Origin of the sequence: Corallococcus carmarthensis, assembly GCF_003611695.1 — a bacterium.
Taxonomy (GTDB): domain Bacteria; phylum Myxococcota; class Myxococcia; order Myxococcales; family Myxococcaceae; genus Corallococcus; species Corallococcus carmarthensis.
In genome coordinates this window covers 1-43,488 of sequence record NZ_RAWE01000069.1, presented here as the reverse complement: position 1 = coordinate 43,488, position 43,488 = coordinate 1, and the positions used below count along the sequence as shown (strand labels likewise).

The following is a 43,488-nucleotide window of genomic DNA, read 5'->3' as shown; positions in this document are numbered from 1 at the left end:
GGAGATGAGTATAAGGGGCAGGGGGGGGGCGGCGGGGGAATGGGCTCGTGCAGGCGCGGTGCGCTCCAAGAGCGGCGCGAGGATGCGCGCGAGCCCCTCCACCTCGGGGGGATGCAGCAGCGTGTAGTGGTCGCCAGGGACAGGGTTCAGGTCCAGGCGTGGGGTGAGGGCGGCCCAGCCGCGCGCGTCCGGATTGCCGGAGTCCGCGCCGACGATGAGCGTGAGGGGCACCGGCAGCGGTGTGAGCGTGTGTCTTGCGAGCGCGCGGACGTTGGCGGTGAAGACGCGGAGCAGGATGCGCAGCTCCTCCAGTCCGGACTCCGCGGAGAAGAGGCCGGTCCGCTGACCTTCGGCATGCAGGTGGTGCAGCAGCGCCTCCGGTCCGCCACCGATGACCTCCGCGGGAAGGCGGGGGGGCAGCCCGGCGAGGCGGGCCAGGTCCAGCGCGAAGTGGAGGGCCAGCTCCGAGTCGTCATCCCCCAGGGAGGCGAGGGCCGGGCTGGGCTCGATGAGGGCGAGCAGCTCCACGACTTCACCGGCCTGATGGAGGTGGCGCGCCATCTCCGCCGCGATGACGGCGCCGAGCGACCAGCCTCCCAGCCGGTAGGGGCCGTGCGGTTGAACGGAGCGGAGCGCCTCGACGTAGTGCCGGGCCATGGCGTCGATGGAGTCCAGCGGCGGCAGCCGGCCGTCGAGGCCCTGTGCCTGGAGGCCGTAGACGGGCTGCTCCGGGCCAAGCCGCCGCGCGAGGTCCGCGAAGGCGAGCACGTTGCCTCCCGCCGGGTGGACGCAGAAGAAGGGCTGGCGGGTCCCTCCGCGCTGGATGACGACGAGCGAGGAGGATGCTGGGGCCGGCCCGCCATCGAGGACGGCCGCGAGCTGTTCGATAGTCGGGGCCTGGAACAGCGCGGCGAGCGGGAGGCTCTTGCCGATCCGCGCGCGGATGCTCGCGGCCAGACGGACGGCGAGCAGTGAGTGCCCACCCGACGCGAAGAAGTCGTCGTGGATGCCGACACGCTCCATCTGGAGCAGCTCCGCCCAGAGCGTGGCCAGCAGCGCCTCGGTGGGAGTGCGCGGGGGGACGTAGCCGAGAGAGGAGGCTTGGGCGTCGGGAGGCGGAAGGGCCCTGCGGTCGAGCTTGGCCTGGGAGGTGAGGGGGAGCGAGTCCAGGCGCACGAAGGCGGAGGGCACCATGTACTCAGGGAGGCGGTGCAGGAGGAAGGCGCGCAGGCTGGAGGAGGCGAGGGTATCCGGAGCGGTGACGTAGGCGACGAGGCGCTTGTCGCCGGGGACGTCCTCGCGCAGCAGGACGACGGCCTGACGCACGTCGGGGTGGATAAGGAGGGCGGCTTCGACTTCGGGCAACTCGATGCGGAAGCCGCGCAGCTTCACCTGGGAATCGAGGCGGCCGAGGAACTCGAGCGAGCCGTCCGGGCGCCAGCGGGCCTTGTCGCCCGTGCGGTAGAGACGCGCGCCTGGCTCCTCGCTGAACGGATCCGGGACGAAGCGCTCTGCGGTGAGGGAGGGCTGTTCGAGGTAGCCGCGAGCGAGGCCGTCACCGCCGATGAAGAGCTCACCGGGCAGGCCGACGGGAAGCGGAAGGCCGTGGGCGTCGAGGACGTAGACGCGGGTATTGGCCAGAGGCCTGCCGATGGGCAGCGAGGCACCGGGGAACGAGGAGTCTTCTAGCTGGAAGGCGGTGGCGAAGACGGTGGACTCGGTGGGGCCGTAGCCGTTGATGACGGGGAGGTGGAGGGCCTCAAGGACGCGGCGCGCGTGAGGAAGCGAGACGACGTCGCCACCAGTGAGCAGGTGCTTGAGAGGGCGCAGGCCGTCGAGGTGGCCATCGACCATCTGGGAGAAGAGGCCGGAGGTGAGCCAGAGGGTGGTGATGGAGAAGCGCCGAAGCAGGGCGCCCAACTCCTCGAGCGAAGGAGGAGGGGGCGGGGCGATGACGAGGCGGGAGCCGTGAAGCAGGGCGCCCCAGATTTCGAAGGTGGAAGCGTCGAAGGAGATGGGGGCGAGCAGCAGGAAGGACGCGTCGGGCCCGAAGTGGTGGAGGCCCGTGCCGAGGAGGGTGCGAAGGACGGCGCGGTGAGGCGTGCCGACGCCCTTGGGCCTGCCGGAGGAGCCGGAGGTGAAGTCGATATAGGCGAGGCTCAGCGGCAGGGCGGAAGGCGCAGGGGCATGTGAGGGCAGGGCCTCCAGCGGGACTTCCTCCAGCACTACGTTGATCAGTGCCTCGGGGAGCGTGCCCAGGAGCGCGCGGGATGTGAGGAGGAGATGAGGACGGGCGTCCTGCACCATGGCCGCGAGACGCTCACGCGGATAGCTGGGGTCCAGGGGCACGTAGGCGCCACCAGCCTTGAGGATGGCGAGCAGACCGACGACGAGCTCCAGCGAGCGCTCCAGGGCGATGGCCACGCGCGAGTCGGAGGAGACGCCGAGGCCGCGCAGGTGGTGGGCGAGGCGGTTGGCCCGCTCATCCAGTTGCCGGTAGGTGAGGCGCGCCTCTCCGAATTCAAGTGCGAGCTTCTCGGGGAAGCGGGCGACGACCTGGGCAAAGACTTCAGGAAGGGTGGAGTCCCGCGGGTAGCTGGCCTCGGTGGCGTTCCACTCCACGAGCACCTGGCGCCGCTCGTCCTCGCCGAGCATGGAGACGTTGACCAGGGGCGCGTCGGGCCGCGCCAGCAGTGCATCCACGAGGCGGCCGAAGTGCGCGGCCATGCGTGAGGCGGTGCTCGCCTCGAAGAGGTCGGTGTTGAAGCCGAGGGCACCCTGGAAGCCCTCGGGGGAGTCGGAGAGGATGAGCTGCAATTCGAACTTGGAGGTGGAGGACTCCACATCCAGGGGATGCAGCGAGAGGGCCTGCTCGCGAAGGGGCGAGGCCGGAGCGTTCTGCAGGGCGAAGAGGGCCTGGAAGAGCGGAGCGCGGCTCAGGTCGCGCGCGGGCTGAAGCTCTTCCACCAGCCGCTCGAAGGGGACGTCCTGATGGGCATAGGCCCCCAGCGCCGTCTCCTTCACCTGTCGCAACAAGTGGACGAACGACTTCTGCCCATCCACCTGGATGCGCAGTGCCAGCGTGTTGACGAAGAAGCCGATGAGGTCTTCGAGCTCCGCGCGCTGACGACCGGCGATAGGAGAGCCGACGGTGACGTCCTGCTGGCCAGCGTAACGGGAGAGCAGCACCTGGAAGGCGCCCAGCAGCAGCATGAAGGGCGTGACGCCCTGCTGGAGACCCAGGGCCTTGAGTTGGCGGGATGTCTCAGCCGTCAGGACGACGGGCACCTGCGAGCCGTTGGAGGACTGCACGGGAGGCCGGGGCTTGTCCGTGGGCAACTCCAGCGGAGCGGCGCCGGAGAGCTGCTGCTTCCAGTAGTCCAGTTGCGTCTGGAGGACGTCGCCTCGCAGCCACTGCCGCTGCCAGACGGCGTAGTCGGCGTACTGCACGGGCAGGGGTGGCAGCGGGGAAGGCTTGCCCTGGGAGAAGGCTTCGTAGAGGGCGGCCACTTCGCGCACCAGCACGCCCATGGACCAGCCGTCGGAGACGATGTGGTGCAGCGTCAGTGCGAGCACGTGCTCGGTGGGACCCAGGCGCCAAAGCTTCGCGCGAGCCAGGGGACCGGAGTCGAGCTGGAAGGGCCGTGAGGCCTCCTCGCGCAGCTGCGGCTCCAGGGCAAGGGCGCCCGGCTCCACGACGACGAGCGGCAACTCCGCCGTGGCGGAGATGCGCTGGAGCGGTTGGCCTTCGTGCTGGACGAAGGTGGTGCGCAGGGCTTCGTGACGACGCACCAGATCACCCAGCGCGCGTTGCAGCGAGGCCTCATCCAGAGGGCCCACCAGCCGCACGAAGGTGGGCATGTGGTAGGCGGCGCTCAGCGGCTGCAACTGGTCGATGAACCAGAGGCGCTGCTGGGCGAAGGAGAGGGGCAGGTCCCCGTCACGCGGGACGGGACGCAGGGCGGGGGCCCGCGTGCGCGTGGCGGAGTCGATGCGCGCCGCGAGCGCGGCGACGGTGGGCGCTTCGAAGAGCGCTCGCACCGGCAGCTCCACCTCGAAGGCCCGGCGGATCCGGGAGATCAGCTGCGTGGCCAGCAGCGAGTGGCCACCGAGCTCGAAGAAGTGATCGTGAATGCCGAGGCCATCCCGGCCCAGCACCTTCTCCCAGAGCGAGACCAGGTGGGTCTCCAGCGCGTTGCGCGGGGGCTCGCGGGTCGCGGAGCCGCGTGGGACTTCCGGCGCGGGCAGTGCCTTCCGGTCCACCTTGCCGTGGGCCGACAGCGGCAGGGCTTCCATTGCCACGAAGGCGGACGGCACCAGGTACTCCGGCAGCCGCTGGCGCAGGTGGTCGCGCAGCGCCGCGGTGTCCAGCTCCGCGGGCACGACGTAGGCCACCAGTCGCTTGTCTCCCGGGACGTCCTCGCGCACCAGCACGGTCGCCTCGGTGACCGCGGTGTGCTCGCGCAGCACCGCCTCCACTTCGCCCGGTTCGATGCGGAAGCCGCGCAGCTTCACCTGGAAGTCCATGCGCCCCAGGAACCTCAGCGTGCCGTCCGCGCTCCAGCACACGCGATCCCCGGAGCGGTACAGCCGCTCGCCCGGCGCCGCCGCGAAGGGATTCGGCACGAAGCGTTCAGCGGTGAGGGCCGGCCGCCCCAGGTAGCCTCGCGCCAGGCCGTCGCCGCCGATGTACAGCTCGCCCGGCACCCCCACGGGGACCGGCTGCATCGCCGCGTCCAGCACGTAGACCTGGGTGTTGGCGATGGGCCGGCCGATGGGCACGGAGCCGCCCACGGCGTCTCCGGGAACCATCACATGGCAGGTGGTGAAGGTCGTGCTCTCCGTGGGCCCGTAGCCGTTCACGAGGCCGCGCGACAGGGCCAGCCGCTCGCGAACCCGCGGCACGGGGAGCACATCGCCTCCGGCGAGGAGCTGCGCCACGGACGCCAGGGCCCGGGGCTGCTCCTGCTGCATCTGGTCGAAGAGCGCCGCCGTCAGCCAGAGCACGGACACCCGATGCCGGAGCAGCGCCTGGCCCAGCTCCTCCAGCGCCGGAACCGCCTGGGGAAGGAGCACCAGCCGGCCGCCGTGCAACAGCGCACCCCAGATCTCCAGGGTCGAGGCGTCGAACGCCAGCGGCGCGAGCTGCAACACGACTTCCGAGGGCCCCAGCTTCACGAAGCGCGAGCCGATCAACAGCCGCACCACGCCCCGGTGAGGAATGGCCACGCCCTTGGGCGTCCCCGTAGACCCCGACGTGTACGTGACATACGCCAGCTGATCCGCATGGATGGGCGTGTGGAGCGCCTCCGCCGGCTGCCGTGCCATCTGGTCCCCGTCGGAGTCCAGGCACACCACCGGGCGCGAGGACTCCGGAAGCACCGGCGTCAGGGCTTGCTGCGTGAGCACGGCCGCCACACCCGAATCCTCGATCAGGAACGCCAACCGCTGGGCCGGATAGGAGGGATCCAGCGGCACGTAGCAGCCACCGGCCTTGAGGATGCCCAGCAGCCCCACCACCAGCTCCACGCTCCGGTGGAGACACACCCCGATGCGCGGCTCCGGGCCCAGGTCCAGCGTCAACAGGAAGCGCGCGAGCTGATTGGACCGCGCCTCCAGCTGTCGATAGGTGAGCGTCGCCCCTTCTGCCTCGACGGCGATGGCGTCCGGAGTCCGCAGCGCCTGCTCGTGGAAGAGCGACTGGATGCTGGCGTCGCGTGGGAAGTCGGATGCGGTGGCGTTCCACTCCACGAGCACCTGGCGCCGCTCGTCCTCGCCGAGCATGGAGACGTTGACCATGGGCGCGTCGGGACGCGCCAGCAGCGCGTCCACGAGGCGGCCGAAGTGCGCGGCCATGCGCGAGGCGGTGCTCGCCTCGAAGAGGTCCGTGTTGAAGGCGAGCGTGCCCCGGAAGCCCTCGGGGGTGTCGGAGAGGATGAGCTGCAATTCGAACTTGGAGGTCGCGGTGTCCGCCTCCAGGGGATGTAGTGAGAGCGCCTGCTCGCGAAGAGGCTCCGTGTCGGGTGCACCTTGCAGGGAGAAGAGGACCTGGAAGAGCGGGGCGCGGCTCATGTCGCGCGTGGGGTGAAGCTCCTCCACCAGCCGCTCGAAAGGGACGTCCTGATGGGCGTAGGCCCCCAGCGCCGTCTCCTTCACCTGCGCGAGCAGGGCGCGGAAGGAGAGGGCGGGGGCCATGCGCGCACGAAGCACCAGCGTGTTGACGAAGAAGCCGATGAGGTCTTCGAGCTCCGCGCGCTGACGACCGGCGATGGGCGAGCCGACGGTGACGTCCTGCTGGCCAGCGTAACGGGAGAGCAGCACCTGGAAGGCGCCCTGCAGGAGCATGAAGGGCGTGACGCCCTCCTGGAGACCCAGGGCCTTGATTCGACGGGATGTCTCAGCCGTCAGGACGACAGGCACCTGGGCGCCGTTGGAGGACTGCACGGGAGGCCGGGGCTTGTCCGTGGGCAACTCCAGCGGAGCGGCGCCGGAGAGCTGCTGCTTCCAGTAGTCCAGTTGCGCCTGGAGGACGTCGCCTTGCAGCCACTGCCGCTGCCAGACGGCGTAGTCGGCGTACTGCACGGGCAGGGGTGGCAGCGGGGAAGGCTTGCCCTGGGAGAAGGCTTCGTAGAGGGCGGCCACTTCGCGCACCAGCACGCCCATGGACCAGCCGTCGGAGACGATGTGGTGCAGCGTCAGCGCGAGCACGTGCTCGGTGGGCCCCAGGCGCCAGAGCTTCGCGCGAGCCAGGGGACCGGCGTCGAGCTGGAAGGGCCGTGAGGCCTCCTCGCGCAGCTGCGGCTCCAGGGCAAGGGCGCCCGGCTCCACGACGACGAGTGGTAACTCCGCCGTGGCGGAGATGCGCTGAAGCGGCTGGCCTTCGTGCTGGACGAAGGTGGTGCGCAGGGCCTCGTGACGACGCACCAACTCATCCAGCGCGAGTTGCAGCGAGGCCTCATCCAGAGGGCCCACCAGCCGCACGAAGGCGGGCATGTGGTAGGCGGCGCTCAGCGGCTGCAACTGGTCGATGAACCAGAGGCGCTGCTGGGCGAAGGAGAGGGGCAGGTCCCCGTCACGCGGGACGGGACGCAGCACAGGGGCCTGCGTGCGCGCGGCGGAGTCGATGCGCGCCGCGAGCGTGGCGACGGTGGGCGCTTCGAAGAGCGCGCGCACCGGCAGCTCCACCTCGAAGGCCCGGCGGATCCGGGAGACCAGCTGCGTGGCCAGCAGTGAGTGGCCGCCGAGCTCGAAGAAGTCCTCCTCCACGCTGATCCGCTCCGCGCGCAGCAGCCCCGCCCACAGGGCCGCGAGCCGCTCCTCGGTGGAGGTACGCGGGGCGATGAAGGCCGCCGCGCGGATCGTGTCCGCCGGCGCGGGCAGGGCCTTGCGATCCCGCTTGCCGTTCGAGGTAAGCGGCATCGCTTCCAGGTGCACGAAGGCGGCAGGCACCATGTAGGCCGGCAGCCGCTCCTGGAGGAAGGCTCGCAGCGTCCCGGCGGGCACGGGCTCCGCCGCACTCACGACATAGGCCACGAGCCGCGCATCCCCGGGCATGTCCTCGCGCGCCACGACCCAGGCCTCACGCACGCCGGGGTGCTCGCTCAGGGCCGCGGTGACTTCTCCCGGCTCCACGCGGAAGCCGCGCACCTTCACCTGGAAGTCGACGCGACCGATGAACTCCACGCGCCCGTCCGGCAGCCAGCGCACCCGATCCCCGCTTCGGTACATGCGCGCGCCCGGCAGCGGGCTGTGCACGTCCGGCAGGTAGCGCTCCGCGGTCAGCTCGGGCCTGCCCAGGTAGCCGCGGGTCACCTGCGCGCCGCCGATGAACAGCTCGCCCGGGATGCCCACGGGCACGGGCCGCAGCCCTTCGTCCAGGACGTACAGCCGCGTGTGCGCCAGGGCCCGGCCCAGTGGCACCGGGGCCTGGGGCCGGATCTCCGCCGGACCCGCGATCACGCCCACGGTCGTCTCCGTGGGGCCGTAGTGGTTGAGCAGCTCGCAGTCCGGCGCCAACGCGCGCACCTGCTCCAGCAGGGCCGGCGAGGAGGACTCGCCTCCCAACACCAGCTTCCTCCGGGGCAGGACGTGCCGGGGCTCGGCCGCCGTCAGCAGCGCCGCCAGGTGCGAGGGGACGATCTTCATGCAGTCCACCGCGTGGCGCTGGAAATACGCGGCCACCTCCGCGGGACTGCTGGCCAGCTCCTGCGGCAGCACGTGGAGCAGGCCTCCCGTGCACAGCGCGGGGAAGAGCACCGTGTTGCCCAGGTCCGCGGCGAAGGTGGAGACGAGCGCGAAGCTCGCGCACTCCTCCAGCCGCAATCTTTCGGTGGCGGCCCGCACGTACTGGAAGAGCTGCGCATGCTCCACGGCCACGCCCTTGGGCCGGCCCGTGCTGCCCGACGTGAAGAGGACGTAGGCCAGTGACCGCGCGGTGGCGCCGTGGATGGGCGCTTCCCGTGGCTGGGCCGCGAGCAGCTGCGCGTCCGTGTCCAGCTGGACCACGTGCGCCGCCAGCGAAGTGAAGGCCTCCGCGTGACGGGACGCGGTCACGACGACGGGGGCGGCGACCTCCTCCACCAGGGACCGCAGCCGCTGCGCGGGTTGGGACGGCTCCAGCGGGACGTATGCGCCCCCGGCCTTCCAGACCCCCAACAGGGCCACCACCATGTCCACCGAGCGCTCCAGGCACAGCCCGACGCGCACCTCGGGCCCCACGCCCAGCGAGCGCAGCCGCCACGCCAACTGGTTGGCGCGCGTGTCCAGCGCTCCATACGTGAGCACCTGATCGCCGCAGGCGACCGCGGGCCGCTCCGGGTTGCGGGCGGCCTGCGCCTCGATGAGCGCGTGCAGGGGGCCTGGCGCGACGAAGGCGTCCGCGGTCGCGTTGAAGCCTTCCAGCACCTGCGAGCGCTCCGCGGCGGACAGCAAGGACAGGCCGCCCACGGGTGCATCCGGCGCGGCGAGCGCGGCCTCCGTCACGATGCGCAGGTGCTCGCCCATGCGGACGATGGTGGCCGCGTCGAACAGGTCCGTCCGGTAGAGGAGCTCCCCGGCCAGGCCCTCGGGTGTCTCCGCCAGCGAGAGGTTCAGGTCGAACTTCGCCGCGACGACGTCCGACTCCACCGGACTCAACTCCAGCGCGGAAGCGCCCCCCTCCACCTGGATGGCGGCGTCCGGCGTGTTCCTCAGCGTGAACATCACCTGGAAGAGAGGGGAGTGACGAAGGGAGCGCTGAGGCTGGAGCTCCTCGACGAGCTTCTCGAAGGGGAGGTGCTGGTGCTCGAAGGAGGAGAGGGTGGAGGAGCGGACTTGGGAGAGGAGGTGGAGGAAGGAGAAGTGGGGATGGATGCGGGAGCGGAGGACGAGGGTGTTGACGAAGAAGCCGATGAGGCCCTCGGTCTCGGAGCGGGTGCGGCCGGCGATGGGAGCACCGACGCTGACGTCGTCCTGTCCGGAGTAGCGGGAGAGGAGCAGCTGCCAGAGAGCGAGCAGGGCCATGAAGGGGGTGGCGCCTTGCAGCTGGCAGAAGCGGAGGAGGCGGGAGGTGAGGGCCTGGGAGAAGTGGACGGGGACAAACGCGCCGCGAGAGGACTGGAGGGCGGGGCGAGGCCTGTCGGTGGGCAAATCCAGGAGAGAGGGGGCACCGGAGAGCTGCTGCTTCCAGTAGTCCAGTTGGGCCTGGAGGACGTCGCCCTGAAGCCACTGACGCTGCCAGGAGGCGAAGTCGGCGTACTGGAGACCCAGGGGCGTAAGAGAGGGAGAAAGGCCTGAGGAGAAGGAGGAGTAGAGGGAGGCCACCTCGCGAACGAGCAGGGCCATGGACCAGCCGTCGGAGACGATGTGGTGCATCGTCACCACCAGCACGTGCTCCTCCGCGCCCACTCGCAGCAGCAGGGCTCGCAGCAGCGGCCCACCCGCCAGGTCGAACGGGCGCTGCGTCTCCGCTTCGGCGCGTTGCCGGACGCGGGCCGCGCGCTCCTCATCCGGAGCCTCCGACAGGTCCACCGCTGGCAGCGCGAACTCCGTCGGGGGCTGGATGACCTGCACGGGCTCGCCGTCCTTCGTGGCGAAGACGGTGCGCAGGGACTCGTGACGCTCGACGAGCCCGCTGAAGGCCCTGCCCAGTGCGCCCCGGTCCAGACGTCCGCGGATGCGCAGCACCGTGGGGATGTTGTAGGCGGTGCCACCGGGTTCGATCTGCTCGATGAGCCACAGGCGCTGCTGCGCGAAGGACAGCGGCAGGGCGCCCGTGCGTGGCACTGGCAACAGGGGTGGGGCCCGCGATGCGTCCTCGGGCCGTGCGGCGTCCAGCCTGCGTGCGAGCGCCGAGAGCGTCGGCGCTTCGAAGATGGCTTGCAGCGCCAGCTCCACGCCGAAGTCCGCGCGGATGCGGGAGACGAGCTGGGTGGCCAGCAGGGAATGACCTCCCAGCTCGAAGAAGTGATCCTCCGCGCCCACCTGCTCCACCTGGAGCAGCGGCGCCCAGAGCGCGGCGAGCCGTTCTTCCGTGGGCGTGCGCGGGGGCACGTGGCCCGGAGTGCCGCTGGCGCGGAGCTCGGGTGAAGGCAGGGCCTGCCGGTCCACCTTGCCACTGGAGGTGAGCGGCAACGCCTCCAGCACGACGAACGCCGCGGGCACCATGTACTCGGGCAGACGCTGCTGGAGGAACGCGCGCAGCCCGGCAGCGTCCGGGGTCCCGTCCCCGCTCGGCACCACGTACGCGACCAGTCTGGGCAGCCCCGGTGCGTCCTCGCGCACCAGCGCCACGGCCTGGAGCACGGCCGCGTGCGCCTGCAACGCGGCCTCCACCTCTCCCAGCTCGATGCGGAAGCCGCGCAGCTTCACCTGGAAGTCGGTCCGGCCCAGGTACTCGATGTCCCCTTCCTGCCTCCAACGCACGCGGTCTCCGGTGCGGTACAGCCTCGCGCCGGGCTCGGTGCCGAAGGGGTCGGGGAGGAAGCGCCCGGCGGTGAGGTCCGGACGGCCCAGGTAGCCGCGTGCCAGTCCCACGCCCCCGATGAACAGCTCCCCGGGCACGCCCACGGGCACCGGCCGCTGGTTCGCGTCCAGCACGTAGAGCCGCGTGTTGGACCACGGCTTGCCGATGCCGGGCGCGTCCGCGCGGACCGGCCCTGGTGTGATGGAGGCGCAGACGGTGGCTTCGGTGGGGCCGTAGGCGTTGAGCAGCGTGCGGCCCTCGCTCCAGCGCCGGGCGACCTCCGGGGACAGGGCCTCGCCCGCGGAGATGACGGTGCGCAGGCTCGCGAGGTCTCCTGACGTCAGCTGTGCCAGCACCGACGGCGTCAGCGTGACCGCCGTGATCTCCTGCTCGGACAACAGCGCGCGCAGGGGCGCGTCCGGCAGCAGCCGCTCCCGGGGGGCCAGCACCAGCGTGGCGCCCGCGAGCAGCGGCGCGAAGGTCTCCAGGATGGCGGCATCGAAGGTCGGGGACGCGAACTGGAGGACGCGGCTCGTGGCGGACAGCGCATGGGCCCGGACCGCCGCGAGCACCGAATTGCACAGCCCCCGGTGCGCGAGGAGCGTGCCCTTGGGCCGGCCGGTGCTGCCCGAGGTGTAGATGACGTAGGCCAGGTGCCCCGCGTGGACCTCTACCCCCGGTGGCGTCGTGGGGTGACGTGAGATGGCCGCCGCGTCCGCGTCGAAACAGCACGGCACGCAGGACGAGGACAGGGGCAGCACGTCCAGCAGCGCGTCCTGGGTCAACAGCACCTGGAGCCCGGAGTCCTCCAGCATCAGCGCGAGCCGCGCGGCGGGGTGGGCGGGATCCAGGCAGAGGAAGGCACCGCCCGCCTTGAGGATGGCGAGCATCCCCACCACGCCCTCCACCGAGCGCTCCACGCACAGCCCCACGATGACCTCGGGGCCGACGCCCAGCGCACGCAGGTGGTGCGCGAGTTGGTTCGCGCGCGCGTCCAGTTGGCGGTACGTGAGGTGTTGCGATTCGAAGACGACCGCGCGCGCGTCCGGCGTGCTCCGGACCTGGGCCTCGAACAGCGAGTGCAGGCTCGCCTCGCGTGGGAAGTCCGCGTCGCTGGCGTTCCAGTCCACCAGCAGCGCCTGCCGCTCGGCGTCCGTGAGCAGGGGCAGCTCGGACAACCGCAGGTGGGGGCTTCGCAGCGCCCCCTCCATCAGCACGTGCAGGTGGGTGACCAGGCGCCGCGCTGTCTCCGGGCGGAACAGGTCGCTGGCGTACTCCAGCGTGCCCGTCAGGCCCCGCGGCGTGTCGGTGAGCACCAGCGTCACGTCGAAGCGGCCCGTGCCGCCCTCGATGGGGACGGGCTCGAAGCGCAGCCCCGGCGCTTCCAGCGTCCCCATGGGCATGTTCTGGAACGTGAAGTTCACCTGGAAGAGCGGCGAGCGCGAGGGATCCCGCTCCGGCCGCAACGCCTCGACGAGCTTCTCGAAGGGCAGGTCCTGGTGGGCGTGCGCCTCCAGGGTCGTGTCGCGCACGCGGGCGAGCAGCTCGCGGAACGTGGGGTCCGCGTGCAGGCGCGTGCGGTACACCAGCGTGTTCACGAAGAAGCCGATGAGCGCTTCCTGCTCCGCGAAGCGGCGGCCGGCCATGGCGCTGCCGACGCTCACGTCGTCCTGGCCCGAGTAGCGGCAGAGCAGGGCCTGGAATCCGGCCAGCAGGGCCATGAACGGGGTGACACCCTCGGCCTGGCACAACGCGGCCAGGGACTCGGAGAGCGCGCGCGGCAGGGCGACGGGCACCGCGTCGCCCCGGAAGGACGCCACCGGCGGACGCGGGAAGTCGGTGGGCAGCGTCAGGAACGCGGGGGCGCCAGCCAGTTGCTGACGCCACCAGCGGATCCGCGACTCCAGGGCTTCCCCCCGAAGCCACGCGCGCTGCCACGCGGCATGGTCGGCGTACTGCACTGGCAGTGGGGCCAGCGCGGAGGGCTGTCCGGAAGCGAAGGCCTGGTAGAGCGCCACCATCTCCCGGACGAACACGCCCAGCGACCAGCCGTCGGAGACGATGTGGTGCATCGTCACCACCAGCACGTGCCGCGCCTCCGCGATCCGGATCAGCACCGCGCGCAGCAGGGGCCCCGCGGCGAGGTCGAACGGACGCAGCTGCTCCTCGGCCGCGAGCCGGTGCGCCTCCGCTTCGGGAGCGTCGCGGGACGACACGTCCATGACCGCCAGCCGGAAGGCCGCCGGCGGGTGGATGCGCTGGAGGGGCGCACCGCCGTCCGCGTGGAAGGTGGTCCGCAGCGCCTCGTGCCGGCGGAGGAGCTCCGTGAAGGACTGCTCCAGCGCGGCCGTGTCGACGCGGCCCTCCAGGCGGAGGGCGGACGGCATGTTGTAGGCGCTGCCTCCCGGGTGGAGCTGATCAAGGAACCAGAGGCTCTGCTGGGAGAAGGACAGCGGCAGGGGCCGTCCGTCGCGGGGCACGGGCGTCAGCGGCGGGAGGACGCTCGCGGGAGCGCCCGCGGTCCCGGCGTCCACTCGCTCCGCGAGCCTCGCGGGCGTGGGCGCTTCGAAGAAGGCGCGCAAGGGCAGCTCCACGGCGAAGGCGGACCTCACGCGCGCGAGCACCTGGGTGGCCAACAGCGAGTGGCCGCCCAGCTCGAAGAAGTCATCGTCCACGCCGAGCGCGTCGATGCCCAGCATCTCCTGCCACAGCTCCACCACGCGGCGCTCGGTGTCGCCACGGGGGGCCATGTACGGGGTCGCCAGCGGTGGGCGGGGATGCCGTCCGGTGTCCCGGGCCAGTGAGCCGCCCTCCGGATCCGGCGCCGTCCCGGACGTCCCAGCGGTGTCCGGCTCCTCCGCGCGCGGCGGGCCCCGGGAGATCCACCAGCGTCCCCCCTGCGCAGAGGCGTTGATCAGGCCCAGCAGGACCGGGATGACCTCCTCCCGCCACGCATCCAGGTCCGCCACGTACCAGCGCGGGCCCTGGCCCCGGTTCTGCTCCGCCGCGAAGGTGTCCATCGCGGCATGCGCGGCGGCCAGCACGCCACGTCCCACGCCTCCCACCACGGCCGTCAGCGAGGAGCACACCATCACGAAGTCCGGAGCACGCCCCTGGAGGGCCCCGGCCAGCGCGCCCAGCGCCCCCACGCGGGAGCGGAAGACGGGCGCCCACGCCTCGGCCGTGGCGTCCGCCAGGGATTGCCTGCCCGCGCCCGCCGCGCCCTCCGGCACGAAGAAGACGCCGTGGAGCGCGCCGAAGCGGGCCTCGGCGGCGAGCAGCCCCTGGAGGAGGGGCTCGGGCTCACCCGCGCCCATCGGCACGAGGAGCACGCCCTGCGCCCCCGCGCGCTCAAGGCCCCCGAGGCGCTCCAACTGGGACGCCTGGGGCACGGTATCGGTCAGCAGCACCAGCCGCGCCCGCGCGCTTGTGGCGAGCGCCTCGGCCAGGGCGAGGCCTCCGGCTCGCAGGTCTCCCATGACCATGTACACGCCGCCCTCGCGCAAGGGCGAGGTGCGCGGCGGGACGACCGGCTCGAACGACTCCGTGAAGCGGTGCGGTCCGCGCAGCGCGACCATGGCTGGCCCGCCCGCGCCCAGCTCCGCCATCAGCCGCTCCGCCCAGCGCGGACCTTCCTCCGGCCGTGGCGCGCTCACGTCGATGGCGCGGCAGCGCAGCCCCGGGTACTCCTGGGACAGCACCCGGCACACGCCGGACGCGGTGGCCTGCCATGCGCGCAGCGGCTCCTCGCCCGTCACGTCCTGGGCGCCGCACGTGAGCACGGCCAGCGTCACAGGCCGCTTGGCCGCGCCCGGCCCCAATCGCCGCGCGATCCCCAGCAGCCCGTGAAGCACGCGGTCCACCGCGCCCGGGCCCTCCGCCGGAGCCAGGGGCCACAGGAACGCGACGTGGTCCGGGCTCCCGCCGGCCGCCAGCCACTCCTTGAGCGGCGCCCAGGGCGCGTCCGGACCCAGCGCGAGGACGTCCGCGCCCCGTGCCTCCAGCCGCCGCGCGATGCTTCCGCCAGGGGCGTTCGCATCCTCGAGCACCAGCCAGCGCTGAGCGTCGAAACGGGGGACGGGGGCGCCCGCGACGCGCTGCCACGTGGGCACCGCGCACTCGAGCGCGGGCGTGACGTCCTCGCGGGGGACCTCGGACACGGCGAAGGCCGGAAGCCGGGCACCCGGAACGGACGCGACCGCGAGCAGGTCGAAGCGCTCCCGCTGGAAGGGGTAGGGCGGCAGCGGAACGCGGCGGCGGGGCTCCTTGCCGTACAGCTTCGCCAGGTCGATGGAGGCGCCGGCCAGCCAGAGCCGGGCGGCGGTCTCCGTCAGGTGCAGCCAGGCGTCCTGGCCGTCGCGCGGGCGGGGCAGCGACGTGAGGGCGGTGGCGGGGTTGCCCGGGGGCGCGCACTGCCGGACGAACGTTCCCAGGGCCTGGCCCGGACCGACTTCCAGATAGAGCCGCTGCGCGCCCGCGAGCAGCGTGGTCGCGGCCTGCGCGAAGCGGACGGGTTCGCGCAGGTGGCGCGCCCAGGTGCGTGGATCCGTGGCCTGCGCGGCGGTGATCCACGTCCCGGTCAGGCTGGAGACGTACGGCCGCTTCGGCGGCGACAGGCGCACGCGCGAAAGCTCCTGGAGGAAGCCCTCCACCATGGGCGCCACGGCCTCCGAGTGGAACGCGTGCAGGGCGCGGATCCGCCGGGTGCTCACGCCCCTGGCGGCCAGCGTCGCCTCCAGCGCCTCCAGCGCCTGGAGGGGCCCCGCCACCACGACCAGCGCGGGCGCGTTCACCGCCGCGACGGACACCCCCGGCGGCAGCAGCGGCGCGAGTGCGTCCTCCGGCAGGGACACCGACAGCATGCCCCCGGGCGGCAGCGCATCCATGAGTCGTCCGCGCGCGGCCACCAGCGCCAGCGCGTCCGGGAGCGAGAAGACGCCCGCGAGGCACGCGGCCACGTACTCGCCCGTGCTGTGGCCGGCCATGGCCTCCGGCTCCACGCCGAACGAACGCCACAGCTGCGCGAGCGCGTACTCCACCGCGAACATCGCGGGCTGCGCGAAGGTCATCCGCTCCAGCAGCGCGCCCGCCTCCTCCGGTGCCCGGTCCGGAAACAGCACGGAGCGCAGGTCGTGGCCCAGGTGCGCGGCCAGCCCGTCCCGGCACGCGTCCAGGTGCTTGCGGAAGACGGGCTCCGCTTCGTACAGCGCGCGGCCCATGTCCACGTGGTGGCTGCCGTGGCCCGGGAAGAGGAACACCACGGGGCGGCGCACGTTCACGCTCGAGCCCCCCAGGTGGCGGCGGGGATCCACCAGCGCGGCCCGCGCATCCTCCAGGTCCCGGCAGAGCAGCGCGCGCCGGTGCTCGTGTGTTCGGCGGCCCCGCTGGAGCGTGGACGCGACATCCGCCAGCTCCAGGCCCGGGGTGCGCTCCAGGTGCGCGGCGAGCCGGGCGGTGGCGTCCTCCAGCGCCTGGGGTGTGCGCGCGGACAGCGGAAGCACGTGCCACGCGCGCCGGGTGCCGGCGGCCTTCGCGCGCGGCGGCTCCTCCAGCACCACGTGGACGTTGGTGCCCCCCAGGCCGAACGAGCTGACCCCGGCCCGGCGCTTCACTGCTCCGTCCCACGGCCTGGGCTCGGCGGTGACGAAGAAGGGGCCACCGTCGAAGTCGATGGCGGGGTTGGGCTGCTGGAAGTGGGGCGTGGGGGGGATGACCGCGTGCTTCAGGGCCAGCACCGTCTTGAGCAGCCCCGCCACGCCCGCGGCGGAGTCCAGGTGGCCGATGTTCGCCTTCACGGTGCCCAGCACGCAGCGCTGCGTGCCCGACCGCGGGCCGCCGAAGGCCTGATTGAGCGCGGCGACCTCCACCGGGTCGCCCAGGGCCGTCGCCGTGCCGTGCCCCTCCACGTACTGGAGGTCCTCCGGCTCCACGCCCGCGACGCCCAGCGCCTCCGCGATGGCGGCCGCCTGGCCCTCCACGCTGGGCGCGGTGAAGCCCGCCTTGGCGGAGCCGTCATTGTTGACGGCCGACCCCAGGATGACCGCGTGGATGGTGTCGCGGTCCCGCACCGCCTCCGACAGGCGCTTGAGCACCACCACGCCCACGCCCGAGCCGAAGATGGTGCCCTGCGAGCGGGCGTCGTACGCGCGGCACAGCCCGTCCGGGGAGATGATCATCCCTGGCTGGTACGCGTACCCGGCCGTCTGCGGAAACGCCACGGAGACGCCGCCCGCGAGCGCCATCTCGCACTCGCCCGACAAGAGGCTCTGACAGGCCAGGTGCACCGCCACCAGCGCGCTGGAACAGCCTGTCTGCACGGTGGCGCTCGGCCCCCGCAGGCCCAGCCGGTGCGAGGTGCGCGTGGCGACGAAGTCCTTGTCGTTGGCGAGCGACAGGTTGTACAGGCCCACCGTCTGCAACAGCTCCGGACGCCGCAGGAGCGCCTGGAACAGGTACGAGCTGGTGCTGGTGCTCGCGAAGGCGGCGATGGCCTCGGGGAAGCGCTCCGGGTCGTAGCCGGCGTCCTCCAGGGCCTCCAGCGCCGTCTCCATGAAGACGCGCTGCTGCGGATCCAGCACCTCTGCCTCGCGCGGGCTGTAGCCGAAGTACCCCGCGTCGAAGTGCGTGGGCCCGTCCAGCGGATACGCGGCGCGCACCCAGTCCGGCCGCTCGCGCTGGGCCCGAGGCACCCCGGCCTGCTCCAGGTCCGCTTCGGTCAGCTCGCGCCGGGAGTGCACGCCGCGCCGGAGGTTGTCCCAGAAGGCGTCGAGCGTGGGCGCGCCCGGAAAGCGTCCGGACATGCCGATGATGGCGATGCGCTCCACCGTGTCCGCCGTCTCCTCAGACATCTCCATCCCCGTCCAGCTCCAGGTCCGGCTCCAGATCCACGCCTTCGTCCGCGTCCCGCGCGGGCGCGGCCACCGTCCTGCGCGCGAAGGCCTGCCGCCGGCGCGACCGGTCGCGTCCGGACTTCGCCCCGCTGTCGGAGCCGCCGCCCTGCGCCATGCGTTCCGCCAGGGCCCGGACCGTGGAGTGCTGGAAGAGCACCGTCAGCGGCAGCTCCACGCCCAGCTCCGCGCGCAGGCGCTGGTGCAGCCGCAGCGCGAGCAGCGAGTTGCCACCCAGCTCGAAGAACGGATCATCCAGGCCCACGCGCTCCACCTGGAGCACCTCGCTCCAGAGCCGGGCCAGTTGCTCCTCCCGCTCCGTGCGCGGCGCCTCGAAGGTCCGCCCCGAGTCCAGCTGACCGCTCGTGGGCGGCGGCAGCGCGCGCACGTCCAGCTTGCCGTTGGCGGTGAGAGGGAACGCGGGCACGGCGACGAAGGCGGAGGGCACCATGTGCGGCGGAAGCCGCTCCAGGAGGAACGCGTGCAGCGCCGTCGCGGTGGGCGGCTGTCCCGCCGCGGCCGGGACGAGCCACGCGACGAGCCGCTGGCCCCCCGCGGGCGTGTCCTGGATGAGCACGGCGGCCTCCTCCACCGCGGCGTGCTGGCGCAGCGCCGCCTCGATCTCCCCCAGCTCGATGCGGAAGCCCCGCAGCTTCACCTGGCCATCCAGCCGGCCCAGGAACTCCAGCTCTCCGTCCGGCCGCCAGCGCACCCGGTCTCCCGTGCGGTAGAGGCGCGCGCCCGGCTCGCACGCGTAGGGGTCCGGCACGAAGCGCTCGGCCGTGGTGCCCGGCAGGTTCAGGTAGCCGCGGGCCAGGCCCACGCCGCCCACGCACAGCTCCCCGGGGACCCCCACCGGCACCGGCGACAGCCGCGCGTCCAGCACGTACACGCGCACATTGGGGATGGGGCGGCCCAGCGGCGGCGCGCGGCCCTCTGGCCGGACCTCCGTCGCGGTGGCCGTCACCGTCACCTCCGTGGGCCCATAGCCGTTGATGAAGCGCCGGCCCTCGCCCCAGCGCGCCACCAGCTCCGCGGTGCACGCCTCGCCACCGGAGAAGACGGTGCGCAGCGCTGGCAGGCCCGTGGCGTCGGTGGCCGCGAGCGCCGTGGGGGTGGCGTTGAGCACGGTGATGGCCTGTTGCTTCAGCAGCTGATGCAGCGGCTCGCCGGGCATCAGCCGCTCCACCGGCGCCAGGCACAGGGTGCCGCCGGCGGTGAGGGTGGCGAAGATCTCCTCCACGGACACGTCGAAGCCGGGGTTGGAGAACTGGAGCACGCGCGAGCCCGGGCCCAGCTCGCTGACGCGCGCCTCGTGCACCACCAGGTTGCAGGCCGCGCGGTGCGTGGCCACGACGCCCTTGGGCTGGCCCGTGGAGCCGGAGGTGTAGATGACGTAGGCGGGGCCGTCCGGCAGGGGCGCTCCGGGGGGCGCCCCTGGGTGGGCCGCGTCCGGGACCCCGTCCTCGAAGCACACCGCGCGAGTGCCTGTTTCGGAGGGCAGTCCCGCGAGCAGGGGCCGGTGGGCCAGCAGCACCTTCACCGCGGAGTCCTGGAGCATGAAGGCCAGCCGCGCCGCGGGATAGGTGGGATCCAACGGGACATAGGCGCCGCCCGCCTTGAGCGTCGCGAGCATGCCCACCACCATGTCGAACGAGCGCGCGGCGCACAGCCCCACGTACGTCTCCGGCCCCACGCCCAGCCCACGCAGGTGCCAGGCCCACTGGTTGGCGCGCGCGTCCAGCTGCCGGTAGCTCAGCGCTTCGCCCTCGAAGGTGAGCGCGGGGGCGTCGGGCGTGCGGCGCGCCTGGGCCTCGAAGAGGGTGTGCAGACCGTCCTCGCGGGGGTAGGGCGCGGAAGTGCCGCTCCACGCCCCCAGCACCTGCTCGCGCTCGTCCGGGGTGAGCAGGGGCAGCCGCGACAGGCGCTCTTGCGGCGCGGCCAGGGCTCCCTCCAGGAGGCGGACCAGGTGCGCCAGCATCCGGCGGACGGTGCCGGGCTCGAACAGGTCCGTGGGGTACTCCGCGGTGAGGCGCAGCCCCTGGGGCAGGTCCTCGGCGATGAGCGTCAGGTCGAACTGGGCGGAGCCCGTGTCCACCGGACGCGCCTCCAGCTGGAGTCCGGGCGCCTCCAGAGGCGGAAGCGGCGCGTTCTGGAGGACGAACATCACCTGGAAGAGGGGCGCGCGGCTCGGGTCGCGGCCCGGCTTGAGGGCGTCCACCAGCCGCTCGAAGGGAAGCTCCTCGCGGGCGAAGGCGTCGAGCGCCACCGGCTGGAGCCGCGCCAGCAGCTCCCGGAAGGACGGGGTGCCCGACAGGTCCGTGCGCAGGACGACCGTGTTGACGAACAGGCCGATGAGCCCCTCCAGCTCCGCGCGGGGGCGGTGGGCCACGGGCGTTCCGACGGCGAGGTCCTCCTGGCCGGTGTAGCGGTGGATCAGGGTCTGGAACGCCGCCAGCAGGGTGACGAACAGCGTGCGGCCTTCCTTCCGGGCGAACCCCTTGAGGTCCGCGGTGAGCGCGGCGGGCAGCTCGAGCGCTTCGCGTGCGCCGCGCGTGCCCAGCACCGCCGGGCGCGGCTTGTCCGTGGGCAGCTCCAGCAACGCGTGGGGGTCGATGCGCTCGCGCCACCAGGCGAGCCGCGCATCCGCCTCCGCGCCCTCCTGGGACCGGCGCTGCCAGCTGGCGTAGTCGCCGTACTGCAGCGGCAGCGGAGGCAGCGCGGAGGCCTTGCCCTCCAGGAAGGCCGCGTAGAGCGCCGTCAACTCGCGGACGACGACGCCCATGGACCAGGCGTCCGACACCCCGTGGTGCATGGCGAAGAGCAGCAGGTGCTCGCGCGCGGACAGCCGGAAGAGGCGCGCCCGGAACAGCGGCCCCCGTTCCAGGTCGAAGGGCTCACGGGCCACCTCCGCGACGCGCTGGAAGGCCCGGGCCTCCCGCTCTGGCTGGGGAAGTGGCTGCAGGTCCTCCACCGGGAGCGCCGCCTCCAGCGCCGGTGCGACGAGCTGCACGGGCCGTCCGTCCGCCAGCGCGAAGGTGGTGCGCAGCGCCTCATGGCGGAGCACCAGCGCCTGGAGCGCGCGTTGGAGCATCGGCGCCTGGAGATCGCCCACGAGCCGCACGGCCACCGGCATGTTCAGCGCCGCCCCCCCGGGGCTCCACTGTTCGAGGAACCACATCCGTTCCTGCGCGAAGGAAAGCGGAGCGCGCCTGGGGGCCGCGACCTTCTCCTGGAGGAGCTTCGCCAGCAGGGCCCGCTTGTCGTCCGAGGGTGACGTCATGGTTTCCATCATCGCCCCGGAGGGCATGAAAACGTTGAGAACCCGGCGAATGTCTCATGAAACATCCCGGGCTCCGACAGGCCGCCGGGCTTCCCGCCTCGCGGCGACTTTTGACTCAGTGGGGTGGGGGCCTTGACGCCGCGGTCCGCTCGCCTGGGCCCTGGAGCACGTGAACATCCTGCAAGTCTTCGACGTGGGCTCGGATGGGGACCGGCACTCCCTGACGGTGGAGCTGCTGGAGGGGAAGGACCTGTGTCAGGTGATGCAGGAAGGGCGCCCCACGCTGGCCAATGCCTTTGCGGTGGCTGTGGCCGCGGGTGCTCCCGCTCGTGGTGCCACGCCGCTAACGGGAGCCGATGAGGGCATGAATCAACGGTGCGGACAGGGCCCCCACGACAATGCTCGCGGCTCCCACTGCGTTCCAGGTGCTGAAGGGGCGCGTCGCGTGGATGGCATTCAGCCAGAACGTGGCGGTCGCGATGTCGTCATGAGCGGGTCTAGCTTTGCAAGGGGAACCCGGTGCGGCACGAAGCCATGCACAAGCGCGTGCGGAGCAGGGGATGGAGGCCGCGGGGTCTACTTCCAGGACCCCAGCGGCCACGACATGGAAGCCATCACCGTGCCCTACGGCGGCGGGTGATGGCTTCCATCGGGGCGGTCAGTCCACGTCCCGGTAGGTTGGACCGCAGTCCAGGGTATCGCACAGCTTGCAGAGGTCCCTCGGGGAGTCGCACAAGATACAGATGTCTGTATCGGTCGGGCACTGCAGGGCGTGGATGGGCTCCTGCTCCCGCGTGCGCAGGGCCTGAAGCTTCTCCGGGTTCAGCTGGAACTTGACGCCCTTGGCGACCTGCAGCGCGCGGAGCACCCGCTCCACGGAGGGAATCTCGTCGGGCTTCAGGTGTCCAAAGAGACGCTTCGCCAGCTCACTGTCGTTGGGCTTTTCATCACTCATGGATGTTGCTCCGGGGCGGGAAGACGCAGGGGGACCAGGTCGCTGCGGTGGTCAAGGTGGAGGGAGGCGTGGATCTGGGAGAAGACGCGGTGGATGGGGTCCGGCTTGCGCGGGTCCCCCGTCATGTGTTCGTTGACGGCCATGCAGGCGCTGCCACAACCCGGCGAGAGCGAGCACGTCGTGCACTGCTTCTCCTCGGGGGTGACCTTGGCTTCGAAGAGGCCGGAGCCACAGCCCGTGTGGGTGCTCCGATGGCAGCTCTCGATGTAGTAGCCGCGGCGGTCCACGTCGAAGCCGGAGGCCACGTGGCCGATGCGCTGGGCCTCCGCGTTGCGGAAGTAGCCCACGAAACGGTGGCACGGATACATGAAGCCTTGCGCGTCGATGGCCACCATCTTGCGGGCCGCGCCACAGCCGAAGCCGCGGCCCATCACGGACGTCATCTCGTCTTCGAGGTTGAACAGGTTGCCCACGCGGTAGGACGCGTCCCGCTTCAGGCCTTCAACCTGGTAGCGGTAGAGGCTCCCGAGCGCGTCGTAGTAGGTGGACAGCGTTTCTTCGTCCCAGGCAGCTTCGAACACCGGCGAGAAAGAGATCTTCGTCAGGCCGCGCTCCACGAGCCAGGCGACGGACTTCTGGAGGCTGGGAGCTGTCTCCGGCGTCACCGTGAGGCGGATGGTGGGCGAGAGGGAGACCAGCCGCTCCAGGTTGCGCTCGATGAGCTGGAACGAGCCCTCGCCGTTCACGAGCTTGCGATGGCGATCATGCTCCTCGGGCAGGCCATCCAGGCTGACGGTGACGCCCACCCGGTGCTTCTGCAGCAGCGCGACACGTGACTCGGTGAGGAGGGTGGCGTTCGTCGTGATGGAGAACACCATCACCTTGTGGGCTTCCTTCGCCCGGCGCTTCGCCTCGGTGGCGACGTAGTCCAGCAGGTCGGGTGCGAGCAGGGGCTCTCCACCGAAGAAGCAGATGGCGAGCTGCTTCTCGTCGCCCGCATGCGCGAACAGGAAGTCGATACTCCGTTCCGCCGTTTCCCGGCTCATGCGCTTGGCGTTCTTGTCGATGTAACAATACGTGCAACGCAGGTTGCATTGCTCCGTCAGCAGCATCGTCAGTGCTGACAGGGAGTGACTCTCCGAACGAAAGTCCGGACGCGGCTCCAGGTGTTGCTGCATTGGATGACCTCCCCCTCTGGTGATTCAGGTGCTGTGTTGAGTCTAGGACGTGTCCGCAAATAGTTCGAGCGGAGCCGGGTGTTAGGAGGGCATGAGCCGAGGAGAGCTGACGGACGCCCAATGGGAGCGGCTGGTAGGACTGCTGCCGCCCCAGAAACCCGCGCGGGGCCGTCCGAACAAGGAGCACCGCGAAGTGCTCGACGGAATCCTCTGGGTGCTGCGCACGGGAGCGCCCTGGCGCGACGTGCCTCGGGAGCAGTTCGGCAGTTGGAAGACGCTCAGCAGCCGATTCTACCGCTGGCAGGAGGCAGGCATCTGGGCGCGGGTGCTGCGGCAGTTGCAGGCCGAAGCGCACGAGGATGAGCACCTGGACTGGACGCTGCACTTCCTGGACGCCAGCGTCATCCGAGCCCACCAGCACGCAGCCGGCGCACGCGGCACGCCGGTAAAAGGGGGGAGGCCGAAGCGCTGGGCCGCAGCCAGGGAGGCTTCTCTACCAAGCTGCACGTCCGGGCGGAGGGCCAGGGGCGGCCGCTCGTCTTCGAGCTGACGGCAGGTCAGCGCCATGAGACGCAGGCCTTCGAGGCGCTGATGGCGGGTGGCAGCGTGCCGAGAGCTCACTCGCCGGGTGCGCCACGCCGCTTGCCCGACGCCCTCGCGGCGGACAAAGGCTACAGCTACCCCAGCCTCCGCGCCTGGTGCCGCGAACATGGGGTGCACGCCATCATCCCCACTCGCTCGAACCAGCCCCGGCAGCGCGCCTTCCGGCGCGCGGCCTACCGCAAGCGCTGCCGGGTGGAGTGTCTCTTCAATCGCTTGAAGCAGAACCGGCGGGTGGCGACGCGCTATGAGAAGCGCGCCGCCAACTACCTGGCGATGGTCCTTATCGCCTCCATCCGCCTCTGGCTCTAATTTGCGGACACGCCCTAGTCGCGGAGCGCCGACAAGTCAGGGGCGGTCCGCGTAGACTCCCGGGTCATGGGCGCTGCGTCGAACCCACCGGACAGCAAGAACGCGCTGCTGCGCGGCCTTCCCTCCATCGAGCAACTCCTGCGGCGGCCGTCGCTGGAGTCCCGGCTCGCGAACCTTCCCCATGCCCGCGCGGTCGCGGCCCTGCGACTCGCGGTCGAACAGGTCCGGTCCCGGCTCCTCGCAGGTGACCTACGGCCCTTCGAGGACGCGGACGTGGAGGCGGCGCTCGCGTCCCTGGCCAGGCCGAACCTGCGGCCGGTGATCAACGCCACCGGCGTCGTGCTCCACACCAACCTGGGCCGCGCGCCCCTCGCGCCCGAAGCCGTGGAGCGTGTCGCCGCCGTGGCCCGGGGGTACTCCAACCTCGAATACGACCTGGACGAAGGCGAACGGGGCAGCCGCTACGCGCCGCTCATCGGCCACCTGCGCACGCTCACCGGCGCGGAGGACGCCATCGTGGTCAACAACTGCGCGGGCGCCGTGCTGCTCGTCCTCGCCGCGCTCGCCTCCGGCCGTGAATGCATCGTCTCTCGCGGCGAGCTCGTGGAAATAGGAGGGGGCTTCCGCATCCCGGACGTCATGCGTCAGTCCGGCGCGAAGCTCGTGGAGGTCGGCACCACCAACCGCACCCGCCGCGCGGACTATGCCAACGCACTGGGTCCGGACACGGGCCTCATCGTGAAGGTCCACCGGTCCAACTTCGCGCTCGTCGGCTTCACGGAAGAGGCATCCCTCGCGGAACTCACCGGAATGGGACGCTCCCGTGACGTGCCCGTGTTCCAGGACCTGGGCTCCGGCGCGCTCGTGCCGCTGTCCGGGCCGGGCCTGACCCCTGAGCCCACGGTGGGCCAGGCCATCCGCGATGGCGCGGACGTCGTCGCGTTCTCCGGCGACAAGCTCCTGGGCGGACCCCAGGCAGGCGTCATCGTCGGCCGGGCGGACCTGCTCCAGCGCATCAAATCCCACCCGCTCACACGGGCGCTGCGTGTCGACAAGATGACGGTCGCGGCCCTGGAGGCGACGCTGGAGCTGTACCGGGACGGCCGTCCGGACGCGGTTCCCACCCAAAGCCTGCTCACCCAGCAACCAGCGGTGTTACGGGCCCGTGCCGAACGCCTGTCGGCCCTGCTCGCAGCGCGCGGCGTCGAGGGCCGGGTCGTGTCCGTGGATGGACAGGTGGGTGGAGGTGCCATGCCCCTGTCCCGGTTGCCTTCCTACGCTTGCAGCCTCACCGTAGGAGCGCCGAAAGTATTCCTGGATCATCTGCGCGAAGGCGAGGTGCCGGTTATTGGCAGGATTGCGGATGACGAGGTCGTTCTCGACGTCCGGTGTCTCTCAGAGGAGGACCTGGGGCAGGTCGCGCAGGCTGTGGCGGCCGCCCGTTCGGGAAGCCAGCCATGATCAACAGCGCCGTGCTCGTTTTAAACCGGTACTACCAACCGGTTCACGTGACGTCAGTCAAACGGGCTTTTTCCCTGCTGTATCAGGGCGTCGCCAAGGCCATCGACGAGCAGTACCGGCTGTATGAGTTCGAGGACTGGGCCGCCCTCAGCGCCACCCAGGACAGCATCACCACCATCGACCGCACCATCCGTGTCCCTCGCGTCCTCGTGCTGGGCGCGTATGACCACCTGCCGCGTGCCAAGGTGCGCTTCTCGCGCCTCAACATCTACGCGCGCGACAACGACACCTGCCAGTACTGCGCGAAGCAGCTGCCCCGCAGCGAGCTCAACCTGGACCACGTCAACCCGCGCACCCAGGGTGGGAAGACGACCTGGGAGAACGTGGTGTGCTCCTGCGTTCCCTGCAACCTGAAGAAGGGCGGGCGCACGCCGGAACAGGCCGGGATGCGGCTGCTCAAGAAGCCCGTCCGGCCGCGCTGGACGCCGCTGTTCCGAGGCGCCATCCGCAAGGTCACCTACCGCGAGTGGCTGCCGTTCCTGCACCTCGCGGACGTGTCGTACTGGAACGTCGAGCTGCTTGACGAATGACAGCGAACGGCTCCCCGGCCGCCTGCTCCCCGAGCCTCCTGGCGACGGGCGCGGGCACCGGGAGCCCCGTGGGCCGGCCGTGAAATGGCGGGGTGTCGACTCGGGCGGTAGGACGGGCTTTGATGCGAGCCTTCGTGAAGCCCGCCCCCCTGCCTCCATCCGCTCCCGCCTCGCTGGCTGGTCCTTCGCCGCGCCCGGTGGGGGACTCGGCCCATGACGTGTCGCCCGCGGGACCCGCGGGCCTCGCGCGGCGCTCCCGTTCGCGGCGGATCATCGCGGTGGGCGGCGGCAAGGGCGGCATCGGCAAGTCCATGGTGTCCGCGAACCTGGGCGTCGCGCTCGCGCAGGCCGGCCACAAGGTGCTGCTCGTGGACGCGGACCTGGGCGGCGCCAACCTGCACACGTGCCTGGGCGTGGGCCCTCCGGAATCCACGCTGTCGGACTTCCTCCGGCGCGGGAAGGCCAACCTCGAAGAGGTGATGGTCTCCACCGGCGTGCCGGGGCTGTCGCTGATCGCCGGGGCGCAGGACTCGCTGGACGCGGCGAACCTCAAGTACGCGCAGAAGCAGAAGCTGCTTCGCACGCTGTTGTCGCAGACGACGGCGGACTACCTCATCCTGGACCTGGGCGCGGGCACCAGCTTCAACACGCTCGACTTCTTCCTCATCGCGGATCACGGCCTGCTCGTCGTGCTGCCGGAGCCCACGTCCGTGGAGAACGCGTACCGCTTCGTCAAGGCGGCCTTCTTCCGCAAGCTCCAGCAGACCGAAGCGCGCTACGGCATCCAGGACCTCGTCGAAGGCGCGCTGTCCACCCGCGAGGGCGGCCTGCGGACGCTGCACGACGTCGTCGCGCAGGTGCGGCGCAAGGCCCCTTCGGACGCGGAGCGGCTGGAGCGCGAGCTGGCGGCGTTCCGCGTGCGGCTCGTCGTGAACCAGGCGCGCACGGACGCGGATGAGAAGGTGGGCGCCGCGATGGTGTCCGCGTGGAAGAAGTTCTTCGGCATCGACATGGATGATCTGGGCGCCCTGCGCTACGACGACGAGGCGTGGCGCGCGGTGCGCAAGCGCAAGCCGGTGCTCATCGAGCAGCCCGGCTCGCCCGTGTCCCAGGGCCTCCAGCGCATCGCCGCGCGTCTTTTGTCGCTCGACGGCCTTTCCCCCGAGTCCGCCATCCCATGAAGCCCTTCGCGCAGCAGACCTACTACGAGCTCCTGGAGGTTCCGCACACGGCGTCCGACGCGGAGATCCGCGCGGCCCACCAGCGCCTGATGGAGCTGTATTCGCCGGATTCCATCGCGGTGTACGCGCTGGGGGATCCGGATCAGGTGGACGCGCTGCGTGAACGGATGAACGAAGCGATGGAGATGCTCACCGACGCGGACCTGCGCGTCGAGTATGACCGCTCCATCGGCCTGTCCACGGAGCGGCTTTCGAAGGCGGCCGGGACGGCGGACGCCGCGGACAAGGTGGATTCCGCCGCGCGCGTCGCGGAGGCCCTGGCCACCGCCGCGGCGGCGCTCGCGAAGGCCGCGGGCGCGGTGGACGCGGAACGGTTGGAGGCGGAGTCGCGACTGAAGGCCGCGACCTCCGTGAACGACACGGAAGGGGAGGCCTCACGCGCGAGCGGGACGCCTGGAAAGAGCGAGGAGCGGATGCGGGGTGAGGAGTCGAAGCGGCAGGAGTCCTCGGGGAAGGACGCCCAGGGCGTGCCCTCCGAGCCGGTGATGGTGGGTGGCGTGGCGGTGGTGGAGGCCTTCCGTGCCTCGTTCACCCGGAGCCTGTCGTTCGTCTACGTCCCCGCGAGTCCGCTGCGCGGGCAGGGCAGGGGAGCCACGGAAGCACCGGCCCCCGCCGTGGACGCGAAGTCGTCCGGCGCCGAGGACGCGACGCCTGTCACGGCCCCCAAGGCCGTGGAGGCCGAGGTGTCCGCCGCCACGGCCGTTCCCGCCGAGGCCGTCGCTTCGCCCCCCGAAGCGCCTCCGTCGGCCGCGCCCGCCATGGCTGCCTCGGCTTCGGAGCCGGCCGGCGCCCCTGCTTCGACGCCCGCGCAGGACGAGGCCGCGCAAGCACCTGCTCACTCCACTCCGGAGCGCACCGAAGCCGCTGCTCCGGTGGAGAGCGAGGCTGGATCCACGGGAGGCGCTGACGCATCCGCCGTCGCGCCGGACCGCGTGGACGCCGCGCCTGTTCCCGCCGTCTCGAGCCCTCCGGTCGCCGAGGACGCCCCCCAGGCTCCCGCCGTGGAGGCCTCCGCCGAGGCCCCGGCCGCGACTCCCGTTCCGGAGGCCAGTGAGGTGACGCCCCCGGCCGAGGCCGGATCCGTGGCCGCCAGCCCCGCGCCCGGCCCGGATGCATCCACGGCTTCGGCAGTCACGACCACCCAGGGCGAGTCGGATCCGAACCCCGCCCAGGGCACTCCAACCCCGGACGCGACCTCCACCGCGCTGGCCCGGACTCCGGCCACCGGGGCCTCGCGCGCGGCTGTCCGGCCCCTGACGTCGCGCCCCATCGACTCGCGTCCGGCGGGCCCCACGGGGCCGGGCACCGTGAAGGGCCCCACGGGGCCGGGCACCATGAAGAGCCCCACGGTCCGCAAGCTCGGGGATGCCCAGGTGCTGGCGCAGGACTCCGCCATCGCGACCGCCGAGTCCGCGCTGGCCCAGGTGGCCGCCAAGGTCCGCGAGGCCCGTCCCCGGGGCGTGGACATCCCCGCGGACGCCGAGTTCAACGGCGAACTGCTCCGCCGCGTCCGCGAGGCCCGGGGCCTGTCCATCCAGCAGCTGGCCGACCGCACCCGCATCTCCGTGCGTCACCTGGAGAACGTGGAGGCGGACCGCTACACCGCGCTCCCCACCACCGTGTACCTGCGCGGCATCCTCATGAACCTGGCCCGGGAGCTGGGCCTGGACCCCCTGCGCGTGTCCAAGAGCTACCTCGCGCTGTTCTCCGAGAAACCCGCCAAGTCGGGCCGTTGACCGGGAGTCGGCTGGGCGCCCTGCCATGCGACGGGAAAAGTTGACTCGCACGGGGTGGGTGCCTAAGTAGTGGCACGATGACGGAAGAGGAAAAGGTCAAGGCGATGCGACTCGCTCGCGCGATCGCCTCCGATATCTCGCTCTACAACGAGCAGAAGATCATCAAGGGCATCGAGCAGGACAACCTTTTCGAGGTCCTCAAGGAGGAACTGGAAGAGGGGCGCGCGCTCTACAAGAGCCGCGTGAGCGCGGAGATCAGCACCCAGGCGAACTTCTTCGAGCGCGCCATCAACGACATCGTGCTGCGCTCCAAGGCGCACGTGAAGTCGAAGATCTGGTAGCGCCCTCCGCCGTGGCCTCACCCGACACGCGCGAACACCGCGCCCTCCCGGAAGCCCGGGGCGAGCGGCTGGATGCGTACCTCGCGCGCGCGTTCCCGGATCTCACCCGCTCCCGCCTCCAGGGCCTCATCGCCGACGGCCACGTGCTGACCGACGGCAAGCCCGCCAAGGCCGCGCAGCGCCTGCGCGGAGGGGAGCTGCTGTCCCTCCACGTCCCCGCGCCCGTCGCCGCGATTCCCCAGGCCGAAGCCCTGCCCGTGTCCGTGCTGCACGAGGACCGCGACCTCGTCGTCGTGGACAAGGCCGCCGGCATGGTGGTGCACCCGGGCGCGGGCCACGCCACCGGCACGCTGGTCAACGCGCTCCTGCACCGCGTGAAGGACCTGGCCGGCGTGGGCGGAGAGCTGCGCCCCGGCATCGTCCACCGGCTGGACAAGGACACCACCGGCTGCCTCGTCGTCGCCAAGCACGAGCAGGCCCTGGTGGCGCTCCAGAAGGCCTTCAAGACGCGCGAGGTCCAGAAGACGTACCTGGCGCTGGTGCACGGCGTGCCGCCCGCGGAAGGGCGCATCGAAACGCTCTACGGCCGCCACCCCATCCACCGCCAGAAGTTCACCGGCAAGGTGAAGGAGGGCAAGCCCGCCATCACCCTGTTCCGGGTGCGCGAGGCCTTCGACGGCGCCGCGCTGGTGGAGGTGGACCTGCTCACCGGCCGCACGCATCAGATCCGCGTCCACCTGGCGGAAGCCGGCCACCCGCTGCTCTGCGACGCGCTCTACGGCGCTGGCCGCAAGGCGAAGGGCGCGGTGGCGGAAGCCCAGGAGGCGCTGGGCCGCCAGGCGCTGCACGCGTGGCGGCTGGCCTTCGAACACCCGCGCACCCACAAGGCGCTGGACCTGGAAGCCCCCCTCCCGGAGGACTTCACGAAGGCGCTCACGCTGCTGCGCCAGGCGAGCATTCCCGCGGGGCCTCCCACGAAGGCGAAGCCCGTCGCGAAGAAGGCTACAAGCCGGAAACGCTGATCTGCTGCTGCCGGCGGGAGAGGACCTTGATGGGCTGGATGGCCATCACCCGCATGAAGACGGCCAGCAGCTCCGGGTCGAACTTCTGGCGCATCTCCGTCCACATCAGCATCAGCGCCACCTCCGGGCCGTACGCGTCGCGGTAGGGCCTGCGGGAGGTGAGCGCGTCATACGCGTCGCAGATGGCGATGATCTTCGCGTACACCCCCAGGTTCGTCTTGGGGATGATCATCTGGATGTTGCCGCGCGCATCCCGCACCGCGGTGCCGTAGTCCGTCTTGTGCTCGAACGTCGTCACCACGCGCAACAGCGTGGAGCGGCTGAAGCCCTTCTCCATCAGGATGTTGCGCACGCTGATGAGCGGCGCGCGGGCCACCGCCGTCTTCTCGTCCGCGGTGAGCGCGCCCCGCTTGGTGGACAGCTCCTCCGGCAGCGTCGTCATGCCCGCGTCGTGGAAGAGCGCGATGTAGCCCAGGTCGCGCAGCTGCGGCTTCGTGAGGCCCAGCTCCGCGCCGAACACGATGCACATCAGCGCCACGTTCACCTGGTGGTAGACGAGGTAGTCCTCCTCGCGCTTCTGCGTCGTCATGCCCAGGAAGTGGGTGCGCTGATCGTAGGAGATGTCCACGAAGTCCTGCACCAGGCGCAGCGCACGCGAGGAGCCGATGGGCTTCCCCGCGCGCACGGACTCCAGGTACTTCTGCAGGAAGAACACGGCACGCGCGTACACGGTCATCGCGTACTTCTTGCGGTCGACCTTCTGGTCGCCCGGCGTGTCCATGTCCTTGTTCATCTTCTCCTTGAGCTTGGAGAACTTCGCCACGCGCATGTTGAGGAGCTTGCGCCCCTGGAGGCCGTCCTCCTCCGCGGTGGAGGACTGCTCCTTGCTGAAGATCCAGACGAAGTTCTTCAGCTCCTGCGTGGTGACGGGCTTCGTCAGCGTGATGCCGCCCACGTCCTTGGCGCGCATCTCCGACAGCAGGTAGCGCTGGTTCTCGATGGAGTTCAGGTCCACCTTCACCAGCATGCCGTTCAGGTAGAACGAGTCCTTGACGCCCGTCAGCTCCAGCCGGCCTTCCTTGCCGATGATCTGGTTGATGATGTCCTGGAGCTGGTGGAGCGGCTTCTCGAAGACGGCGTTCTCCGGGTCGTACATCTTCACGGAGCGCACGAGCATGTAGAGGCCCGCGAGCATGGAGCGCGACAGGTTCTGGAGCTTCTCGTTGTGCTCCCGCCCGTACTCCCCCAGGTTCTCTTCCTGGGTCTGATTGATCTTCAGGTTGTCGGCCATGGTGTCAGCTCGCCTCTTCCGGAAGCGCCGAGTCCCCGAAGAGGGCCTTGCGCGTCTGGTACATCGCCTTGCGGGCCGCGGTGAGGAGGTCCAGGGGCTGCGTCTTGTCCTCCACCAATGCCTGCAACATCTTGTAGGACTGGATGGAGCCCGCGCCGCCCAGGCCGGTGATGGCCAGCAGCTTGTCCTCCATCACCCGCCGCTTGTTGAGCAGGGACGGCTTCACCGTCAGCAATTGCTGCATCATCGACAGCGCGGCGGGCAGGTTGGTGGCCCCGATGGCCGCGTAGACAGCGGCCTTCTCGTCGGACGTCTTCTTGTCCCAGGTGGGTTCGCGCACCAGCCGCACCAGGTCCGTGAAGGCCCGCTCGCGGTCGAACTCCGGCAGCAGCTTCGCGGCCAGCATGCGCACCTGGGAGACGCTGTCGGTGAGCGCGTCGTGGATGATGCGCCGGGCCTCCGCCGTGCGGCCCCGCCCGATGATCTGCATCACCTCCAGCTTCACCACCAGGTTGGGGCTCTTCATCACCTGGCCGAACATCTTCACCCGCTCCGGGTGGTTGCTCTTCTCCAGGATGTAGACCATGTCGCGCACCGTCTGCGGCCGGTCCGACAACAGGCGCGCCACGAACGGCTCCGGCAGGTCTCGCGCGAACGTGGCCAGCACGTCGCCCAAGAGCAGGCGGTTCTCCGGCAACTCGATGGTCTCCAACACGCTGAGCAGGGGCAGCACGGAGTCCACGCCCACCGACTGCAGGTAGCGCGTCACGTCCTGGGGCTGCCGCGTGCGCGTCGTCTTCAGCGACTCGCCCAGCCGCGTCAGGCGCTGCTCCTCGCCCATCTTGTGGAGGAAGTTGTTCAAGAGGCGGCCCAGGTCCTCGCCGCCCTCGCGCTGGGAGAGCGCGCGCAGCTTGAGGACGATCTGGTTCACCGTGGCGAAGTCGTCCTGGAGCAGCAGCATGTCCAGCAGCTGCAGGAAGATCTCCTCCAAGAGCGCCGCGTCATCCACGCCGCCTTCCACCACCTGGAACACCGCGCCCACCAGCTTCGGGAACAGGCGCGCGTTCTCCTCTTCGGTGATTTCGCGCTGGATGCGGGCCTTCAGGTCGTCCGTGGCGTGCCGGCCGCCCACGACGAGGCCGCGGATCTGCTCCACGCCGTCCAGCTTCGCGTCCAGGTCCTCCGCGGACACGCGCGCGAAGCGCAGGAAGTCGTCCGAGTTCGTCTGGAGGCGGGAGTAGAGGTAGCCCACCACCTTGTCCACCTCCACCTGGACCTCGTCCTCGGAGGCGCCCTCCATGGAGAAGCCCTCCACCACCACGTACTCCACCTGCTGCATGCCCGCGCGCCACAGCTGCGCGAGCACGTCGTCCGCGCCGCGCTCCGGCTCCGACAGCGCGATGAGCGTGAGGGTGACGAGCTCCTCCAGGGGCAGCCCCGGCCGGAAGATGAGCTGGCGGATGCCGTCGCGGAAGAACTTGTAGGGGAGCGGCGACTCCTCGGAGAAGAGCGGCTCGCCGTACAGCATGAAGTTCTGCTGCTCCACCTTCAGCGAGAGCGGCCCGAACTTCTCCGTGTACGAGGAGATGGACTCCTGCGCCTTGGAGAGGAACTCCGGGAAGCGCGCTTCGTTGTGGCGGTACATGCCAATCTGCTTGATGCCCTTGAGCAGGTGGAACGCGAACGTCTTCGCCAGTTCGACCTTCTCGCGAACCTCCGGCGACTGCTCCGGCTCGGCCTTCGCGTCCGTGACTTTCTGGGGCTGTGCCATGAAACCTGGAAGAATCCGGATGGGGCGGAAGGCCCCGATGGGGGGATCCGAAGTGTACTCCCGTCCCGGGCTGGCTCCCAATCCGCAAACCGCCCGGATTCCAGTGGGTTGAAGTGACACCTGGGTAACACCGGGCGGACTGGCGGTGAATCCCCGGTGTGTTAGGCAAGGGGCCCCTTTTTGTCCGGAGTTCCCGCCCATGAAGCGACTGGCCGCGTCCGCCCTGGTCCTGGCGTCCCTCACGGGGTGCTTCCGCATGAGCGTGCGCAGTCCGGCGCCGCGCGACGGCGCACCGGAGTCGCGCACGGGGGCGAGCTTCGTGGCGGGGCTGACGACGTCCAACGTGGCCGCGGCGGAGTGCCGGCATGGCCTGTCGCGGGTGGACGTGTACTGGCCGTGGTGGAGCCCGTTCGTCTACGCCTTCACCTTCGGCATCGTGACGCCGCTGCGCGCGGAGTACGTCTGCGCGAAGGGGGGCGCGGACTCCGGCGGCGGCGACACGGAGGTGCCGCCGTCGGTGCCCGGGCTGTGATTCAGGCCTCCCCGCCTGGGAACGAAGCGGGGAGGGCGCTTGCCGGCCGTCAGTGCGACGGCGGCGGGGCTTCCGCGCCGCTCTGGCCCTTGAGGGCGGAGCGGAAGAGGACCGCGGTGAGGATGGCGAAGAACGCCAGGCCCCAGACGTTGGACCACGTCGGGTGCGCCAGCTCGCTCTCGCCCACGGCGTTGAGGAACGCGCCCACCGCGTTCTCGTGCCCGAAGAGGGCGGGCAGGTTGATGGCCCGCGTCCAGGCGCCGTCGCTGGCGATTTCGAGGAACGCGATGAGCACGCCCGCGATGTAGCCGGAGGACATCAGCGTGCCGGGGGAGAACTCGGACTCCGCCGCGCTGCCGCCGCGCAGCTTGTCCACGAAGTGGCGCACCATGCCGCCCACGAAGATGGGGGCGCTGCTGCTGATGGGCAGGTACACGCCGACGGCGAAGGGCAGCGAGGACACGCCGCACAGCTCCAGCATCAGCGCGATGAAGACGCCCAGCAGCACCAGGTCCCACGGCAGCCGCTGCGTGAGGATGCCGTCGATGATGAGCGCGAACAGCTGCGCCTTGGGGGCGGAGTAGCGGGTGAGCGTCTGGCCTTCGTATTCGCTGATGCGGCCGCCGATGCCCGGGTCCACCACGTACTGGATGTTGCCCTGATCATCCACGAGGTAGCGGCCGGCGGGCACGGGCGTGTCCGCGCCGCGCACGAAGCCTTCCTTGTAGACGCGGTCCGGACCGGCGGTGACGAGCCCCGCGTCCGACAGCTTCAGCGACGGGCCGTTGGCCGGCGTCAGCGTGAGGTTGGACAGCTCCGTGGCGGGCACGGGGCGCCAGCTGCGCAGCTCCAGCGCGCCGTCCGCGGGCACCATGTCCAGGCGCTCCGCCCACAGCGAGCGCTTGATCAGCGCGGGCGTCATGCCGCGCTGGGTGAGCGCGTCCTGGGACACCGCCCAGCGGTACGTGTGCTGGGTGCGCGTTTCGGTGGACATCTCCGTCACCTGCACGCCGGGGTGCGCTTCCGGGATGACCGCCGTGGCGCCCTGGTTGAGCAGCACCAGCACCAGGCCGATGAACATCGCGCTGGTGAGCACGCCGACGAAGAGGGCGATCTGCTGCTTCCTGGGCGTACCGCCCACGAGGAACGCCGTCTTCAGGTCCTGCGCGGTGGTGCCGCCGTTGGACGCCGCGATGCCCACGATGGCCGCCGTGGTGAGCGCCATGAAGCGGTCCGGCGAAGACGTCCAGCCGAACAGCAGGTACACGAGGCAGGTGACGAGCAGCGTGGCCACCACCATGCCGGAGATGGGGTTGGAGGAGCTGCCAATCTCACCGGTGATGCGCGCGCTCACCGTCACGAAGAAGAAGCCGAAGATGACGATGAGGATGGCGGAGATGAAGTTCACGTGCAGCGGCGGCGCCAGCCAGATGGCCAGGATGAGCAGCGCGCTGCCCACCAGCACCACCGTGATGGGCAGGTCCTGGTCCGTGCGCAGCACCGTGGGCAGGGCCCCCTGCGTGCGCGACTGGCGCAGCGTCTCCACGCTGCGCTTGAAGGCGCCCACGATGGTGGGCAGCGAGCGGATGAGGCTGATGAGGCCGCCCGTCGCCACCGCGCCCGCGCCGATGTAGAGCACGTACGCGTTGCGGATCTGATCCGGCGACATGTCCCGGATGAGCATCCCGTTGTGCACCAGCAGCGGCGTGTCCATGCCGCTGCCGAAGAAGGACACCATCGGGATGAGGATGAGGTAGCTGAGCACGCCGCCCGCGAAGGTGATGGACGCGACGCGCGGCCCGATGATGTAGCCCACGCCCAAAAGCTCCGGGGACACCTCCGTGGAGAGCGTCGCGGCCTTGAGCCCCTTGATGGGCGTGCCAATGGCCTCCTTGAAGAGCTTCATCCCGGAGTAGGCGAACTTGTAGACGCCGCCGATGATGAAACCCAGGATGACCGTGCGCGCGTTGGTGCCGCCCTGCTCACCGACGATGAGCACGTCCGCGCTGGCGGTGCCCTCTGGATAGGTGAGCTTGCCGTGCTCCTGGACGATGAGGCCCTGGCGCAGCGGAATCATCATCAGCACGCCCAGCACGCCGCCCAGCGCGGCGGTGAGGAACGCGTGCGTGAGGCTGATGTCGTAGCCCAGGATGAGCAGCGCGGGCAGGGCCGCCGCCACGCCGAACGCGAGCGACTCGCCCGCGGAGCCCGTCGTCTGGACGATGGTGTTCTCCAGGATGCTGGAGCGCCCCAGGGCCCGGAAGATGGCGATGGAGAGCACCGCCACCGGGATGGACGCGGACACCGTGAGGCCGACCTTGATGGCCAGGTACACGGACGACGCCGCGAACACGATGCCCAGCACCGACCCGAGCACCAGGCCGCGGATCGTCAGCTCCGCGGGCGACTGGGCCGGCGAGACATAGGGTTTGTGCGGGGCGGCACCATGCGCCTCCGCGAGAGGGACGCGATCATCGACGACCGGCGGGGAACCGTGGGACAAGCAGGCACTCCTGACAGGAAATCAGGGGGCCTGTTGTAGCAGGGTCTCCGCCGGGGCGCGAAAACAGCCCTCAGCCCTGGGCGGCGAGCGTCTCCGGATCCACCTCCGCCATGAGGGCGGCCAGCTCCGACTTGAGCTTGTCCTTGGCGCGGATCTCCAGCTGGCGTGCGCGCTCGCGGGAGAATCCGAAGTGCTCGCCCAGCTCCTTGAGCGTCATGGGGCGCTCGTTCATCACGCGCTGCTCGATGATGAAGCGCTCGCGCGGATCCAGGCGCATGAGGGCGGTGCGCACGCGGTTGTTGATGAGGCCCGCCTCCTCCTTGTCCGCGAACTCGTCGTCCTGGGGCGCCGCGGCGCTCACCACGAAGTCCACGTGGCTGTTGCCGCCGTCCTCGCCCATGGGGGCGTCCAGGGACAAATCCCGGCCGCCCATGCGCTGCTCCATCTCCCGCACTTCGCCCGGCTTCACATGGAGCTTGCGGGCAATCTCATCCACGTTCACCACGGCCTCGCCGCTGCCCAGCTTCTCCAGCTCACGGCGCGTGCGCGCCAGACTGAAGAACAGCTTGCGCTGCGCCTGCGTGGTTCCAAGCTTCACCAGCGACCAGCTCTTCAGGATGTAGTTCTGGATGTACGCGCGGATCCACCACACCGCGTACGAGATGAGACGGATGCCCTTGTCCGGATCGAACTTCTGCACCGCCTTCATCAGGCCGATATTCCCCTCCTGGATGAGGTCCGACATCTTGATGCCGTAAGAGCGGTACTCGTAGGAGACCTTCACCACGAAGCGCAGGTTGCTCGTCACCAGGCGGTGACCCGCGGCCAGGTCTCCCTTGATGAACCGGCGCGCCAGCTCCTGTTCCTCCTCCACCTTCAGGAGCGAGTACTGGTTGATCTCCGAGAGGTACATCGCGAGGGAGCCAGAATTGGACGACTGCTCGGTCGAAGCCTGCATGGGATGGATTCTCCAAATCGGGCCTCCTGCCGCGGCGGAGGCGCTTGAAAGGTGCTCTGGGTTCAAGTCCTACAACTTGACGTGTCTGCCCTGAGCAACCGGGATGCCAACCGGGGTTGGATGTATTCGCGTGTGTCTCCAAGGGGTTGGAAGACGCAGGGCGGCGCCTCCTGGGAACGGTCTGTAACCGTTACCCGTGGCCGAGAGGAAATCCGGGGGTCTACGAGGAGAGAAAGCGCACGTCTCACGGCCCTCGGGCGCGCGTCGCCATGACGCTCGCGAATGGAGGTTCGCTGAAACGCTTAATGGCGACGCAGGGCGGCGGTGGAGACATTTCTCCACCTCGGCTGGGCGTTCCTGGGGAGGGCGGGCGACCGGCGAAGGAAGCCAGCTTCCGTCCGGAGGGCACTTCTCTTCCGCTCAGGATGCGCGGGCGGTAGGGCCCGCCTGTCCGGCCGTCTTCACGGCGCGGCGGGCGGCTTCCGCGTCCAGCGCGCGGCGCAAGGTGGCGAGCAGGTGCTCGGCCTCTCCCTCGCGCAGGACGCGTCCGCCGAAGCGGGCTTCCAGGTAGCGGCGGGTGAGGGGCGTCAGCGCCAGCGCCAGCGGGTGGCCTTCGCGCGCCAGGCGCGTGGTCAGGTCCTCCAGCGACTCGTGTTCGAAGCGCGGCACGTGCGCGCGCTGGAGCAGCGCGTCCACCCGGTCGAGGAAGCGCGTGGCCTCCAGCGCGGGAGCACGGCGCGTCCAGCGGGAGACGAAACGGCCCGCGCGCCAGACGCCGAAGGCCACGACGGCGGCCGTCACCCACGCGCGCGCCGGAGGCAGGCGGCTGGGCGTTTCGTTCTCGGTGGCGCCGCGCGGGCGGCGTGGCGGGCGGACCAGGGCGCTCGCCAGTTCGAACTGGTCGCGGAAGGAGTAGTCGACGACGGAGTTGCGCCAGCGCGCCTCCACCGCCTCATAGAAGGCGAGCAGTTTCTCCAGCAGCACGGAGCCCTGGCTCGTGCGGTTCGACGGAGGCGTCGCGTCCACCGTGACGAAGCCCCGCCCTGGCACGAGCACGTGTGTCCAGGCATGCGCGTCACCGGCACGCACCAGGTAGCCGCCGTCCACGCGGGTGCCGCCATAGAAGCCCGTGGCGAGCCGCGCGGCGATACCCTGCGTGCGCAGCATCAGCGTGAGCGCGGTGGCGAAGTGCTCGCAGTGTCCCCCCTTGTGCACGAAGAGGAAGTCCGACAGCGGATCCTCCGGGGTGCCTTCCTGCTCCAGCGTGTACGCGTAGTCCTTCTGCAGGAAGGCGGCGAGCTTGCGCGCCGCGGCCAGCGGCTCCTTCTCTCCCTGGAGCACCCGCGCCGCGAGCTGGCTCACGCGGGGGTCCAGGTGCTCGGGCACCGCCAGGAGCTGGTCGCGCTCCGCCTGGACCAGGCCGGCGGCCAGCCCCGCCTTCGTATCCGGAGGCAGGCTGTAGGCCTCGTAGGTGTACGAGGGCGCGGTGACGGTGAAGCGCACCTCGCCTCCGCCCTGGAGCTGCACGGGGCTGCTCCGGGTGCCGGTGGGCGTGTGGGCCATGGCGTTGCCCAGCCGCGAGGGGGTCTCCAGGGCAATCAACGTGCGGGCGCCGTACGCGGGCAGCAGCTCGATGCGCTGGTGCAGGAGCGTGTCGCTGGCGGGGCGCAGGGTGATCTGCCGCTCGGTCTGCCGCGCGCCGACGACGTTCGTCCACTCCATGCCGTCGAAGGTGTCGTAGGTGCGGCCCACCCAGTAGGCGTCCAGCGCGTCGCGGTCCGGATCCGGCGTGAGCGTGGCGCGCAGCACCACGCGCGGGTTGCCCTTGATGGTGCCGGCGCCGCCCAGCCGCACGGTGTTGGAGTAGCCCGCGGCGCTCACCGCGCCCAGGCCCGGCGCCGAGCGCGGACCCACCATGGCCCAGTTGAGACGCGGGAAGAGGATGAAGAAGGCCATCGCGCCGGCCACCGCGAAGGCCAGTCCCGCGGACAGCGGACGCATCACCGCGCGCACCGGCACGGGCTCGCCGTCCGGCACCGCCGCCTCCACCACGCCCAGCGCCAGGGACAGGCTGGCCAGCACCCCGAAGGCGATGAGGCACATGGCGTACGTCATGTCGCCCGACAGCGCCGCGCCGCCGGCCACCATCAACAGGCCCGTCAGGTGCGTCTGCCCCTCCGCCGCGGCGTCCGGCGCGGACAGCATCCGCTGCGCGGCGATGAGGCCCGCGAAGGAGCACGCGGCCACCACCGCGTTCATCGCGCCGGACGTCAGCTGGAGGCCCAGGAGCACCGCGGCGATCAGCAGCGCGGACGCGGACAGGCGCGCGTGGCGCGCGACGAGCCGCACGTCGCACAGCGCCAGCACCAGCGCCCCGAAGAAGACGCCCAGCGCCCACAGGGGAAGCTGCCCGGACACGGCCATCGCGCCGAAGGCGGAGCCCGCCGCCAGGTCGCGCAGGGTGAGCCTCAGCCGCAAGGGGCGCTTCACGCGGCCTCCCGCGAGTCCGCGTCCGCGTCCTCGTAGCCCACCCACGCGAGCGCCTGGAGGATGCGCCGCTCCTGCGAAGCCCCCGCCGCCGGACGCAGCGTGCGCTCCGGCAACTGGAGGCCGACCTCGTTCCCCGCGTCCAGGAGCTGGTGCGCCTGGGCGGCGACCTCCTCGCAGCGGCGCTCCAGCGCGTCGCCCGTGAGGCCCGTCTCCAGCGCGAGCTTCCAGATGCGGCGCTCCTCGCGCTCGCGCTCCACCTTCAGCAGGCGTCCCATCGCGGCGCTCTTCAGCCAGTGGATGCGGCGCGCGTCCTCGTTCACGGCAAGCTCGCGCAGGCCCGCCATGTCGCCGGTGCCGTCCAGGTGGCGCGGGCTGCCCGCCTCTCCTTGAGGCCCCCGCTCCGCGGGTCCCGGCTCCTTGCAGGCGTAGCCCCGGCGCGGATACACGAGCAGCGTCCCCTCCAGGGAGAACACGCGCGTCTTGGCGAACAGGCCCAGCGGCCACGTCGTGGTGACGCGCACGCCGGACAGGCGCACGGGGCCCCGGTGTGGCGCGGCCAGGTCCGCCCGGACGATGTGCTCCTTGCCCGCGGGCAGGTGTCCCAGCTTCCCGGTGCCGGTGAGCGGGGAGAGGTCCTCGGAGAGCGTCAGCGCGAAGCCGTGGCCCGCCTTGCGCGACACGGCCCAGCGGTAGGCGAAGGGCTCACGCGCGAAGGCCGCGTCCGCGCCCACCCGGCGCACCGTCAGGTCGCGCAGGCAGCGCTCCGACAGCACGCCGGACACCACCACCATGCTGAGCAGGAGGCCCAGCAGCAGGTAGAGCAGGTTGTTGCCCGTGTTGAGCGCGCCCAGTCCCACGCCGAACGTCACCACCAGGTACGTGCGGCCCGTCTTCGTCACCGACAGCGTGCGCGGCGGACGGAAGAAGGCGCGCAGCCGCGCCTTGAAGGACGGACGGGCAGGGGCCTTCACCGGGGCGCCGCCACCTTGCGGGCAATCTCCTCCACCAGGTGCGCCGCCTCGTCCCGCGCGGACACGCCCTGCACGGCGCTCCTGAGCAGCACGCGGTGCGCCCAGCAGGGCACCAGCATCGCGCGCACGTCGCCAGGGGTGACGAAGTCGCGCCCCTCCCAGAGGGCCTGGGCCCGGGCCGCGGAGCCCAGCGCCAGCACCGCGCGCGTGGACGCGCCGCGCTCCAGGTCACCGTGCTCGCGCGTGGCCCTCGCCAGCCGCACCACGTAGTCCGCCACCGCCGCGTCCAGCTTCACGTCCTGGACGAAGTCGCGCAGCGACGCGAGCTCCTCCGGCCCCGTCACCGCCTCCACCGAAGGCAGCGGGGACGCCGCGCCGCGCGTGGTGAGCAGCCGTGCCTCCACGTCCGGAGCCGGGTGGCCCAGCGACAGCCGCACGAGGAAGCGGTCCAGCTGCGAGTCCGGCAGCGGATAGGTGCCGGAGAAGTCCACCGGGTTCTGGGTGGCCACCACGGTGAACGGGGAGGGCAACGGATGCGTCTGCCCGTCCAGCGACACCTGGCCCTGGGCCATGCCCTCCAGGAGGGCGGACTGGGTGCGCGGGGGCGCGCGGTTGAGCTCGTCCGCCAGCACCAGCTGCCGGAACAGCGGCCCGGGCCGGAAGGAGAAGGTGGCCGTCTGCGCGTGGAACACCTGCGCGCCCAGGATGTCCGCCGGCAGCAGGTCCGCGGTGAACTGGATGCGGGCGAAGGACAGGGCGCACGCGCGGGCCAGGGCTTCCGCCAGCGTCGTCTTGCCCACCCCCGGCATGTCCTCCAGGAGCAGGTGTCCGCCGGCCACCACGCAGGTGACGACGCGCCGGACCTCCTCGGGCTTGCCCTGAACGGCGCGGCCAAGCTGGGCGGCGAGCCGCTCCATCACCGCACGCGCGGTAGCAGGGGAGGGAACTGGACCGAGGACGCGAGCGGGCTGGGTCATCCTGGGCGCGGACTCTAGCCCAGGCGAGCGCCAACCGGCACCCCTCCAGGCCGCCCGTGGTCCACGCCGGATGCCCGCCTGCCTTGGAGGCGCGGACGCTTTCCGGGGATGCACACGGCCCGGAGGGCCTTCCACCCGTGACTCAGGCGGACAGGATGTCCTCGGGCGTGTAGTACGCCCGGTGCGTCGCCGGCGAGGACAGCACGCCGAAGTAGCGGAACATCCGCTCGTGGTGCGTGGCCAGCCCGCGCAGCTGCACGGCGCCCTCCTTCATGCCGTGGGTCAGCACGCCCACCGCGCTGTCCTTGAACTCACGCAGGTGCGCGAAGTCCAGGACGACCTCGCTCTGGCCCAGCGCCTGGAGCGAGTTGCGCAGCTCCTGGGCCGTACGGCCGTCCAGCGTTCCTTCCAGGCGCAGCGTGATCCGACCCGCCGCCTCCTCCTCCCGATGAATCTGAAGCCCCGTCATGATCCGCGCTCCCGCTGAGGTGTGCACGTGTGTGCCGCCCGCGATGGTGATTGGCGGCTGAGGCACGTTCCGGGCCACGGAGGGCCCGGGGGGATCCCACGCGTTTCGTGGGGGTGCACAGCCGGAGCCGAACAGTGCACCTTCACGGGCGATCAGGTCAGTGGCAGGCAGGCAACTTCGGCCGGAGTGTTGGCGACCGGGCGAAGCGCGTGTCACGCAGCGGTCAACCCTTGCGGTCGGTTGTCGTCTGCTCGGCACGCAGGCTGATGGCGCGCTCCTGCTGGGCCTTCAGCTTGCGGAACTCCTTCACGACCTTGGCGGGATAGCCGGCCATGAACTTCACCCGGTTCTCCTTCTTGGCCAGGATGCGCTTGGCCAGCCCGGGGCCCGCGTTGTAGGCGACGAGCGCGCCCTCCACGGATCCGAAGCGGCTGATCAGGTCCGCCAGGTAGGCCGTGCCCAGGTTCACGTTCGTTTCGAAGTCGAAGAGGTTGGTGTGGCGGCCCAGCTTGTAGCCGGACTTCTCCGCCAGGTACTTGCCCGTGTCGGGCATCACCTGCATGAGGCCCATGGCGCCCACCCCGGACACCGCGTAGTTGTTGAAGGACGACTCGCAGCGGATCAACGCCACCACCAGCAGCGGATCCAGGTTGTTGCGCTCCGCCTCGCGGACGATGGAGACCGCCAGCCGGCGCTGCTGCCGCTCCGGGAGCCCGGAGGCGCGCACGGCCTCGGTCACGCCCATCTGCTCCGCGCGGAGGAAGTCCGCCTCGTCCTCGTACACCTGCAGGCGGGCCAGGGCCGCCTTGAGCTGTGCGTCCTTCTCCGCCAGTTGCGCCCGCAGGGCCGCGACGTCCGGCGCTTCACCCTGCGCACCCACCGGCACCTGCACCGGGAAAGCCACCGCGTTCGTCCCCACCAGCGCCACCGCCGCCGCCATCGCCACCATCCAACCCCGCATCTCGCCCTCCCCTGGCG

General features: G+C 71.1%; 20 protein-coding genes and 1 pseudogene. 8 read left to right on the top strand and 13 right to left on the bottom strand.

Annotated elements, in window-relative coordinates:
• The 4 genes from D7X32_RS19855 to papB all read right to left on the bottom strand — a co-directional run.
• Window positions 1–17,796, bottom strand: a 17,796-nt coding sequence (locus D7X32_RS19855) for a non-ribosomal peptide synthase/polyketide synthase (RefSeq protein WP_120604133.1), incomplete at its 3' end; no start/stop codon positions are given.
• Window positions 17,783–21,112, bottom strand: a complete 3,330-nt coding sequence (locus D7X32_RS19850; protein ID WP_158625719.1) for a non-ribosomal peptide synthetase — start codon at window positions 21,110–21,112, stop codon at window positions 17,783–17,785. The genes D7X32_RS19850 and D7X32_RS19855, both read right to left, overlap by 14 nt.
• A 658-nt stretch (window positions 21,113–21,770) precedes the next feature.
• A complete protein-coding gene (papA, locus tag D7X32_RS19835; protein WP_120604131.1) occupies window positions 21,771–22,067 on the bottom strand; it encodes a freyrasin family ranthipeptide in 297 nt (98 codons plus the stop codon).
• A complete protein-coding gene (gene papB / locus D7X32_RS19830; protein WP_120604130.1) occupies window positions 22,064–23,245 on the bottom strand; it encodes a PapB family radical SAM/SPASM ranthipeptide maturase in 1,182 nt (393 codons plus the stop codon). The genes papA and papB overlap by 4 nt, the downstream gene beginning before the upstream one ends.
• A gap of 91 nt (window positions 23,246–23,336) precedes the next feature.
• Between papB and D7X32_RS19825 the strand changes: the two are divergent.
• The 7 genes and pseudogenes from D7X32_RS19825 to D7X32_RS19795 all read left to right on the top strand — a co-directional run bounded on the left by D7X32_RS19825 (window position 23,337) and on the right by D7X32_RS19795 (window position 30,548).
• Window positions 23,337–24,157: pseudogene (locus D7X32_RS19825) on the top strand (IS5 family transposase).
• 66 nt (window positions 24,158–24,223) lie between these two features.
• Window positions 24,224–25,618, top strand: a complete 1,395-nt coding sequence (selA, locus tag D7X32_RS19820; RefSeq protein ID WP_120604129.1) for an L-seryl-tRNA(Sec) selenium transferase — start codon at window positions 24,224–24,226, stop codon at window positions 25,616–25,618.
• Complete coding sequence (locus D7X32_RS19815) at window positions 25,615–26,208, top strand: HNH endonuclease (RefSeq protein WP_120526360.1); 594 nt, start codon at window positions 25,615–25,617, stop codon at window positions 26,206–26,208. The genes selA and D7X32_RS19815 overlap by 4 nt, the downstream gene beginning before the upstream one ends.
• 122 nt (window positions 26,209–26,330) lie before the next feature.
• Window positions 26,331–27,389, top strand: coding sequence for a P-loop NTPase (locus tag D7X32_RS19810; protein ID WP_244239094.1), 1,059 nt, complete (start codon window positions 26,331–26,333; stop codon window positions 27,387–27,389).
• The gene (locus tag D7X32_RS19805; RefSeq protein ID WP_120604128.1) at window positions 27,386–29,185 is read left to right on the top strand and encodes a helix-turn-helix domain-containing protein; all 1,800 of its coding nucleotides are present in this window, start codon (window positions 27,386–27,388) and stop codon (window positions 29,183–29,185) included. The genes D7X32_RS19810 and D7X32_RS19805 overlap by 4 nt, the downstream gene beginning before the upstream one ends.
• A 77-nt stretch (window positions 29,186–29,262) precedes the next feature.
• Entirely contained in the window at window positions 29,263–29,526 is a 264-nt protein-coding gene (locus tag D7X32_RS19800) for a hypothetical protein (RefSeq protein WP_120526362.1), read from the top strand.
• An 11-nt stretch (window positions 29,527–29,537) separates the two neighbouring features.
• The gene (locus D7X32_RS19795) at window positions 29,538–30,548 is read left to right on the top strand and encodes an RluA family pseudouridine synthase (RefSeq protein ID WP_120604127.1); all 1,011 of its coding nucleotides are present in this window, start codon (window positions 29,538–29,540) and stop codon (window positions 30,546–30,548) included.
• Here D7X32_RS19795 and D7X32_RS19790 read toward each other — a convergent pair.
• Both D7X32_RS19790 and D7X32_RS19785 read right to left on the bottom strand, forming a co-directional pair.
• Window positions 30,529–31,839, bottom strand: a complete 1,311-nt coding sequence (locus tag D7X32_RS19790; RefSeq protein ID WP_120604126.1) for an HD-GYP domain-containing protein — start codon at window positions 31,837–31,839, stop codon at window positions 30,529–30,531. The two genes, D7X32_RS19795 and D7X32_RS19790, sit on opposite strands and share 20 nt — an antisense overlap.
• 4 nt (window positions 31,840–31,843) lie before the next feature.
• Complete coding sequence (locus D7X32_RS19785) at window positions 31,844–33,610, bottom strand: HEAT repeat domain-containing protein (RefSeq protein WP_120604125.1); 1,767 nt, start codon at window positions 33,608–33,610, stop codon at window positions 31,844–31,846.
• 199 nt (window positions 33,611–33,809) lie between these two features.
• Here D7X32_RS19785 and D7X32_RS19780 point away from each other — a divergent pair, with 199 nt between their 5' ends.
• Window positions 33,810–34,142: a hypothetical protein gene (locus tag D7X32_RS19780; protein WP_120604124.1), complete on the top strand. Its 333-nt coding sequence runs from the start codon at window positions 33,810–33,812 to the stop codon at window positions 34,140–34,142.
• 49 nt (window positions 34,143–34,191) lie between these two features.
• Here D7X32_RS19780 and D7X32_RS19775 read toward each other — a convergent pair whose 3' ends face one another.
• The 7 genes from D7X32_RS19775 to D7X32_RS19745 all read right to left on the bottom strand — a co-directional run.
• Window positions 34,192–36,645 (bottom strand): OPT family oligopeptide transporter, encoded by a 2,454-nt coding sequence (locus D7X32_RS19775; protein WP_120604123.1) that lies wholly within the window; start codon window positions 36,643–36,645, stop codon window positions 34,192–34,194.
• 70 nt (window positions 36,646–36,715) lie between these two features.
• Window positions 36,716–37,603, bottom strand: a complete 888-nt coding sequence (locus D7X32_RS19770; protein WP_014396039.1) for an RNA polymerase factor sigma-32 — start codon at window positions 37,601–37,603, stop codon at window positions 36,716–36,718.
• Between the two features lie 420 nt (window positions 37,604–38,023).
• Window positions 38,024–40,093 carry a transglutaminase TgpA family protein gene (locus D7X32_RS19765; RefSeq protein WP_120604122.1) on the bottom strand — a complete coding sequence of 690 codons (2,070 nt, stop codon included), beginning with the start codon at window positions 40,091–40,093 and terminating at the stop codon, window positions 38,024–38,026.
• On the bottom strand, window positions 40,090–41,064 hold the full coding sequence (locus D7X32_RS19760) for a DUF58 domain-containing protein (RefSeq protein ID WP_120604121.1): 975 nt from the start codon (window positions 41,062–41,064) through the stop codon (window positions 40,090–40,092). Before D7X32_RS19760 ends, D7X32_RS19765 begins: the two co-directional genes overlap by 4 nt.
• Complete coding sequence (locus D7X32_RS19755; RefSeq protein WP_120604120.1) at window positions 41,061–42,041, bottom strand: AAA family ATPase; 981 nt, start codon at window positions 42,039–42,041, stop codon at window positions 41,061–41,063. Before D7X32_RS19755 ends, D7X32_RS19760 begins: the two co-directional genes overlap by 4 nt.
• 142 nt (window positions 42,042–42,183) lie before the next feature.
• Window positions 42,184–42,510: an STAS domain-containing protein gene (locus D7X32_RS19750; protein WP_120604134.1), complete on the bottom strand. Its 327-nt coding sequence runs from the start codon at window positions 42,508–42,510 to the stop codon at window positions 42,184–42,186.
• A gap of 223 nt (window positions 42,511–42,733) precedes the next feature.
• The coding region (locus D7X32_RS19745) for a transglycosylase SLT domain-containing protein (protein ID WP_439329013.1) at window positions 42,734–43,488 on the bottom strand (755 nt) is incomplete at its 5' end.

What these genes read in the sequence shown, in the direction of transcription:
- D7X32_RS19800 (WP_120526362.1), top strand. Translation starts at nt 29,263, where the DNA reads ATGACGGAAGAGGAAAAGGTCAAGGCGATGCGACTCGCTCGCGCGATC.
- papA (WP_120604131.1), bottom strand. Translation starts at nt 22,067, where the DNA reads ATGAGTGATGAAAAGCCCAACGACAGTGAGCTGGCGAAGCGTCTCTTT.
- D7X32_RS19815 (WP_120526360.1), top strand. Translation starts at nt 25,615, where the DNA reads ATGATCAACAGCGCCGTGCTCGTTTTAAACCGGTACTACCAACCGGTT.
- selA (WP_120604129.1), top strand. Translation starts at nt 24,224, where the DNA reads ATGGGCGCTGCGTCGAACCCACCGGACAGCAAGAACGCGCTGCTGCGC.
- D7X32_RS19850 (WP_158625719.1), bottom strand. Translation starts at nt 21,112, where the DNA reads ATGACGTCACCCTCGGACGACAAGCGGGCCCTGCTGGCGAAGCTCCTC.
- D7X32_RS19790 (WP_120604126.1), bottom strand. Translation starts at nt 31,839, where the DNA reads ATGGCCGACAACCTGAAGATCAATCAGACCCAGGAAGAGAACCTGGGG.
- D7X32_RS19780 (WP_120604124.1), top strand. Translation starts at nt 33,810, where the DNA reads ATGAAGCGACTGGCCGCGTCCGCCCTGGTCCTGGCGTCCCTCACGGGG.
- D7X32_RS19810 (WP_244239094.1), top strand. Translation starts at nt 26,331, where the DNA reads ATGCGAGCCTTCGTGAAGCCCGCCCCCCTGCCTCCATCCGCTCCCGCC.
- D7X32_RS19805 (WP_120604128.1), top strand. Translation starts at nt 27,386, where the DNA reads ATGAAGCCCTTCGCGCAGCAGACCTACTACGAGCTCCTGGAGGTTCCG.
- D7X32_RS19770 (WP_014396039.1), bottom strand. Translation starts at nt 37,603, where the DNA reads ATGCAGGCTTCGACCGAGCAGTCGTCCAATTCTGGCTCCCTCGCGATG.
- papB (WP_120604130.1), bottom strand. Translation starts at nt 23,245, where the DNA reads ATGCAGCAACACCTGGAGCCGCGTCCGGACTTTCGTTCGGAGAGTCAC.
- D7X32_RS19750 (WP_120604134.1), bottom strand. Translation starts at nt 42,510, where the DNA reads ATGACGGGGCTTCAGATTCATCGGGAGGAGGAGGCGGCGGGTCGGATC.
- D7X32_RS19755 (WP_120604120.1), bottom strand. Translation starts at nt 42,041, where the DNA reads ATGACCCAGCCCGCTCGCGTCCTCGGTCCAGTTCCCTCCCCTGCTACC.
- D7X32_RS19785 (WP_120604125.1), bottom strand. Translation starts at nt 33,610, where the DNA reads ATGGCACAGCCCCAGAAAGTCACGGACGCGAAGGCCGAGCCGGAGCAG.